General features: G+C 69.0%; 51 protein-coding genes (1 of these 51 cut by a window edge). 18 read left to right on the forward strand and 33 right to left on the reverse strand.

Annotated features, from left to right (window positions below):
• From LDO27_RS06285 to LDO27_RS06320, 8 genes are all read right to left on the reverse strand, one after another.
• On the reverse strand, positions 1-263 hold the start of the coding sequence (locus LDO27_RS06285) for a TauD/TfdA dioxygenase family protein (protein ID WP_224040406.1). It extends 667 nt beyond the left edge of the window; 263 of the gene's 930 nt are visible here — the first part of the coding sequence; it begins with the start codon at positions 261-263; its stop codon lies beyond the left edge, outside the window.
• Between the two features lie 126 nt (positions 264-389).
• Positions 390-1,556: an ABC transporter permease gene (locus tag LDO27_RS06290; protein WP_224040407.1), complete on the reverse strand. Its 1,167-nt coding sequence runs from the start codon at positions 1,554-1,556 to the stop codon at positions 390-392.
• Between the two features lie 13 nt (positions 1,557-1,569).
• On the reverse strand, positions 1,570-2,724 hold the full coding sequence (locus LDO27_RS06295; RefSeq protein WP_222204549.1) for an ABC transporter permease: 1,155 nt from the start codon (positions 2,722-2,724) through the stop codon (positions 1,570-1,572).
• Between the two features lie 37 nt (positions 2,725-2,761).
• On the reverse strand, positions 2,762-3,463 hold the full coding sequence (locus LDO27_RS06300) for an ABC transporter ATP-binding protein (RefSeq protein ID WP_222204548.1): 702 nt from the start codon (positions 3,461-3,463) through the stop codon (positions 2,762-2,764).
• Position 3,464: 1 nt separating this feature from the next.
• Entirely contained in the window at positions 3,465-4,673 is a 1,209-nt protein-coding gene (locus LDO27_RS06305) for an efflux RND transporter periplasmic adaptor subunit (RefSeq protein ID WP_224040409.1), read from the reverse strand.
• Positions 4,674-4,996: 323 nt separating this feature from the next.
• Positions 4,997-5,995, reverse strand: coding sequence for a D-2-hydroxyacid dehydrogenase (locus LDO27_RS06310; RefSeq protein ID WP_224040411.1), 999 nt, complete (start codon positions 5,993-5,995; stop codon positions 4,997-4,999).
• A gap of 2 nt (positions 5,996-5,997) precedes the next feature.
• A complete protein-coding gene (locus LDO27_RS06315) occupies positions 5,998-7,008 on the reverse strand; it encodes a Bug family tripartite tricarboxylate transporter substrate binding protein (protein ID WP_224040413.1) in 1,011 nt (336 codons plus the stop codon).
• A gap of 117 nt (positions 7,009-7,125) precedes the next feature.
• Positions 7,126-7,914, reverse strand: coding sequence for a class II aldolase/adducin family protein (locus LDO27_RS06320; RefSeq protein WP_222204539.1), 789 nt, complete (start codon positions 7,912-7,914; stop codon positions 7,126-7,128).
• A 236-nt stretch (positions 7,915-8,150) separates the two neighbouring features.
• On the opposite strand from LDO27_RS06320, the gene LDO27_RS06325 reads away from it, so the two are divergent.
• Entirely contained in the window at positions 8,151-9,062 is a 912-nt protein-coding gene (locus tag LDO27_RS06325) for a helix-turn-helix transcriptional regulator (protein ID WP_224040415.1), read from the forward strand.
• Here the strand turns inward: LDO27_RS06325 and LDO27_RS06330 are convergent.
• Positions 9,004-9,591 carry a LysE family translocator gene (locus LDO27_RS06330; RefSeq protein WP_224040834.1) on the reverse strand — a complete coding sequence of 196 codons (588 nt, stop codon included), beginning with the start codon at positions 9,589-9,591 and terminating at the stop codon, positions 9,004-9,006. The two genes, LDO27_RS06325 and LDO27_RS06330, sit on opposite strands and share 59 nt — an antisense overlap.
• A 305-nt stretch (positions 9,592-9,896) precedes the next feature.
• Here LDO27_RS06330 and LDO27_RS06335 point away from each other — a divergent pair, with 305 nt between their 5' ends.
• Entirely contained in the window at positions 9,897-11,078 is a 1,182-nt protein-coding gene (locus tag LDO27_RS06335) for a methyl-accepting chemotaxis protein (protein WP_222204535.1), read from the forward strand.
• A 216-nt stretch (positions 11,079-11,294) separates the two neighbouring features.
• Here LDO27_RS06335 and LDO27_RS06340 read toward each other — a convergent pair whose 3' ends face one another.
• The 3 genes from LDO27_RS06340 to LDO27_RS06350 form a co-directional block, all read right to left on the reverse strand.
• On the reverse strand, positions 11,295-12,278 hold the full coding sequence (locus tag LDO27_RS06340; RefSeq protein WP_224040417.1) for a Bug family tripartite tricarboxylate transporter substrate binding protein: 984 nt from the start codon (positions 12,276-12,278) through the stop codon (positions 11,295-11,297).
• Positions 12,279-12,409: 131 nt separating this feature from the next.
• Entirely contained in the window at positions 12,410-13,747 is a 1,338-nt protein-coding gene (locus LDO27_RS06345; protein ID WP_224040419.1) for a sensor histidine kinase, read from the reverse strand.
• On the reverse strand, positions 13,744-14,490 hold the full coding sequence (locus tag LDO27_RS06350; protein ID WP_224040421.1) for a response regulator: 747 nt from the start codon (positions 14,488-14,490) through the stop codon (positions 13,744-13,746). The genes LDO27_RS06345 and LDO27_RS06350 overlap by 4 nt, the downstream gene beginning before the upstream one ends.
• Positions 14,491-14,773: 283 nt before the next feature.
• Here LDO27_RS06350 and LDO27_RS06355 point away from each other — a divergent pair, with 283 nt between their 5' ends.
• Together LDO27_RS06355 and LDO27_RS06360 are read left to right on the forward strand one after the other, a co-directional pair.
• Positions 14,774-15,484 carry a cytochrome c biogenesis CcdA family protein gene (locus LDO27_RS06355; protein WP_224040423.1) on the forward strand — a complete coding sequence of 237 codons (711 nt, stop codon included), beginning with the start codon at positions 14,774-14,776 and terminating at the stop codon, positions 15,482-15,484.
• A 4-nt stretch (positions 15,485-15,488) separates the two neighbouring features.
• The gene (locus tag LDO27_RS06360; protein WP_224040425.1) at positions 15,489-16,028 is read left to right on the forward strand and encodes a thioredoxin family protein; all 540 of its coding nucleotides are present in this window, start codon (positions 15,489-15,491) and stop codon (positions 16,026-16,028) included.
• 66 nt (positions 16,029-16,094) lie between these two features.
• Here the strand turns inward: LDO27_RS06360 and LDO27_RS06365 are convergent, their stop codons facing one another.
• Both LDO27_RS06365 and gcvA read right to left on the reverse strand, forming a co-directional pair.
• The gene (locus LDO27_RS06365) at positions 16,095-16,739 is read right to left on the reverse strand and encodes an HD domain-containing protein (protein WP_224040427.1); all 645 of its coding nucleotides are present in this window, start codon (positions 16,737-16,739) and stop codon (positions 16,095-16,097) included.
• A gap of 49 nt (positions 16,740-16,788) precedes the next feature.
• Positions 16,789-17,721, reverse strand: coding sequence for a transcriptional regulator GcvA (gene gcvA, locus LDO27_RS06370; protein ID WP_224040429.1), 933 nt, complete (start codon positions 17,719-17,721; stop codon positions 16,789-16,791).
• A gap of 146 nt (positions 17,722-17,867) precedes the next feature.
• On the opposite strand from gcvA, the gene LDO27_RS06375 reads away from it, so the two are divergent.
• Positions 17,868-19,283 (forward strand): amidase, encoded by a 1,416-nt coding sequence (locus tag LDO27_RS06375; RefSeq protein WP_224040431.1) that lies wholly within the window; start codon positions 17,868-17,870, stop codon positions 19,281-19,283.
• Between the two features lies 1 nt (position 19,284).
• Positions 19,285-20,532: an MFS transporter gene (locus LDO27_RS06380; RefSeq protein WP_224040433.1), complete on the forward strand. Its 1,248-nt coding sequence runs from the start codon at positions 19,285-19,287 to the stop codon at positions 20,530-20,532.
• 95 nt (positions 20,533-20,627) lie between these two features.
• On the opposite strand, the gene LDO27_RS06385 is transcribed toward LDO27_RS06380, so the two are convergent.
• Positions 20,628-21,590, reverse strand: a complete 963-nt coding sequence (locus LDO27_RS06385) for a chemotaxis protein (RefSeq protein WP_224040435.1) — start codon at positions 21,588-21,590, stop codon at positions 20,628-20,630.
• Positions 21,591-21,937: 347 nt separating this feature from the next.
• Between LDO27_RS06385 and LDO27_RS06390 the strand changes: the two genes are divergently transcribed.
• The gene (locus tag LDO27_RS06390) at positions 21,938-23,107 is read left to right on the forward strand and encodes a zinc-dependent alcohol dehydrogenase (protein ID WP_224040437.1); all 1,170 of its coding nucleotides are present in this window, start codon (positions 21,938-21,940) and stop codon (positions 23,105-23,107) included.
• Positions 23,108-23,140: 33 nt separating this feature from the next.
• Positions 23,141-23,737 (forward strand): hypothetical protein, encoded by a 597-nt coding sequence (locus LDO27_RS06395; protein WP_224040439.1) that lies wholly within the window; start codon positions 23,141-23,143, stop codon positions 23,735-23,737.
• Positions 23,738-23,758: 21 nt separating this feature from the next.
• On the opposite strand, the gene LDO27_RS06400 is transcribed toward LDO27_RS06395, so the two are convergent.
• Positions 23,759-24,649: a LysR family transcriptional regulator gene (locus LDO27_RS06400; RefSeq protein WP_224040441.1), complete on the reverse strand. Its 891-nt coding sequence runs from the start codon at positions 24,647-24,649 to the stop codon at positions 23,759-23,761.
• Between the two features lie 122 nt (positions 24,650-24,771).
• Here LDO27_RS06400 and LDO27_RS06405 point away from each other — a divergent pair, with 122 nt between their 5' ends.
• From LDO27_RS06405 to aac(6'), 7 genes are all read left to right on the forward strand, one after another.
• On the forward strand, positions 24,772-25,908 hold the full coding sequence (locus tag LDO27_RS06405; RefSeq protein ID WP_224040443.1) for a muconate/chloromuconate family cycloisomerase: 1,137 nt from the start codon (positions 24,772-24,774) through the stop codon (positions 25,906-25,908).
• Positions 25,909-25,963: 55 nt separating this feature from the next.
• Positions 25,964-26,242, forward strand: a complete 279-nt coding sequence (gene catC / locus LDO27_RS06410; protein ID WP_224040445.1) for a muconolactone Delta-isomerase — start codon at positions 25,964-25,966, stop codon at positions 26,240-26,242.
• A gap of 41 nt (positions 26,243-26,283) precedes the next feature.
• Entirely contained in the window at positions 26,284-27,258 is a 975-nt protein-coding gene (locus tag LDO27_RS06415) for a tripartite tricarboxylate transporter substrate binding protein (RefSeq protein WP_222204493.1), read from the forward strand.
• Between the two features lie 35 nt (positions 27,259-27,293).
• Positions 27,294-28,091: a 3-oxoadipate enol-lactonase gene (pcaD, locus tag LDO27_RS06420; protein ID WP_224040446.1), complete on the forward strand. Its 798-nt coding sequence runs from the start codon at positions 27,294-27,296 to the stop codon at positions 28,089-28,091.
• A 51-nt stretch (positions 28,092-28,142) separates the two neighbouring features.
• Positions 28,143-28,712, forward strand: a complete 570-nt coding sequence (locus LDO27_RS06425; protein WP_224040448.1) for a putative glycolipid-binding domain-containing protein — start codon at positions 28,143-28,145, stop codon at positions 28,710-28,712.
• Positions 28,713-28,821: 109 nt separating this feature from the next.
• The gene (locus LDO27_RS06430) at positions 28,822-29,826 is read left to right on the forward strand and encodes a hypothetical protein (RefSeq protein WP_224040450.1); all 1,005 of its coding nucleotides are present in this window, start codon (positions 28,822-28,824) and stop codon (positions 29,824-29,826) included.
• Between the two features lie 132 nt (positions 29,827-29,958).
• Entirely contained in the window at positions 29,959-30,468 is a 510-nt protein-coding gene (aac(6'), locus tag LDO27_RS06435) for an aminoglycoside 6'-N-acetyltransferase (RefSeq protein ID WP_224040451.1), read from the forward strand.
• Between the two features lie 142 nt (positions 30,469-30,610).
• Here aac(6') and LDO27_RS06440 read toward each other — a convergent pair whose 3' ends face one another.
• From LDO27_RS06440 to LDO27_RS06465, 6 genes are all read right to left on the reverse strand, one after another.
• A complete protein-coding gene (locus LDO27_RS06440; RefSeq protein ID WP_224040453.1) occupies positions 30,611-31,468 on the reverse strand; it encodes an oxidoreductase in 858 nt (285 codons plus the stop codon).
• Positions 31,469-31,629: 161 nt separating this feature from the next.
• Positions 31,630-33,177 (reverse strand): methyl-accepting chemotaxis protein, encoded by a 1,548-nt coding sequence (locus tag LDO27_RS06445; protein WP_222204479.1) that lies wholly within the window; start codon positions 33,175-33,177, stop codon positions 31,630-31,632.
• A gap of 41 nt (positions 33,178-33,218) precedes the next feature.
• Entirely contained in the window at positions 33,219-35,306 is a 2,088-nt protein-coding gene (locus LDO27_RS06450; protein ID WP_224040455.1) for a putative bifunctional diguanylate cyclase/phosphodiesterase, read from the reverse strand.
• A 264-nt stretch (positions 35,307-35,570) separates the two neighbouring features.
• Entirely contained in the window at positions 35,571-36,362 is a 792-nt protein-coding gene (gene eutC, locus LDO27_RS06455; RefSeq protein ID WP_224040457.1) for an ethanolamine ammonia-lyase subunit EutC, read from the reverse strand.
• A 22-nt stretch (positions 36,363-36,384) separates the two neighbouring features.
• Positions 36,385-37,767, reverse strand: coding sequence for an ethanolamine ammonia-lyase subunit EutB (locus tag LDO27_RS06460; protein ID WP_224040459.1), 1,383 nt, complete (start codon positions 37,765-37,767; stop codon positions 36,385-36,387).
• A 101-nt stretch (positions 37,768-37,868) separates the two neighbouring features.
• Entirely contained in the window at positions 37,869-40,022 is a 2,154-nt protein-coding gene (locus tag LDO27_RS06465; RefSeq protein ID WP_224040460.1) for a hypothetical protein, read from the reverse strand.
• A 250-nt stretch (positions 40,023-40,272) separates the two neighbouring features.
• Between LDO27_RS06465 and LDO27_RS06470 the strand changes: the two genes are divergently transcribed.
• Both LDO27_RS06470 and LDO27_RS06475 read left to right on the forward strand, forming a co-directional pair.
• Positions 40,273-41,409 carry an FAD-dependent monooxygenase gene (locus tag LDO27_RS06470; protein WP_224040462.1) on the forward strand — a complete coding sequence of 379 codons (1,137 nt, stop codon included), beginning with the start codon at positions 40,273-40,275 and terminating at the stop codon, positions 41,407-41,409.
• A gap of 73 nt (positions 41,410-41,482) precedes the next feature.
• Positions 41,483-42,373 carry an IclR family transcriptional regulator gene (locus tag LDO27_RS06475; protein ID WP_224040464.1) on the forward strand — a complete coding sequence of 297 codons (891 nt, stop codon included), beginning with the start codon at positions 41,483-41,485 and terminating at the stop codon, positions 42,371-42,373.
• Positions 42,374-42,379: 6 nt separating this feature from the next.
• Here the strand turns inward: LDO27_RS06475 and LDO27_RS06480 are convergent, their stop codons facing one another.
• The 7 genes from LDO27_RS06480 to LDO27_RS06510 form a co-directional block, all read right to left on the reverse strand.
• A complete protein-coding gene (locus LDO27_RS06480) occupies positions 42,380-43,366 on the reverse strand; it encodes a tripartite tricarboxylate transporter substrate binding protein (protein WP_224040466.1) in 987 nt (328 codons plus the stop codon).
• 58 nt (positions 43,367-43,424) lie between these two features.
• Complete coding sequence (locus LDO27_RS06485) at positions 43,425-44,249, reverse strand: IclR family transcriptional regulator (RefSeq protein WP_222204462.1); 825 nt, start codon at positions 44,247-44,249, stop codon at positions 43,425-43,427.
• A 103-nt stretch (positions 44,250-44,352) separates the two neighbouring features.
• Positions 44,353-45,267 carry a CoxG family protein gene (locus LDO27_RS06490; protein ID WP_224040468.1) on the reverse strand — a complete coding sequence of 305 codons (915 nt, stop codon included), beginning with the start codon at positions 45,265-45,267 and terminating at the stop codon, positions 44,353-44,355.
• Positions 45,257-45,739, reverse strand: coding sequence for a (2Fe-2S)-binding protein (locus tag LDO27_RS06495; RefSeq protein ID WP_222204456.1), 483 nt, complete (start codon positions 45,737-45,739; stop codon positions 45,257-45,259). The genes LDO27_RS06490 and LDO27_RS06495 overlap by 11 nt, the downstream gene beginning before the upstream one ends.
• A 24-nt stretch (positions 45,740-45,763) precedes the next feature.
• Complete coding sequence (locus LDO27_RS06500) at positions 45,764-46,630, reverse strand: FAD binding domain-containing protein (protein WP_224040470.1); 867 nt, start codon at positions 46,628-46,630, stop codon at positions 45,764-45,766.
• Positions 46,623-48,971, reverse strand: a complete 2,349-nt coding sequence (locus LDO27_RS06505; RefSeq protein WP_377747282.1) for a xanthine dehydrogenase family protein molybdopterin-binding subunit — start codon at positions 48,969-48,971, stop codon at positions 46,623-46,625. The genes LDO27_RS06500 and LDO27_RS06505 overlap by 8 nt, the downstream gene beginning before the upstream one ends.
• A gap of 81 nt (positions 48,972-49,052) precedes the next feature.
• A complete protein-coding gene (locus tag LDO27_RS06510) occupies positions 49,053-50,036 on the reverse strand; it encodes a Bug family tripartite tricarboxylate transporter substrate binding protein (RefSeq protein ID WP_224040472.1) in 984 nt (327 codons plus the stop codon).
• 412 nt (positions 50,037-50,448) lie between these two features.
• Here LDO27_RS06510 and LDO27_RS06515 point away from each other — a divergent pair, with 412 nt between their 5' ends.
• On the forward strand, positions 50,449-51,006 hold the full coding sequence (locus LDO27_RS06515; protein WP_224040474.1) for a MarR family winged helix-turn-helix transcriptional regulator: 558 nt from the start codon (positions 50,449-50,451) through the stop codon (positions 51,004-51,006).
• 99 nt (positions 51,007-51,105) lie between these two features.
• Here LDO27_RS06515 and LDO27_RS06520 read toward each other — a convergent pair whose 3' ends face one another.
• The 4 genes from LDO27_RS06520 to LDO27_RS06535 form a co-directional block, all read right to left on the reverse strand.
• Complete coding sequence (locus LDO27_RS06520) at positions 51,106-52,401, reverse strand: MFS transporter (protein ID WP_224040838.1); 1,296 nt, start codon at positions 52,399-52,401, stop codon at positions 51,106-51,108.
• A 329-nt stretch (positions 52,402-52,730) separates the two neighbouring features.
• Positions 52,731-53,687 carry a PDR/VanB family oxidoreductase gene (locus LDO27_RS06525; RefSeq protein WP_224040476.1) on the reverse strand — a complete coding sequence of 319 codons (957 nt, stop codon included), beginning with the start codon at positions 53,685-53,687 and terminating at the stop codon, positions 52,731-52,733.
• Between the two features lie 30 nt (positions 53,688-53,717).
• Positions 53,718-54,692: a VOC family protein gene (locus tag LDO27_RS06530; RefSeq protein ID WP_224040478.1), complete on the reverse strand. Its 975-nt coding sequence runs from the start codon at positions 54,690-54,692 to the stop codon at positions 53,718-53,720.
• A gap of 26 nt (positions 54,693-54,718) precedes the next feature.
• Positions 54,719-56,194: an aldehyde dehydrogenase gene (locus LDO27_RS06535; RefSeq protein ID WP_224040480.1), complete on the reverse strand. Its 1,476-nt coding sequence runs from the start codon at positions 56,192-56,194 to the stop codon at positions 54,719-54,721.
• Positions 56,195-56,254: the final 60 nt, after the last annotated feature.

Here is a 56,254-nt window from a genome sequence, read left to right on the forward strand (position 1 = left end):
GGCGCGGGCACGGTGGGATGCGGCTCGATTTCGCCCCACAGGCGGCCGAAGGCTTCGTGTCCGGCATCGTCCAGATGCTGTTGCCCGCGCAGGAACAGCACGCGGTGGCGCAGCAGCGCGGCCTTCAGCGCCGCGAGCGTGCTCGGCGCGAGCGATCCCGACAGCCGCAGGCCACGGACCTCGGCGCCCAGGCGCGGTGACAGCGGGGCGAGGTCCAGCTCGGTGGACGTGGCGTCGGTGCGATCCTGAATGACGGTACTCATCGTTTCTCCGTGGCGATGGATGGGGATGCACGATCTTATGCAGCCATCGCCGCGGCGCGAACGAAGGATTCCGTCTGTGGTTATGCAGGCCCGCCGGCTATCGATCGGCGGTTTCGTGGAGGGCGCCTAGTGCGCGCGCAGCGCATCGACGATGCTCAGGCGCGAGGCACGCAGCGCCGGCAGGAAGCCGCCTACCAGCCCCATCACCATCGAGAAGGCGAGCGTCTTGACCACCACCGAAGGGGTCAGCACGAAGCGGAACGACAGGTCCGAGAAGGTCTGGAAGTTGGTGGTGGAGAACGAGGAAAACTGCATCAGCGACGCGAACGCCAGGCCGGCGATGCCGCCCACCAGCCCCAGCAACAGGGCTTCGAGCAGGAAGGCGCTCAGTACGTTGGTGCGCTTGAAGCCCAGCGCCCGCAGCGTGCCGATCTCCGCCACGCGGTTGGCCACCGAGGCGTACATGGTGATCATGGCGCCGATCATCGCGGCGATCGAGAAGATGATGGACAGCGTAAGGCCCAGGATATTGATGAAGGTGGAGAGCGCCTTGGACTGGTCGCTGTAGAAGACCTGCTCGCGCTTGGCCTCGTCCGCCAGGCGCGGATCGACGTCGATATCCGCCTTGAAGCGCTCGAACAGGTCGCCGCGCGCGAGGCGCACCACCATCGACGAATAGCTGTTGCGGCGGAACGCCTGCATCAGCTGGTCGACATCGCCCCAGATCTCGGAATCGAAGCCGCTGCCCCCGGCGTCGAAGTGCCCGACCACCGTCCACTCGCGCTGCGCGAAACGCAGCCGCTCGCCGATGCGCACTCCGCTGAAGCCCTTGGCGATGCTGGTACCGACGATGATCTCGGACGCGCCCGGCCGGAACGTGCGTCCCTGCACGATGCGTATCTGCGGTCGCAGCGTCAAACCCATCGGGGACACCCCGCGGATGACCACGTTGGCCGGCTTGTCGACGCTGGTCTTGGTCAGGGAGATCAGCACCACCGCCTCCTTCGAGGCCATGGGCCGTCCGTCGGCGCCCACGGCCACGGCCGGATGCATCTCCAGCACGCTCGCCTGGTCGCGCGCCACCGAGCTTTGCACCTCGGTCTCCGCGCCCTTGCGGATCACCACCACGTTGTCGTGCTCGCCGGTGGTGACCAGCGTCCGCTTCAGGCCCGCGTCCAGCATCAGCATCGTGGCAAAGACGAACACCACCAGCGCGAGCCCGCCAGCGGTCAGGGCCGTGGTCAGCCGCCTGGCCCACAGGTTGCGGGCGATATAGGTCAGCGGAATCGCCATGCGCGCCCTCCGGCTAGCCGATGGCCCGCAGGCCCTCGACGATGCGCACGCGCGCGGCCTGCACCGCCGGCACGATCCCCGCAGCGATACCGACCGCCAGCGCGCACGCCGCCTGCAACTGCATGGTCTGCGGCGACACGCTGAATACGGGGAACACGCCGCCCACCGCGTCCTTGAACAGCGCCGCGACGGGCGGTGTGGCCAGCATGCCCAGCGCGCCGCCGATCAGGCTGATGGCCACGGACTCCCCGAACATCAGCAGCGCCAGGAAACCGGGCCCGAAGCCGAGCGCTTTCAGCGTGGCGTACTCCACCGTGCGCTCGCGCGCGCTCATCGCCATGGCGTTGGCCATCACGGCCATGATGATGACGATCACCACGTACGCCACCACGCGGATCGCCGCGATGATCTGGTTGGACATGGCAACGAAGCCGAGCTGGAACGCCTGTTCGGTCTCCGTCAGCGTCTCGGCCAACGAGTTCTTGAAGACCCCGTCCACGCGGCGGGATACCGCCGCGGCCTCGTCCGGGTTGTCCACACCGACGATAAAGACGCCCACCTGGTCGGCCTGGCGCGAGGTCCGCTTGCGGATGCTTTCGTTCAGGTACTCCCAATGGAACACCATCTGTCTGGTGATCACGCTCTCGTCGCGGCCATCCATGATGCCGCGCACCACGAACTCCCACGTGCCCGGATAGATGGTCCCCTTGAGCGGAATCACGTCGCCCACCTTGAAGCCGTACTGGTCGGCCAGCTGCCGGCCCACCAGCGTGCCGCGGCGGTCGCGCTGGTAGTCGCTGCGCTGCTGTGCCGGCACGATGTACTCGGGATAGAGGTCCAGGTAGTTGTCCGACACCGCGAACTGCGCGAAGAAGTTCTTCGGGTCGCGGTAGGTGCCGCCGAACCAGTTCGAGCGCGCCACCATCGTCACGCCGTCCACGCCGCGGATGCGCTGCTCGTAGCTCAGCGGCAGCGGGAACACCAGCGAAATCGCGTTGCGCGTGACCAGCCGCGCGTTGGAGGCCGCGGCCGCGCCCGCATACCAGGCATCGACCACGGTGCGCAGCAGCCCGAAGGCCAGCACCGCGACCACCAGGCCCACGACGGTGAGCGCCGTGCGCAGCTTGTGGCGCAGCGCATTGCGCAGGATCAGTTTGATCACGAACATGGCGGGCCTCGTTGCGGCGCGTGCGGCGTGCCGACCGTCACGCCATCGCGGCACGGTTGCCGCGGGACAGCTCGCCCTTTTCCAGATGGACGAGCGACTTCGCCGCGGTGGCCGCATGCGCGTCGTGGGTCACCATGACGATGGTCGTGCCCAGTTCGGTGTTCAGCCGCTGCATCATCGCGAGAATCTCCGTGGCCGAGGCGCGGTCGAGGTCGCCCGTGGGCTCGTCCGCCACGATCAGCGTCGGATCGGTGATCAGCGCCCGGGCGATGGCGACGCGCTGCTGCTGCCCGCCGGAGAGCTCGGACGGGTAGTGGCTCATGCGGTCGGCCAGGTTGACCATGCCGAGCACCAGTTCGACACGCTCGCGCCGTTCCGCGCGGCCGAGGCGGGTGAGCATCAGCGGCAGCTCCACGTTTTCGTAGGCCGTGAGCACCGGCATCAGGTTGTAGAACTGGAAGATGAAGCCGACATTGGCGGCGCGCCAGTCGGCCAGCTCGGCCTCCCCCAGCCGCGTGGTATCGACGCCGGCGACCAGCAGTTCGCCGCTGTCGGGACGGTCGATGCCGGCGATCAGATTGAGCAGCGTGCTTTTCCCCGATCCGGATGGCCCCATCAGCGCGATAAAGTCGCCCTCGGCGATATCCAGCGTGATGTCCGTGAGCACCGGCACGGTCTGGGCCCCCCGCCGGTACGACTTGGCGACGTGACGGATCTGGACCAGCGGGGCGGCGGCCATGCTACGTCTTCGCCGGCGCGACCTTCACGCCGTCCCTGATCTTGTCGCCGGGCGCCCGCACCAGGACGTCGCCGGGCGCCACGCCGGTGATGGCGACCAGCTCGCCGAGCGTGGCGCCGGTCGTCACCGGCCGCTCGCTGGCGGTGCCGTCCTTGACCACGAACACCACCTTGCGGCCGTCGCGCTCGACCACGGCGGCCGGCTGCACCGCCACCACCGGCTTGCGGTCCTGCGCGGGCACCGGCTTGGACAGGAACGCCACCTTGGCGCTCATGTCCGGCAGCACGCGCGGGTCCCGGTCCACGAAGCGCACCTTGACCAGCACGGTCGCCTTGGAGCGGTCCACGGTCGGCACGATGCGCGAGACCTGCCCGGCGAGCCTGACCTCGGGCAGCGCGTCGAGCACGATCTCGCACGGCTGGTCCGCGGCGATGCGGGCGATATTGGATTCGGCCACGTCCGCCTCGACCTCGAGCGTCTCCATGTCGGCAATGGTGACGACGGCGCCCTTGGTATCCGCGGCGGAGGAGAACGGCGTGATGTTGTCGCCGACGTTGGCATGCTTTTCCAGCACCACGCCGTCGAACGGGGCGCGGATCACGGTCTGCGCGACAGCCACCTCGTCGGCCTTCGCATTGGCCTGCGCCGAGGTGATGGCGGCCGTGGTGCTGTTGATCTGGGCCTTCGCCTTGTTATAGCGGGCCTGGTCCGCCTCGAACTGGGCCCGCGAGATGGCCTGCGGCGCGAGGAGCGACTCGGAGCGCCGCAGGCTGGTCTCGGCCTCCTTCAGCTCCGCGACCTGCAGTTCGCGGTTGGCCTGCGCCACCTTGACCTGCGCCGACGCCTGGGCCAGCTGGGCCTCCACGTCGCGGCTCTCCAGCCGCGCGATGATCTCGTCCTTCTTGACCCGTGAGCCTTCGAGGACGCCGAGCCATTCCAGCCGGCCCTGCGCTTTCGAGGCGACCGCGGCCTTGCGCTGCGGCACGACGTAGCCGGTGGCGTTGAGCAGCGTGTAGTTCTGCGAGGGGTAGGCGGTGGTGACCGTGGTGGTTTCCACGGCTTGCGGGCCGGTCAGGCGCAATGCCACGACGGCGACGATCAGGATGAGGGCGAGGACGAGCGCGTAGCGCACCAGCCTGCGACGGCGCCGCGGCGGCGCGGTGCCCGGCCGGCGGTCGATTTTCAGCTTGGCCAGATCGTGTTCGGACAATTGCTTGACCCTTTATCCGGAGCAGGCGGTCCTGCCCGGCATCGGACGCTGGGCGCGCCCACGATGGCATGGCCTTGGCTACCACGTGCTGTACTGAGGGGGTGTCAGTATAGCGCTGGTGATGTTGCTCTTGGATTCGAGGGCCTGCAGTTCTGCGGGCGGTCGCCCTCACCCCCGCCCCTCTCCCGCTGGCGGGAGAGGGGCGAACACCCACCGCGGTTGCAAGTCCATTGCTCGGTTTGCTCCCCTCTCCCGCGCGCGCGAGAGGGGCCGGGGGTGAGGGTGAATGCCCGCAACTGCGATGCGCAGCAACCACCTCGCCGCTACCTCACCAGGTTGACCAACCCCTCCCCCGCCCGCCACCGCCGCAGGTTGTCCAGGAAGATCGCGAACACCCGCTCGGCGTTGCCATCGGAAAACCCCGCGCTATGGGGCGTCGCGATGACCGACTCCATCGTCCACAGCGGCGAATCCTCGGGCAGCGGCTCGTGCGCGAACACATCGAGATAGGCGCCGGCGAGCTTGCCGGCCCGCAGGGCCGCGATCAGTGCGGGCTCGTCCACCACCTCGCCGCGCGCGACGTTGACCAGATGCGCGTCCGGCGGCAGCAGCGCGAGCGCGGCGGCGTCCACGATCCCTCGCGTGCTGTCCGTCAGCGGGCACGCCAGCACCAGCCAGTCGGTGCGCGGCAGTACCGAGGCCAGGTCGTCGAAGGCCACGGTGTGCGCGCCCTCTACCCGTGCCTGCGCATTCTGCCGCACCACTACCAGATTCAGCCCGAGCATGCGCAGCACGTTGCCGATCTGCTGACCGATGGGTCCCCAGCCCACCACCGTCGCGGTCTGGCCGGCGAGATCGCGCGGCACGCCGCTGCCGATCAGCGGCGCCCACTTGCGCTGCCGCTGCGCCGCCATCAGGCGCGGAAAGCGCCGCGCGAGAGCCAGCACGCCGGCCAGCGCGGTCTGCGCCACCACGCCGGCGTTGGCGCCGGACGAGGTGGTCACGGCCACGCCCTGCTGGCGCAGCGCGACGAACACCGCGCGGTCGGCGCCGGCGGCATGCGTATGCGCCCAGCGCAGCCGCGGGCTGCCCAGCATGGCGTCGTAGAAGCGCTGCGTGTCCGGCAGGATTTCGTGCTTGGTCGACAAGCCCGTCACATCGCGCGAGACGAATGCGATGTCGGCATCCACCGCGGCATCGCCGGGACCTACCGGCACGAAGGCATCGTCGCCCAGTGCCTGCGCGATGCGCTCGCCGTAGCGCTGGCGCGCCGCGTCGGACAACAGGATGCGAGGGGATCCGCTTTGCGCCGCGTCCGCCATGCTCACTCCACCGACGCGCCGGATTCGCGCACCACCACCTTCCACTTGGCGTACTCCTTCTGCGTGAACTTGCCGAACTGCTCCGGCGTGCCGCCGATCGGATCGGCGCCCTCGCGGATCATCTGCTCCTGCAGTCCGGGCAGCGCCTCGTTGACGGCCTTGTTCAGCGTCATGATGATCGGCTGCGGCGTGCCCTTGGGCGCGAACACGCCGAACCACGAGCCGGCCTCGAAGCCCGGGAAGCCCTTCTCGGCCACCGTCGGCACGTCCGGCATCGACCGCGAGCGGCGCGGGCTGCTGACGGCGATCGCGCGCAGCTTGCCGGATTTGATATGGGCGATGACGGACGGAATGGTGGCGAACATGAACTGCACGCGTCCGGCGACAAGGTCGTTCAGCGCGTCCGCGCCCTTGTACGGAATATGGATCGCGTCGGCGCCGATGCGCTGCGACAGCATGAAGCTCGCCAGGTGCGACGAGGTGCCGACCCCGGTCGAGCTGTAGTTCAGCTTGCCGGCGTTGGCCTTGGCATAGGCGATGAACTCTTCCATCGTCTTGGCCGGCAACGACGGATGCACCACCAGCACGTTGGGCACGTCGGCGATCTGCACGACCGGCACCAGGTCCTTCAGCGGATCGTAGCCGAGCTTGCGGTAGAGCGACTGGTTCACCGCGATGGGGCCGACCGAGTTGATGATCAGCGTATAGCCATCGGCCGGGGACCGCACCACCATCTCGGTGCCGATATTGCCGCCGGCGCCAGGCCGGTTGTCGATCACGAACGACTGCTTGAAGCGCTGGCTCAGCGCATTGCCCACGCTGCGCGCCAGGATGTCCGTGGTGCCGCCCGCGCTGAACGCGACCACCACCTTGACCGGCTTGTTGGGATAGTCGCTCTGGGCGGCGGCGGCCAGCGGCCAGGCGGCCGCGATCAGGGCGAGGGCGGCGCCGGTGCGAAGGCGCGCGCGCGCAGCGGGGCGCACGCCAGCCCGGATGGTGGCGGGGGTGTTCATGGTTGTCTCCTCCGGGGGCGGGTCGTTGCCCGCCCTGTCATGGACTGGGGTAAGGATGGAAGGCGGCGGTGCCGATGTAGGGAAGGCGGCGCGTTGCTCGCGCCACCCGCCGCGTACTCAGTCGCGGAAGCTCGGGTCGATGCGATCGAGCTTGCGCAGCAGCGCCGGCCACTCCATGACGCCGTAGGGGCGTCGCGTGCCGGGCTGATAGTTGTTCCAGGTCTCTTGCAGGATGGCCGGGGCCACCTCGCGCAGCGGCGTGTTGCACGACATCGCGCCGATCTGCGCACGGCACGCCAGCTCCAGCCGGTGCATCCAGTTGAACGCCTCGCCCACCGTGTTGCCCACGGTCAGCGCGCCATGATTGCGCAGGATCAGCGCCTCGCCGGTGCCCAGGTCTTCGATCAGCGAGGCCTGTTCGGCGGTATCGAGCACCACGCCCTGGTAGTCGTGGTAGCCGATCTTCAGGAAGCGCATCGCGGTCTGCGTGATGGGCAGCAGGCCGCATTCGAGCGACGACACCGCCATCGAGGCCCAGCTATGGGTGTGGATCACGCAGGCGACTTCGGGACGCGCCTCGTGCACGGCGCTGTGAATCACGTAGCCGGCCTTGTTGATGCCGTAGTTCAGGTCGCCGAAGTCGGGCTTGGCGAGGATATTGCCGGCCACGTCGACCTTGATCAGGCTGGAGGCCGTGATCTCCTCGTACATCATGCCGTAGGCATTGATCAGGAAGGCGCCTTCTTCGCCGGGCACGCGGACCGAGATATGGTTGGCCATCATGTCGGCCATGCCGTACAGCTCGACCAGGCGGTAGCATGCGGCCAGGTCCACGCGGGCCTGCCATTCCTCGGGAGTGCACTGGTCCCGCATCGAGGCGATGCGCAGCGGCGAAGGTTGGGACATGTCTCTCTCCATGCAATCGTGGGGCATTGCCGTCGCAAGACGGCGCGGGCGCCCGGCAGGTGCCTCGCTTTTATCAGCTCACACTCTAGTCCAGGGGGTCGCCACGGAGCCAGCCCGGTTCGGACAAGAGGTGTTCAGCATTTGTAAACGGCGCCGGCCGGCGCGCCCCCGCGGGCGGTGGCGGCGACTGCCGCAGGGCACGCCCGCGACGATCGCGGCGCTGCTAGACTTCGCGAATGCCCGCCGCCACCCGCCACGACCCCGGCCCTTGCCCCGTTTCCGCCGCGCCCTCGTTCTGGCGCGACGACGCGCTGCCCTTTCTCGAAGGGCGCTCCATCCGGGACGGCGAGCACGTCTGCTACGACAGGCATGCCCACGAGACCTTCTCCATCGGCGTGGTCACCGGCGGCCAGAGTACCTATCTGAACGGAAGGGCCAGGCATCGGGTCGGCACGGGATGGGTCGTGGTGATGAATCCCAACGAGGTGCACGCGTGCAACCCGCTCGACGAGCGGCCGTGGTCCTACCGGATGGTCTATGCGGACGCCGGCTGGCTGGCCCGCCTCCAGCACGGGCTGGGTTTCAGCGCGAACCAGGACTTCCGGCCGTTCTCCACGCTGCTGAGCGCCGATCCGGCCCTGTTCGCCGAACTGAACGGCATGTATGGGACGCTGATCGATCCGAACGCGGAGCGGCTTGAGAAAGAAAGCGCGGCGGTGTCGTTCTTTACCGCCATGCAGCAGCGGCTGGACCCGGCGCCGTCGCCGGCGCGCGAGGCGGAACACCGGCTGGCCAGGGCTGCCGAATATATCGACGACAACTACACGCGGTCGCTGAAGCTGGCCGATATCTGCGCGGCCGCGGCATTGTCGGAGTCCTATCTGATCCGCGCTTTCAAGTCCCGCTACGGCATGACGCCGCACGCCTACGTGGTCAACCGCAGGGTGCAGTACAGCCGCGCGCAGCTGCGGCGGGGCAGGCCGATCGCGGCGATCGCGCTGGAGGCGGGGTTTTCAGACCAGGCGCACCTGCAGCGCGTCTTCAAGCGCATGGTGGCCGCGACGCCGGCGCAGTACCAGGCAACCGCGGTCAGGCCAGCAGCAGATACAGGGCGCTGGCGCCCAGCATCAGCGCCATCGCGCGGTTGAACAGGCGCACCCGCGCCGCATCGCTCAGGTAGTGGCGCAGGAAGGTGCCGGCATACGCCCAGCCGGCGATCGACGCGTAGCAGATCACGAAGTAGATGGCCGTGAACCGCCAGACCTGGGCGCCATCGCCATCGGCCGCATAGATCCCCATGCCGGCGACCGCCGCCAGCCACGCCTTCGGATTCAGCCACTGCATCGCCGCGCCATAGACGAACGACGGCCCCTTGTCGTCGTCCGCGTTGCGCACGTTGCCATCGTCCATCGCCAGCCGGTACGCCATGAACAGCAGGAAGGCGACACCGGCCCACTGGATGAAGCGCGCGAGGCCCGGCCAGTGGCGCAGCACCTCGTGCAGCCCCAGACCCGTCAACAGCAGCAGCACGCAGAAGCCCACCGTCGCCCCTGTGACATGCCGCAGGCTCGCCTTGAAGCCGTGCTGCGCGCCCGCGCTCAGCGCGACGAGGTTGACCGGCCCGGGCGAGATGGAAGCGGCCAGTGCAAAGGCCGCCATGGACAGCAATACGCTCAACGACACCATCGGTTCGCTCATTCAGGAAGAACACCGAGCGCCATGGTAGGAAGCGTCGGCCCCGCCGTATTGAACAAAACTGCCCTGCGCCACACCCCCTGTTAGCGGGGTGGCCGCCGCGCATTGCCGCGCGACATGGGGCAACCGGGCGGCCTCCGCGTTTACCCGCAGGCCCCTAAAGTCCCCTCGCGTAGTACCGTTAGACGCCCGAAGCGCCCAAAAAAGAGCCGCGGGCGGGAGCCTTTGCCAACGAAGCAGCATCGGCCGCCAGCGCCGGTGGTCCCTAGGGGAGCGGGAGAGAAATCATGAACTTCGGAAACTGGACGATCCGTGCCAAGCTCGGCGCGGGCTTCTGCGCGGTATGGCTGATCATGGCCATCGCCATCTATGTTGGCCTGAGCCATCTGCACGGCGCCGATGCCGCGGACGCGCGCAACCTGATGGTGGGCCTCGGCATCGGCGGCCTGGCGCTGGCCGTCGCGTTCGCGTATGGCCTCTCGCGCGGCATCCAGGGGCCGCTGGCCGAGGCGGTCTATATCGCCGAGACGGTCGCCGCCGGCGACCTGAGCCAGGAGTTCAAGACCGAGCACGGCGGCGAGTTCGGCCGCCTGCTGGGCGGACTGGGCGAGATGGAGGACATGCTGACCGACCTGGTCACCCGCATCAAGGCCTCGACCGACTCCATCACCACCGCGTCGCACCAGATCGCCGCGGGCAACAGCGACCTGTCGCAGCGCACGGAACAGCAGGCGGCGGCGTTGCAGGAAACGGCGTCCAGCATGGCGCAGCTCACCGCGATGGTGCAGCAGAACACCGAACGCGCGCGCGCCGCCAACGGCCTCGCGGCCAATGCCTCGGGCATCGCCGAGCGCGGCGGCGCGGTGGTCGGCAACGTGGTCAAGACCATGGACGCCATCAACGCCAGCTCGAAGAAGGTCACCGACATCATCGGCGTGATCGAAGGCATCGCCTTCCAGACCAATATCCTGGCGCTGAATGCGGCGGTGGAAGCCGCCCGCGCCGGCGAGCAGGGACGCGGCTTCGCCGTGGTGGCGGGCGAGGTGCGCACGCTGGCCCAGCGCAGCGCCGCGGCCGCCAAGGAAATCAAGGTGCTGATCGACGATTCGGCGCAGCAGGTCGAGAGCGGCTCGGCGCTGGTCGGCCAGGCGGGCCAGACCATGCACGACATCGTGGACGCGGTCCGCCGCGTCACTACGCTGCTGGCCGAGATCGCCGCCGCATCCGAGCAGCAGAGCAGCGGCATCGAGCAGGTCAACCACGCGGTGGGGCAGATGGATGGCGTCACGCAGCAGAATGCGGCGCTGGTTGAAGAAGCCGCGGCCGCGTCCAATGCGCTCGCGGATCAGGCGCGCCGCTTGCAGCGCGTGGTGGGGGAATTCAAGCTCGAGGCATCGGACGAACGCGCCGCGCCGGCTCGCGCGGTGGCGCATGGCGCCGGATCGTTTGCGAGGCTGAGCGCGCGTTGAAGCGACTAGCGGGCTGGCGCCCGCGCGGGGCCACCCATCGCATTGGTGAGGCGCTCATCCTCACCCCCGGCCCCTCTCCCGCTGGCGGGAGAGGGGAGAAAACAAATGGGGTTGGCAACGCTGCGGGTCCGCCCCATCTCCCGCGCGCGGGAGAGGGCCGGGCGTGAGGGGTGACCGCCCGCCATCCCACCACGGCCCGCGCGCCACCGCGCCAAATCAATCCACCGAAATATTGGCCGTGCGCGCCACCTTGCCGAAGCGCTCGTACTCCGACAACGTCAGCGACTGCAGTTCGGCCGCGCTGGAGCCCTTGGGATTGAAGCCCGCCTTGGCGAGCTTGTCCCGCACCTCCGGATTGGCGAGCGCCTCGACGAACGCCGCGTTCAGCGCCTGCAGCACGGGCGCGGGCAAGCCGGCGGGGCCATAGACGCCGAACCACGGTTCTACCGCATAGCCCTCCAGACCCGCCTCGGCCAGCGTCGGCACATCGGGCAGCGACGGCCAGCGCGTCTTGCCGGCCACCGCCAGCGCGCGCAGCTTGCCCGCCTGGATGTGGGGCAGCGACGCCGGCAGGTTGTCGAACATCACGTTGATATGGCCGCCCAGCAGGTCGTTGATCGCCGGGCTGCTGCCCTTGTAGGGCGCGTGCGTCAGATTGGTACCCGTGGCCTGCGCGAACATGACGCCGGCCAGATGCATCGACGTGCCGGCACCCGCGGTTGCGTACGTGAGGCCGGGATGCGTCTTCGCATAGCTGACCAGCTCCCGGACCGTCTTCACCGGAAAGCCCGCGCCCACTTCCAGCACGATGGTCGACGTCCCCAGCAGGCTCACCGCCGTGAAGTCCTTGCGCGGATCGAAGGGCACCGACCTGTAGATATGCGGGTTCAGCGCATTGGTGGAGATCGCTCCGAAGCCGATGGTGTAGCCGTCGGGCGCGGCCTTCGCCACCACATCCATGCCGATATTGCCGCCGGCACCGGGCCGGTTCTCGATCACCACCGGCTGGCCGAGCTTCTCGCCGACGCGCTGGCCGACGGTACGGGCGACCAGATCGGTGGTGCCGCCCGCCGCATAGGGAACGACGAAGCGGATCGGCTTGGCGGGGTAATCGGCGCCGATGGCGGGAGCAATCGCCGTGGCCGACAGGGCGGCAACGGCGATGCGCAACAGCGTGCGGCGGTGGGGGGATGGCGTCATGGATGTCTCCTGGTTTGGTTTGGTCTTGTCGTGGCTCTGCTGCGGATACGGTCCACCCGCAACGCCCGCCATCTTAGTCAAAGTGCGACCGGTGGTCACGGCAGAGCACTCGCCCACGATGCCTTGGGAGGCTATCCCGGCAACGACAACCGCGCCTCGAGCCCCCCACCCTCCCGGTTGGACAACGCCAGCGTCCCGCCCAGCGCATTGGCCAGCTGTTGCGCGATGGACAACCCCAGCCCCGTACCTCCCGTGCTGCGGTTCCGCGAATTCTCCACGCGATAGAACGGCTCCATCACGCGGGCCAGTTCCGCTTCGGGAATGCCGGGGCCGCGGTCGCGCACGGCAATGGTGATGCGGTTGTCCGGCTCGCGTGCCACCGCCACGGTCACCTCGTGGCCGAACTTCACGCCGTTGTCGATGAGGTTGGTGAGGATGCGGCGCAGCGCCTGGGGCCGCGTCATGATGGGGCCGCCGATCCGGCCTTCGAGCGACACGTTCTGGCCGGCATCCTGGTAGTCGCCCATCAGGCTGTCGAGCAGGGCGTCGGCGTCGACGCGCAGCGGCGTTTCGGCGCTGCCGTGCAGCGTGCGGGCGTAGGCCACGCCTTCGCGCACCAGGTGCTCCATCGCGACCAGGTCGCTGCGCAGCTTCTCCCGCGTGTCGCTGTCGTCCATCAGGTCCAGCCGCAGCCGCATGCGCGTGATGGGGGTCTGCAGATCGTGCGAAATGGCGGCGAGGATCTGCACGCGCTCGGTCAGGTAGCCGGCGATGCGCTGCTGCATGGCGTTGAAGGCCGCGGCCGCGCGGGCGACTTCCGTGGGGCCCGCCTCGGGCAGGCGCTCGGCCTTCAGATCCGGGCCCAGCGTTTCCGCGGCCTGGGCGAGACGCTTCAGCGGACGCGTGACGAGCCGCACGGCGAGCCAGCCGAACGCGGTGAGCAATACCAGCTGGATGACGAGCAGCACGGGCAGCCAGTCAGACAGGGCCATGGCGCGCGGCAGCACGTCGATGGTCAGCGGCATGCCGTCGTGCAGGCGCAGATGCACCTGCACATGCTCGCGCGGGCCGGGCACGGCGCTGACCGTGACGGGATAGCGGCCTTGCAGCGCATCGGTAATGGTGGCGGCCGCGCGCTGCGACCGCGCGCTGTCCGGCGGCGCGCCGGGCGTACCGGCATCGAGCAGGTAGCGATAGTTGCGGCGGGCGAGCAGGTCCAGCCAGCCGGCGCGCTCTTCCGCCGGCAGGCGGTCCAGGATGGCGACCGAGCTGGCGACGTCGCGCTCCAGGTTCCCCAGCATCACGGTGTTCTCGGCCTGCCGGCGCTCCATCACCACCAGGCTGAACGAGAGGCCCTGGGCTGCGGCGAGGCCGATCAGCAGGATCACCATCAGTCGCGCGAACAGGGTGCGCGGCCAGGCGCTCCATGCCGGCGCGGGCGCCGCGGCCACGGACATCGGCGCGTTCATGCGCGCTCCTCGCGGATCTCCACCGCCTGCGAGAAGACGTAGCCCTCGTTGCGCACGGTCTTGATGTAGCGCGGCTCACGCGCGTCGTCGCGCAGGCGCTGGCGCAGGCGGCTGACCATCAGGTCGATGGAGCGCTCGAACAGCTCGGCGTCGCGCCCCTGCGTCAGGTTCAGCAGCTGGTCGCGGTTCAGCACCCGCTGCGGATGGTCCAGAAACACGCGGAGCAGGCGGTATTCGGCGCCGCTCAGGGGCACGGCCACGTCGGTGTCGTCGATCAGGTGGCGCGCGGTGGTATCGAGCCGCCAAGGCCCGAAGGCGAGCACGGTCGCCGCCTCGGTCACGCGCAGGTTGGGCGGCAGCATGCGCGTGCGCCGCAGCACGGAGCGGATGCGCGCCAGCAGCTCGCGCGCGGCGAAAGGCTTGATCAGATAGTCGTCCGCGCCCATTTCCAGGCCGAGGATGCGGTCCGCCTCCTCGTTGCGGGCCGTGAGCATCAGCACCGGGATGGCCTTGCGGTCGGCCGCCCCCGCGCGCAGGTCGCGGCACAGGGCCAGGCCGTCTTCGCCCGGCAGCATCAGGTCCAGCACGATCAGGTCCACCGAGCCCTTGTCGAGCGCGGCACGCATCTCGCGGCCGTTGGCGGCGGTGGTCACGCGCATCTCGTTGCGCGTCAGATAGGCGGCCACCAGTTCGCGGATTTCGCGATCGTCGTCGACGATCAGGATGTGGTCGGGCTGTGTCATGCGGGCTCGGCAAGGAGTTGGAGGTTTCGGGACGGGCGGCAGGTCGGCAGGAGCCGCGTCACGGCACCGCGTTGACCGCATTGTGCGGGCGTTTCGGGGCCGCTTTGTATCGCAATGTATCGCCCGGCCGGGCGGACAAGAAACATTGCACATCGCCCGCCGGCCGAAATAAGCAGGATACGCGGCGGGACTGAAATGCGGCCATTGCCACTACGCCGGAGTCAGCCATGTCCCCTATCGCGCCCTTTCCCCATCCGCCGCTGCGCCAGCCGGGGAGCCCGTCATGACCGAACTGGTGCTCGCCGTGGTCGCCGGCATGCTGACCGTCGCCTCGCCCTGTGTGCTGCCCATCCTGCCCATGGTGCTGGGCTCGTCCATCGGGCAGGCGCATCCGTTGCGGCCGCTGTCCATCGTGCTGGGCTTCGTGGTCACTTTCGCGGCGCTGGGAATCGCCCTGGGCGCCTGGTCCAGCTCGCTGGGCGCGGCGCACGGGACCATCCGCAACGTAGCCATCCTGACCCTGCTGCTGACGGGGCTCATGCGGATCTGGCCGCAGCCCTATGACCGGCTGATGGCCCGCTTCGGCGGCGTCTGGAACCGGTTCGCCGACATCGGCAACCGCACCGGCGGCGGCCTGGCCGGTGGCGTGGTGCTCGGCATGACGCTCGGCGTCGTGTGGACGCCCTGCGCCGGTCCGGTGCTCGCCTCGATTCTGGCGCTGGTTGCCAAGGCCCAGGACCTGGACCGCGCGGCCGCGCTGCTCGCCGCCTTTGCCGTCGGCGCCGGCGTGCCGATGCTGCTGATCGCCCACGGCGGCCGCTTCATGTCCAACCGCGTGCGGCAGCTGTCCCGGCACACCCATCGCCTGCAACGGGGCTTTGGCGTGGCGGTGATCCTGATCGCCATCGCGATGTATTACCAGTACGACGCGCTCGCCGTCGCCTGGCTCACCGACTTCTTCCCCACCCTCAACACCGTTAGCACTGGAGCCTGACATCATGCCGAACTGGATTCGTAACTGTATCGCCGCCACCTGCCTCGCCGCCGCCGGTGCGGCCGGCGCCGCCAATGCCGCCACGGCCCCTGCGACCGGCAACTACGGCCCCGCCGCAGAATTCACCGGCATCGACCGCTGGCTGAACTCGCCGCCGCTGACGGTGGCCGGCCAGAAAGGCAAGGTCGTGCTGGTGGACTTCTGGACCTATACCTGCATCAACTGCATCCGCACGCTGCCGTACGTCAAGCAGTGGCACGAGCGCTACAAGGACAAGGGCCTGGTGGTGGTGGGCGTACACACGCCAGAATTTCCCTTCGAAAAGTCGACGGCGAACGTGGAGGCCGCGATCAAGCGCTTCGGCATCCGCTACCCGGTGGCGCAGGACAACGGCTACAAGACCTGGGACGCGTACCGCAACCAGTACTGGCCGGCGTTCTATCTGATCGACAAGAGCGGCAAGGTGGTCTACAAGCATTTCGGCGAGGGCCGGTATGCGGAAACCGAGGCCGTGATCCAGAAGCTGCTGGCCGAAGGTCAGTGACAACCCGCGGCGGCACCGAAGGCCCGTCCCGCTACATGTGGAGCGGGCCTTCGGTCCGGATACCGCTCAGATTTCGTCGCCGAACTCGGCGAGAAAGCGCTGCAGCCGCTCGTGCCGGACCTGCGCCATGCGCGCACCCGTCGCAGTTTGAAACCCCGACGTCAGCCCGAGCAGCTTGGTATGGAAGTGATCCACCGCGAAGCGCCTGTCGTCGTAGGGCCGCGCGGCGGCGTGGGGATCGGCCGGGTCGTACAGCGCGCTGCCCATGCGGCCCGCGACATAGAAGCAGCGAGCGATGCCGAGCGCGCCCACCGCGTCGAGCCGGTCGGCGTCCTGCAGCGTCTTCGCTTCGATGGTCAGCGGCGCGACACCGGCCGAGAAGCTGTGCGCCTCCACGGCATGGGCCACGGCGTCGATCTTCGCGCGTGGCCAGTTCAGGCCGGCCAGCACCTCGGCGGCCTTCTCGGCCGAGAGCCGCGACGCCTGGGCGCGCAGCGGGGAATCCTTCTCTACCTGCACGCAGTCGTGCAGGATGGTGGCGGCCAGCAGCACCTCGGCATCGCCGCCCTCTTCCGCCTGGATCGCGGCGGCGTTCTTCCACACGCGTTGCAGGTGCGCGAGGTCATGCGAGCCATCGGTGCCGGGGGCGATGGCCTCAGTGATCAAGGATTCGGCAAGTCGAGGATAGGGTGCAAAGGCGGGTGAGAGCATCAGGGCGGCCAGACAGGGACGAAAACATGGGGCTGTCAGCGATTATCCGTCACCGTGCCGTTGCCCGAACCCGGCCGTCATTCGGCATCGGTTCAGCGGCGGCAGCCGCTTCCAGTATCCATTCCCGAAACGATGCGATCCGCGGATGGGCATGGCTTGCCTCGGGATACACGAGGTAGTAGGCAAAGTCATCCAGCAGGGCGCGATCCGCGAGCCTGACCAGCGTGCCTGCCACCAGTTCGCGCTCCACCATCGCGGCAGGGAGCAACCCGGCCCCCTGGCCCGCCAATACCGCTTTCCACAGCAAGGCAGAGTCGTCGAAGGATGGTCCTCGCGGACGCCCGGCCCCCTCGAGTCCCTGGGCCTCGAACCACAGATGCCAGCCCTTGCGTTCGTGGTCGTGAACGTGCGGCCAGTCCAGCAATGCCGCGGCCGAGGCCGGCATGCCCAACCTGGCGACCAATGCCGGGGCGGCCACCGGCACGATCTCCACGGCCACGATGCGCTCGCTGCGCAAGCCGGGATAGCGACCGAGCCCGTGCCGAATGGCGACATGCACGCCGTCGCGCGAAAAATCGGCGAGCGCCGTGGAGGTAGCGACATGAAGGTCAATGCCGGGATGGGTGTCGTGAAAGGACTGCAGGCGCGGCACCAACCATGCCGCCGCGAAGAATGGCGTGGCGCTCACGGTCAGCATGCCAGTGTCGGAAGGCACTGCCAGCCTGCCGGTCGCTTCGGTGATCAGCCGGAAGGCATTGCGCACGGGAGGCAGGTAGGACTGTCCCGCTTCGGTCAGGTATATGCCGCGATTCGCGCGCTCGAACAGCTTGACCCCGAGGTGCGACTCCAGCGCCTTGAGCATCTGGCTGACGGCACCTGCCGTGACGCACAACTCATCGGCTGCGCGTTTGACCGAGAGGTGCCGTGCCGCGGCCTCGAAGGCCCGCAGCGCATTGAGTGGAGGCATGGCGCGGGGTGCCATTAGTTTTTCTAAATTAAACCGCTTAGAACGTTTCGTTTGCCTGACTGCGTCTTGAAGCATATTTTGCTGTTGTGCGGCGACGCCGGATCGGCGGGATAGCTCCGCGCACAGTTCAATTCTACTTAACGTTCCAATCACGCGAGAGTATGGCCGAAGCGGACTTGCATTACCTCACCATCACCGAACTGGCCGCGCGCATCGAGCGGCGCGAACTGTCACCGGTCACGCTTGCGCAAGCACAGTTCGACCGCATCGCGGCGCTGGACAGCGCGCTGCACAGCTATGCCTGCCTCATGGCCGACGACGCCATGGCGCAGGCACGCACGGCCGAGGCCGAGATCGCCGCCGGGCACTACCGCGGCCCCCTGCACGGCGTGCCGATCGGCATCAAGGACCTCTGCTGGACGAAAGGCGTTCCGACGAGCGCCGGCATGGCCGTTCATCGGGATTTCCGGCCGGGTGAGGATGCAACGGTGGTGCGGCGCCTGAAGCAAGCCGGCGCGGTACTGCTGGGCAAGCTGCAACTCACCGAAGGCGCGTACTCCGACCATCACCCGACGGTGATCCCGCCCGTCAACCCGTGGAACGCCGACTATTGGCCCGGCATCTCGTCCAGCGGCGCGGGTGTGGCCACGGCTGCGGGGCTTTGCCATGGCGCCATTGCGTCGGACACGGGCGGTTCGATCCGGTGGCCATCGGCGGCCAACGGTGTGACGGGGCTCAAGCCCACCTGGGGTCGTGTGAGCCGACATGGCGTGTTCCCGCTGGCGCCGTCGCTGGATCATGTCGGCACCATGGCGCGCAGTGCCGCGGATGCCGGCGTGCTTCTGGCCGCCGTCGGCGGCGCGGACGACAACGACATGACTGCGCTGCGTGATCCGATGCCGGATCTGCTTGCTCCGGTGACGGACCATCTTGACGGCATACGCATCGGCATCGATGGGGACTGGAATGGCGGCGGCCATGGCGATGGCAATACGGATGCCGGGGCGCTCGCTGTCATCCAGCATGTCACCGACGTGTTGATCGCCCTGGGCGCCACCATCGTCCCGGTGCGCTTTCCGGACGTGGCTCGGACCAGCGAGGACTGGGCGGCGAACTGCGCGGTCGAGGCAGCGGTCGCCCATGCGGGAACGTACCCCTTGCACAAGGATCGATACGGCCCGGTGCTGTCGTCAGTGATCGAATCCGGACGCGCGCTGTCCGGCACGGACTATCAACGGGTCCTGCTTCGCCGCCTGGAGTTGCGCGGCCAGGTAGTGGCGCTGTTCGACACCATCGATCTGCTCCTTACCCCGGTGCACCCCTTCGCACCCCTGTCGCTGGAGACAGTCCGCTCCCTTGGCGCGCAACCGGGGCTGGTAGCTGGCTTGCAGCGGTACACTTGCCCGTTCAACATGACGGGCCATCCCACCATCACGCTGCCGGGCGGGCTGAGCCCGCAGGGATTGCCGATCGGCTTCCAACTCGTGGCCGCGCATCTGTGCGAATCCCTGTTGGTCCGCGCGGGCGCGGCGTTCCAGGGTGCGACCTCGTGGCATCGCCATCATCCGGTGCACTGACATGACGACACTGGCGGTAAGGCACAGACTGTTCTACGGCTGGCTCGTGGTGGCGGCCGCGTTCGCGGTCACCTTCGTCGGCTTCGGCAGCGCCTATACCTTTAGCGCCTTCATCGAGCCGCTTCAGGAAGCGTTCGGCGCCTCGCGCGGCGCTGTGTCGTTAGTGTTCTCGCTAGCCGGTTTCCTGTACTTCGCGCTCGGCATCGTGAGCGGACCGCTCGCAGATCGCTGGGGCGCTCGCCGGCTCGCGATGGCCGGTATGCTGCTAGTTGGCGCGGGGCTCGCGACGGCGGGCGTTGCAAGGACGATCACCGAGGTCTACCTGGCCTATGGGCTGGGCGTGGGGCTTGGCGTGGGCTGCGCCTATGTACCCGCAGTCGGAGCGGTGCAGCGTTGGTTCATCAAGCGACGCGGACTGGCTTCCGGTCTGGCCGTAAGCGGCATCGGCGTCGGCACGCTTGCCATGCCGCCGCTGGCCGCAATGCTGATCGACATGCTCGGATGGCGCGGCGCCTATCTGACGCTCGGCGCGATGGCCGCCATGCTGGGCGCCGCCGCGTCGCTGCTGCTGGAGAACGATCCACGGCGCCTGGGCTTGGCACCGGAAGGCCAGCCCTTGCAGGGCCATGCGGAAATGTCGTCGCAAGGCGGCGATGTATCGGTGCGCGACGCGGTGCGTTCCCGGCAGTTCGTCAGTCTGTACGCCGCCTGCCTGATTTCGTCGTTCGGCGTCTTCGTGCCCTTCGTGCATCTGGTGCCGCATGCGCGCGATTTGGGCGTCCCGCCCGGAGCGGCCGTCATGCTGCTGGGCGTGATAGGCGTTGGCAGCACCGCCGGGCGCTTTGTACTGGGCGGTCTGGCCGACCGCATGGGACGTCAGCGCTTTCTGATGGCCATGTTCATCGCCATGGCGATGGCGCTGATGATCTGGGCGTTGGCAACGGGCTGGTGGATGCTCGCCGCATTCGCCTTCGTGTTCGGCACATGCTACGGCGGTTGGGTGGCCGTGCTGCCCGCGGTCGTCATGGATCGGTTCGGCGGGCGCAATGTCAGCGGCATCATTGGTGCGCTCTACACCAGTGTGGCATTCGGCACGCTGGTCGGCCCGAGCGCGGCGGGCTACGCATTCGATGCCAGCGGCAGCTATGCCTGGCCGATACTGGCCGCGGTCTGCGCGAACCTGGTCGCGGCCGGCATTCTGGCGCTGGCATCGCGGCAGGCAAAGCCAACCGGAGGCAAGCCCGCCTGAATGCCAGTTTGCCGCGCTAGCGCCGACGTACCGTCAAAGGGAAATACGGTGCCAGTGCGCATGCGCACACTGGGCCGTCAACGCCGCGGGCATCGTCAAGCCGCCCGCAGCACCCCGCGAATCGTCTCCGCCAGATCCTTGGCGAGGAACTTCGACACATAGGCGTCCGCGCCGACCTTGCGCACGTGGTCCTCGCTGGCGGTGCCGGACAGCGACGAATGGATGACCACCGGGATGCCGCGGAAGCGGGCGTCGGCCTTGATCTTGCGCGTCAGCGTAAAGCCGTCCATCTCGGGCATTTCGAGATCGGTCAGCACCACGGCGATCTCGTCCTGCACGGTGCGGCCGTTCTTGAGCGCGGTGTCGGCGATTTCATTGAGCTGGTCCCACGCTTCCTGGCCGGTCTTGGTCATCATGACCTGTACGCCCATCGCGTGCAGGCCCTGCTCGATCAGGCCGCGGGCCAGCGCCGAGTCGTCCGCGGCCAGCACCTTGCTGCCGGGGCGCAGGGCCAGTTGCGGGCCGACCGTGGCCGGGTCCACGTCCGGCTGGCTGGTGGGCATCACGTCGCGCAGGATCTGTTCGACGTCGAGCACCTGCACCAGGCGGGCTTCCGGGGTATCGGGATCGAGCTTGGCGATGCTGGTGACCAGCCCGCCCTTGACGTTCGCTTCCGCCGACACCACGCGGTTCCACTCCAGCCGCACGATCTCTTCCACGCTCTCGACGGCGAAGCCCTGCGTCGAACGGGCGTATTCCGTGACCAGCAGAATGCCGGGCCCGCCGTTCTGCGAGCTGCAGCCCACCACCTTGCCCAGGTCGATGACCGGAATCACCTGGCCGCGGATATCGGCCATGCCCAGCATCTCCGGCGCCGAGCCGAACACCGTGGTGATCTTGGGCATCACCAGGATCTCGCGCACCTTGAATACATTGATGCCGAAGATCTCGTTCTGCCCGGACCGATCGGCACTGCCCAGACGGAACAGCAACAACTCGAACTGGTTGTTGTTGGTCAGGTTGGTCCGCTCGTCAATTTCCTTCATCAAGCCGCTCATGGCTGTCCTCTCGCTCCGCGCAACGATTGCTCTACTGGTATCGGGGCCTGCCACCGATAGCGAGGACCCTATGGGCCAGACGCCACCGCCGACATTCTGCCGCCGTGCGAATAGATAACGGCTGCCCGGGGCGGAAGTTGAGCGCAATCCCGCAGATCGCCGCCCCAGGCGGGCTGGCGCCCTTTCGGCCGTCTTCCGGCCGGCTCCATGGCCACCGCAGTGGCCGAAATGGCTGCTTGAACCACGGCATTCCAGCAAATAACCTTAGTCGGACAGGAACCGGCACCGTCGCACGCAGCGGCACGGCCATACCGGCGCGCCACCGCGCCACCAGCCAGGAGAGCGCAATGTTAGCGATGGATTACCGAGGTCCCTACCGGATACGAGCGCAGCAGAAACCCGACCCCGAGATCGAGCATCCCAACGATGCCATCGTGCGCGTGTCGCGCGCGTGCATCTGCGGCTCGGACCTGCATCTCTACCATGGCCTGGTCCCCGACACGCGCGTGGGCACCACCTTCGGCCACGAGTTCACCGGCGTCGTCGAGGAGGTGGGGCCGTCGGTGCGCAACCTGAAGGTGGGCGACCACGTGCTCGTGCCCTTCAACATCTTCTGCGGCTCCTGCTACTTCTGCCAGCGCGAGCTGTATGGCAACTGCCACAACACCAACCCCGAGGCAACCGCGGTGGGCGGCATCTACGGCTATTCGCACACCGCGGGCGGCTACGACGGCGGCCAGGCGGAATATGTGCGCGTGCCGCTGGCCGACATCGGCCCCACCGTGATCCCGGCCGACCTGGACGTGGACGACGCCGTGCTGCTGACCGACGCCGTGCCCACGGGATACCAGGCGGCCGAGATGGGCGACATCGAGGAAGGCGACACGGTGGTGATCTTCGGCGCCGGCCCGGTGGGCATCTTCGCCGCCAAGTCGGCGTGGCTGCTGGGCGCGGGCCGCGTGATCGTGGTGGACTACGTGGATTACCGGCTCGAGTTCGTCCGGCGGTACGCGCAGTGCGAGACCGTCAATTTCCTCGAGGTCGGCGATATGGCCATCCATATCAAGAAGATGACCGACTGGCTGGGCGCCGACGTCTGCATCGACTGCGTGGGCTGCGAGGCGGCCGGCAGCGCCATGCAGCTGCTGACCGGCAGGTACCTGAAGCTGCAGTCGGGCTCGGCCACGGTGCTGCACTGGGCCATCAACTCTGTGCGCAAGGGCGGCACCGTTTCCATCGTCGGCGTCTATGGCCCCACGTTCAACGCGGTGCCCATCGGCAATGCCATCAACAAGGGGCTGACCCTGAGGATGAACCAGGCCAGCGTCAAGCGGCACCTGCCGCGCCTGATCGAACATATCCAGGCGGGACGGCTGGACCCCAAGCAGATCATCACCCACCGGGTGCCGCTGGAGGAGGTGGCCGACGCGTACCACATCTTCTCGAGCAAGCTCGACAACTGCATCAAGACCGTGCTGATCCCGCCCCGGGCCCGCAGCGCCCAGCTCGCGCAGTAATGCGCATTTGCCGTATGCCAAGGAGCGCCCGCCATGGACGACCAGGACAAGACCTCATCCCCACCCGACGGCGGCAAGCCGCCGGTTCCCACGCGCAACGAGGCCAGGCCTCAGCGCGACTACTCCCATATCGTTGGCTGGGGCGCAGACCTGGACCACAAGCACCGGCCGGCCTACCCCAAGGAACGGACGCCACCGCGCCTGGAGGGGCTGCACTGGGACCAGCCGGAGGACCAGCCCGTCAACATGAAGGTCTACCACTCGACCGAGCGGCCCGGCATCACGCCGGTGTTCGGCACCAGCGCCCCGCCGTCGGGGCTGAGCGGCAAGATTCGGGATGTCGCCTACCGGCTCAGCGAGAACGATATCCGGCACTGGCTGCTGCTGCTGTTCGCCGACCGGGTCAATGTGGTGGAGGGCATCGGCTGCGACCTGATGCGCGGGCATGTGCCGAACGTGTTCGCGGAGATGGGCGGCAAGGCGGAGCTGCAGCACAACCGCAAGGGCTTCATCACCAAGGTGGCCGTGGCCTCGCTGGTGGTGGCCGCGGGGTATGTGCTGCTCAAACGCAACGGTCGCCGCAACCGGCGCGACGACCGGCGCAAAGGCAGGCACGCGCTGCCGGACTGAGCGCGCATCCGCGGGACGGGACTACGCGCTCGTGGCCGCCTGCCGCCTGACCCATTCGACGGCCCGGGCAAGAAAGGGCGAGGCATCGCCCGCCCGGTAGCTCATGATCACCGGCGAGACGAAGCCCGGTGCCTCGATCGGCAGATAGCGGACATCGTCGCGGTGCAGCCGCTGCACCGAGGCGGGTACCAGCGTGATGCCGATGCCGGCGGCAACCAGTCCCAGGGCGGTCTGCAACTCGTTCGCCTCATGGGCGACGTGCGGCTGCAGACCCTGCGCGCGGAACAGCGACAGCACGTGGTCGGCGTAGCTGGGGCGCGGCCGGGCCGGATAGAGGATCAACGGGCGCCGCGAGAGCTGCTCCGGCGTCAGCGCGGTGCCTCCATCCTCCGCCGCGGCGCCCGGCACCGCGACCACCAGCGGCTCGGCCATCACGATGTGCTGGACCACCGCCGGATCGTTCAGCGCCAGGCGGCCAAAGCCCAGGTCGATGCGGCCCGACTTGAGCGCCTCCAGTTGCTGCACGGTAATCATCTCCGTCAATCCCACCTCCACCTCGCGCTCGTCGGCGCGCAGCTCGCGGATCAGGTCCGGCAGCACGCCATACAGCACCGACGGCACGAAGCCGATACCGAACCAGCGCTTTTCGTTGCGGCCGATGCGCCGTGTGCCCTCCAGCGTTTCCTCCAGCCGCTGCGTCAGCAGCAGCGACTGCTCCAGCAGAAAGCGGCCCGCCTCGGTCAGGCGCAGCCCCCGCCCGGCGCGGTCGAACAGCGCCACGCCCACCTCGTCCTCGAATTGCCGGATCTGCCGCGACAGCGGCGGCTGGGCCATATGCAGCCGCGCCGCCGCGCGGGTGACGTTCAGTTCCTGGGCCACGGCCTGGAAGTAGCGAAGGTGGCGAAGTTCCATGATGATGCCCGCTGTCATACCTACAGGGTATGGAGACAGACATCATCGGTCTTGGACACGTCACTGGTCAAGCTCCATACTCAGGCTCAACCCGCTCCTGGATCGCAAACGATCGAAAAGGTATGACGCACGGCACGACCCCCACCATTGTTTCCGTCGAGGCCATCCTCGTCGACCTGCCCACCATCCGGGCCCACCAGCTCGCCATGGCCACCATGCAGCGCCAGACGCTGGTCATCGTGCGGCTGCGCTGCAGCGACGGCATCGAAGGGCTGGGCGAGGCCACGACCATCGGCGGCCTGTCGTACGGCGATGAAAGCCCGGAAGGCATCAAGCTGACCATCGACACCTACCTCGCCCCGGCGCTGGCCAACGAGGACGCCACCAACGTGCATGCCGCGATGGCGCGCCTGGGCAAGGTGGCCCGCGGCAATCGCTTCGCCAAGTCAGCGCTGGAGACCGCGCTGCTCGATGCGCAGGCCAAGCGGCTGGGCGTGCCGCTGTCCACGCTGCTCGGCGGCGCCGTGCGCCCGGCGCTGCCGGCGCTGTGGACGCTGGCCAGCGGCGACACCACGCGCGATATCGAGGAAGCGGAACGGCTGCTCGGCGAACGCCGCCACGACACCTTCAAGCTCAAGATCGGCCGCCGCGCGCTGCGCGAGGACGTGGCCCATGTCGCGGCGATCAAGCGTGCGCTGGGCGACCGCGCGCGCGTGACCGTGGACGTCAACCAGGCCTGGAACGAGGCCGAGGCTGCCACCGGCATCGCCATGCTGGAGGCCGCGGGCGTGGACCTGATCGAGCAGCCCACGCCGCGCGAGCAGCGCACGGCGCTGGCCCGGCTGGCCGCGCGCTTCGTGGTGCCCATCATGGCCGACGAAGCGGTGTGCGGTCCGGAAGACGCGATGGAGCTGGCCCGCCTGGGCGCCGCGGACGTATTCGCGCTGAAGATCGCCAAGGCCGGCGGCATCTTCGGCATGCTGCGCACCGCCGCGGTGGGCGACGCCGCCGGTATCGCGCTGTACGGCGGCACCATGCTCGAAGGCAGCATCGGCACCATCGCCGCGGCGCACGGCTTCTGCACGCTGCCGCAGCTGGCATGGGGTACCGAACTGTTCGGACCGCTGCTGCTCAAGGACGATATCGTGGTGGAGCGCCCGACCTACCGCGACTTCATGCTGCATCTGCCCCGGGGACCGGGGCTCGGGCTGGCGCTGGACGAAGACAAGCTGGCGCACTATCGCCGCGACCGCTCGTAAGGCGGCGGCAACGGCATCGACTCGAAGCAAGCAGTTCATACCAGGAGACACACCCATGCTCTACCTCGTCAGGATGGACGTCCATATCCCCCACGACATGCCGGCCGCGCAGGCCGACGATATCAAGGCGCGCGAGAAGGCCTACGCGCAGGAACTGCAGCGTAGCGGCAAATGGCAGCAGCTGTATCGCGTGGTGGGCGAGTACGCCAACTACAGCGTCTTCGACGTGGAGTCGAACGAAGAGCTGCACACCCTGCTGTCCGGCCTGCCGCTGTTCCCCTATATGAGGCTGCAGGTCACGCCGCTCGCCAAACACCCGTCGTCCATCCGCTGAACGCACACCACAGAACATCCCATAACGAAGGAACGGAGACCATGAAGTCGCTTGCCTTTACCGCGCTTGCCACGTTGGCATTGGGCGTTGCCATCGCCGCGCCCGCGGCCCACGCCGCCTATCCCGAGCGCGCCATCCGCTGGATCGTGCCCTTCCCCGCGGGCGGCGCGATGGACAATATCGCCCGCACGCTGGGCGAGGACATGTCCCGCACGCTGGGCCAGCCCATCGTGGTGGAGAACCGTCCGGGCGCGGGCGGCAACATCGGCACGGAACTGGTGGCGCGCGCGCCAGCCGACGGCTACACGATGGTGATCGTGGCCAACGGCATGGCGGTCAATCCGGCGCTGTACGGCAAGCTGAACTACGACCCGGTCAAGGACTTCGCGCCGGTGTCGCTGCTGGCCGTGGTCCCGAACGTGCTGGTGGCCAACAAGAGCAAGTCCACGGCGAAGACCGTTGCCGAGGTGGTGGCGGGCGCGAAGGCCAAGCCCGGCAAGTACACCTATGCGTCCGCGGGCAACGGCACGTCGATCCACCTGGCCGGCGAGCTGTTCACCTCCATGGCGCATGTGGAACTGCTGCACATTCCGTACAAGGGCAGCGGCCCGGCCATCACCGACCTGCTCGGCGGGCAGGTCGACTACATGTTCGACAGCATCACCTCCGCCAAGCCCCACATCCAGTCCGGCAAGCTGACCGCCATCGCGGTCACCACGACGCAGCGTTCGGCGGCGCTCCCCGACGTGCCGACCGTCGCCGAAGCGGGCCTGCCTGGCTACGAGCTGTCGCCATGGTTCGCCGCCTTCGTTCCGGCCGGCACGCCGCCCGCCGTGGTCACCACGCTCAACCGCGCAATGGTCGACGCGCTGCGCAAGCCTGAGGTACAAAAGCGGCTGGCGGGCATCGGCGCCGAGGCCATCGGCAGCACGCCGGCCGCGCTGAAGGAGCATCTGGCGCGCGAGACCGCCAAATGGGGAGAACTGATCCGCGCCCGCGGCATTCGCGCGGACTGAACCCACCACCGACCGAACCTGCACGAGACCTCGCCATGCCGATTGCCACCCGCGACGAGCTGAAGCTGCACTACACCCTGGAAGGCGCGCCGGAGGCGCCCGCGCTGGTCATGTCCAACTCGCTGGGCACCACGCTCGAGATGTGGGAGCCGCAGATGCCCGCGCTGCTGCGCCGGTTCCGGGTGCTGCGCTACGACACGCGCGGACACGGCCGCTCCGAGGTGCCCTCGCGGCCGTTCGGCATGGCCGAACTCGGCCGCGACGTGCTGGCCGTGATGGACCATGCGGGCATCGCGCGCGCCCACTTCTGTGGGCTGTCGATGGGCGGCATGACCGGCATGTGGCTGGCGCGGCATCACGCCGACCGCTTCGACCGCTTCGTGCTCGCCAACACCGCGGCACTGATTGGCCCCGCCCAGGTATGGAACACGCGCATCGACACGGTACGCCGCGACGGCATGGCCGCCATCGTGCCCGGTGTGCTCGACCGCTGGTTCACCGCGGCCTATCGGGCCGCCTCGCCGCAGGCCATCGAGCCGGTCACGCGGATGCTTGCCTCCACGGACCCGAACGGCTATATCGGCAATTGCGCGGCCGTGCGCGACGCCGACCTGCGCGACGTACGGCCGGAAATCCGCGCCCGCGTGCTGGTCATCGCCGGCGAGCACGACGCGGCCACCACGCCGGCGCAGGGCCGCGCGGTGGCCGATGCCATCGCGGGCGCGCGCTACGTGGCACTGCCGGCGGCCCACCTGTCCAACTGGGAACTGCCCGAGGTCTTTACCGGCGCGGTGCTCGACTTCCTGTCCGAGACCGAGCCGCCGGCACGCTAGCGCCCGCGCCGGCGCCGGCACAGGCATCGGGCGCGGCAAAGGAGATGCGCGATGCAACTTGCCCAATGCACGCTCTGGCAGCGGCTCGACGCGCCGGGACACGACGCCTGCCGGCTCGAACGCCACGACGCCGGCTTCCGGCTGCGCGGCACGGCGGTCTGCCTGGAAGCGGGCGCGCCGGCTTCCCTGACCTACACCGTCGAGTGCGATGACGGCTGGCGCACGCGCCGCGGCCTGATCCACGGCTGGATCGGCGCGGTTGCGCTGGACTTCCATATCGTTCGCGATCCGCATGATGGCTGGCGCTGCAACGGCGAGCCGGTCGACGGACTGGCCCACTGCGTCGATCTGGATCTGGGCTTCACGCCCGCCACCAACCTGTTCCATTTGCGCCGCCTCTCACTCGGCGAGGGGCAGGGCGCAGCCAATCCCGTCGCCTGGTTCGATGTGGCCGCCGGCCAGCTTGAACTGGTGGAACAGCGCTATGAACGGCGCACGGCGCAGGCCTATTGGTACGAATCGCCGCGCTTCGACTACCGCGCAATGCTGCAAGTCGATGCGCATGGCTTTGTGTCGGAATATCCGGGACTGTGGCAACGCGCCGGCGGTGACCCGGCATAAGCGCCATACGGGCGTCAACCCTCCTTTTGAAGCGGTTCATAAAGCACTTTTCTTGCTATGATCGCGCGCGCCGGTCAATAACGGCGCAAAGAACAGACAGGGAAAACAAATGACGACATTCAGGAGAATCGCCCTCGCGGTAGCGATGGCAACGGGTCTGGCCGCATGTGGCGGCGGTGGCGATGACGACGACAGCTTCCGGCTGAGCGGCTCGGCAAACGGTGCCGCCGTCAAGACCCTGACCGACGGTCAGTCCACGACGCTCGATATCGTGTCCGGTCAGGAGCTGCGCTTTACCTCCACCAGCCCGGTGACATGGACGGCGACAGCCGAGAAAACCACGGTCACCCAGCGGGACCAGTCCTCCTCGGTCTGGAGCGCCGCGCTCAAGAGCCCCGAAGGCGGCAAGGTAACGCTGGTGGCGCGCTCGACCGCCAACGCCAGCAAGACCGCGACCATCGTCATCAACGTGCCGGCGCATCGCTATACCGCGAAGGCGATCAAGACCGGCGAAGCCATCACGTTCCGCGAGGTCGGTACGCTGCTGGATGGCAGCGCGCTCGATAGCACCTACACGCAGACGACCACGGCCGTGGACACCACGACGGGGATCGCGACGCTACGCTCGGTCGATTCGGTGCTGGGCCTGACGGATATCTACACTCAGGACGCCGACCGCAACCGCCTGACGCGGACCGTGGCCAGCAATGGCAACCTGTGCAACTTCACGCCGAAGCGCGACTACCAGAACTTCCCCCTCTACGTGGGCAAGACGTGGCAGTCGTCGTGGCAATACAGCTGTGCGGCAGGCTACCGCGAAAACGCCGCCGTGACGGCCGAAGTCCAAGCCTTTGAACCGGTGATGGTCGGGGCCACCTCGCACGACGCCTTGCGTATCGGCTACAAGGTGTCCTACACCAAGTCGAACGATTTCTTCCTCACGGGCGGTCCGGTGGGCAATGCCTCCTACCAACTGGACAACACGTGCTGGTGGGCCACCGACCTCGGCCGCGTGATCAAATGCACGTTCAGCTATACGTACGACGGCGCGCAACCGGCCAACTATCGCAAGCAGTTCACGCAGATGGCGCTCGACATCAAGACGGTCGACTGACCGCATGGCCGGGCGCTGATTCATCGCCCGGCAGGGATTCGCGTCGGTCTTCGACGCGAATCCATTTCCCTCTCCCGCTGACAGGCATCGGCCGCTGTTAGACTGCCCCCGAGAAAAAACCTTACAGATGCCATGACGCCGCCGCCCTCCTCGCAAACCACCCCCTCGCCCGGTACCGCCCCCGATCAAGCGCAACGTCCCACCATCGAAGGCGGTGGCCTGCGCCATGTCCGCCAATGGGCCGCGCTGCGGGCCGCCCTGTGGCCCGACGCATCGGCCGAGGACCACGAACGCGAACTGACGGGCATCCTCGCGGGCGATCACCGCTTCGCCGCCTTCGTCGCACTGGATGCCACGCAGCGGATGATGGGCTTCGTGGAGATCGCGCTGCGCTATGACTATGTGAACGGATGCGAGACCTCTCCGGTGGCTTTCCTGGAGGGGCTCTACGTGGTGCCGGAGCAACGGCGCCAGGGCATCGCGCGGATGCTGTGCGACGCGGCGATGAACTGGGCGAGAGCGGCCGGCTGCACGGAGATGGCGTCCGACGCCGATCTGAACAACACCCGCAGCCATGACTTCCACGCGAGCGTGGGCTTCGAGGAACGCGAGCGGGTGGTGTTCTTCCGCAAGCTGCTGTAAGGGCGTTGGGAACGGCGTCCCTCTTTCGAACGAAAACCCTTCGCACTTATCCGGCCGCCACCCTCACCCTCTCCCCCTGGCGGGGGAGCGAGGGTGAACGGTGGCGACGCTGTGGCCGTTTCAAGCGACCGCCTTCTGCCAGTCACGCCGCCACATCCGCGTGATCGGTCGACACCGCGATGGCGCGCCAGCCCTCCAGCTCGCCCAGCACGAAACGGTTCTTCTCCTCGATGCGGGCCACCGCATCGGACCCCAGCGGCAAACGCAGCGGCGGCGTGTCGCTGTCCACCAGCGCCAGCATCGCGGTAACGAGCTTGCGCGGGTCGCCCGGCTGCTTGTGGTTGGCGCCGGCCGAGAATTCGCGCATGGCGCCCACCGTCGCGGCGTAGTCGTCGATCTGCGCTGCCGTCGATACGAGCGAGTTGTCGTTGAGGAAATCCGTGCGGAAGAAGCCGGGCTCCACGACCGTGGCATGGATGCCCAGCGGCCCCACCTCCTGCGCCAATGCCTCGGTGATGCCTTCCACCGCGAACTTGGTGGCCCCGTACACGCCCCAGCCGGCGTACGCCGCATAGCCGCCCAGCGACGAGATGTTGATCACATGGCCGCTGCCCTGCCGGCGCATCCGCGGCAGTACCGCCCGCGTTACCGCCAGCAGTCCGAACACGTTGGTATCGAACACCGCCTTGGCTTCTTCGATGGAGGTTTCCTCGACGGCACCGAGCACGCCATAGCCGGCGTTGTTGACCAGAACGTCGATACGGGAGAAGCGCACGATCGCCTGCTCCACCGCCTGCCATGCATCGGCCTCGCGCGTGACGTCGAGCTTGAGCGCCAGGAGGTTGGGCTGCTCGCCGTGCACATCCAGTACCGCCTGCGGGTTGCGCGCGGTGGCGACGACGCGATCGCCGCGCCGCAGTGCTTCGCGCACGATCAGGGCGCCGAAGCCGCGCGACGCGCCGGTGACGAACCATACCTTCGAGTTGTTCGAGTCAGACATGATCTAGCTCCATGGATTGTGAGATTGCCGGGTAGTTGGTTGGCGGTGCACCGCGCCGGCTGGCTTGCCGTGCGTCGAACCGTTAGGACCCATGCTAGGTGCCCCGGCGTCATCAAACAATGGCGATGGAGGTCGCCTCAATAGCAACTGAGGGTTGCTAATTACCCCAGAAGACGCTGCCCGTCTCGCTTCACGTTGAACGCGCTGACCGCTCCCACCAGGTTGCGGGACTGCTGCTGCATCGAAGCGGCCGCGGCCGTTGCCTCCTCGACCAGCGCGGCGTTCTGCTGCGTGGCCTGGTCCATCTGCGTGATGGCCTGGTTGATCTGCTCGATGCCGAACGTCTGCTCGTGGCTGGCGGTGGAGATCTGGCTGACGATGTCGGTCACTGACCTGACGCTGCCCACGATCTGTTCCATGGTCTGGCCGGCCTGGCCGACCAGTTCGCTGCCCGCATCCACCTTCTGCACCGAATCGTCGATCAGGTCCTTGATCTCGCGTGCGGCGGCCGCGGAGCGCTGCGCCAGTTCCCGCACTTCCGACGCCACCACGGCAAAGCCACGGCCCTGTTCGCCCGCCCGCGCCGCTTCCACAGAGGCGTTCAGCGCGAGGATATTGGTCTGGAACGCGATGCCGTCGATCACGCCGGTGATCTCCATGATCTTCCTGGATGACGTGCTGATCGATGCCATCGTGTCGACCACGGCGTTGACCACTTCCCCGCCCTTGACCGCGACTTCCGATGCGGACAGCGCCAGCTGGTTGGCCTGGCGTGCGTTGTCGGCGTTCTGCTTGACGGTGGCGGTGAGCTCCTCCATCGACGCCGCGGTCTGCTCCAGCGCGCTGGCCTGCGCCTCCGTGCGCTGCGACAGATCCTGGTTGCCCGCCGCGATCTGGCCGGATGCCGTGGCGATGGTGTCGGTCGCGTGGCGGATTTCCGTGACGGTGCCGGTCAGGCTGCGCTGCATGACGCGCATGGCCGCGAGCAGGCTGTGCTCGTCGCCCTCGCGCACCCGCACCTCGACGGCGAGGTCGCCGGCGCCGATGCGGCGCACGATGTCCGAGGCGTAGCCGGGCTCGCCGCCCAGTTGACGATAGATGCCGCGTACCAGGGTCCAGCCCATCGCACCCACGACGACCATCAGCACACCGCCGATCGACAGCAGGATGATGGTGCTGCGCCAGAAGGCGCGGTCGATGTCGTCGATGTAGTCCCCAAAGCCCACGATCCAGTCCCACGGCTCGAAGCGGATGACGGCGTAGAGCTTTTCCACTTCGTGCTTGGTGCCCGGGCGCGTGCCCGGGGCGATCACGGTGCCCACCGTACGGCCTTCCAGCGCGGCACGGTAGCGCACGCCGGCTTCCTTGCCGCCCTTGGCGTCCACGATGCCGATGCGCTTGGGATTCGGATGCACGTAGTTGATGTCGTTGGCATAGCCGCGCACGAAGAAGTACATCTCGTCCTTGCGCAGGCTGCCGATGAGCTTTGCCGCCTCGCGCTGGGCATCCTCGCGCGACAGCTCGCCCGCCTTTTCGCGGGCATGGATGCGTTCGAGCGACGCGTGCGCCAGTGTGACCAGCGTGGACAGCTGCGCGGTGCGCTCCTTCATCATCGACTGTCGCAGCGTGGACAGCGAAATGGCGGCGAGCAACACCATGCCGACCAGCGCCGCGACGCAAAGCAGCAGGATACGGGTTCGGAGCTTCATATAAGGCAGGAAATGGAGAGAGGAAGAAAGGCGGTTGGAACTCAGTCGGCGGTCTCGGCCGTGCGCATCGGGTGCCGCGCCGCCTGCGCCGCGAACTCGTCGGCAGGCACGGGGCGGCCGAGCAGATAACCCTGTAGCCCGTCACAGCCCAGGTTGGTCAGGAACGCCTGCTGCGCCGGCGTTTCCACGCCTTCGGCCACGATCTGCAGATTGAGGGTATGGCCGAGCGCGACGATGGCCGACACAATGGCCGCGTCGTCGGTGTTCTGCGCCAGATGGCGCACGAAGGCGCGGTCGATCTTCAGTTCGCTGGCGGGAATGCGCTTCAGGTGCAGCAGGCTCGAATAGCCGGTGCCGAAATCGTCGATGGAGATGCGCACGCCCATGATGTCGAGCTGCTGCAGGATCGCCATGCTGACTTCCACGTCATGCATGGCGGTGGACTCGGTGATCTCCAGCGTCAGCACCTGCGGCTCCAGGCCATGGCGCCACAGCGTGTCGCGCACGGTCTCGATCAGCGCCGGGTCGCAGAACTGCACGGCCGAGAGGTTGACCGCCATGGTCCAGGCGCGATGGCCCTGGCCATGCCACTGCGCGAGCTGGCGGCACGCCTCGTCGAGCACCCATTTGCCGATCGGCACGATCATGCCGGTCTTCTCGGCCAGCGGAATGAAGTGGTCGGGCGGAATCAGCCCGCGCGCCGGATGGTTCCAGCGCAGCAGCGCCTCGGCGCCGACCACCGTGCCCTGCGGCGCGGTGACCTTGGGCTGGTAGTGCAGCACGAACTGGCGGTGCTGCAGCGCGCCGCGCAACTCGTGCACCAGCGACTGCTGGGCCTGCGCATTGCGCTGCATCGACTGCGCGAAGAAGCTGTACATGTCGCGGCCGGATGCCTTGGCGTGGTACATCGCCGCATCGGCGTGGCGCAGCAGCGTGCGCTGGTCGGTGCCATTGTCGGGCGACACGGCGATGCCGATGCTGGCCGACACATGCACGACCTGGCCGCCGATGACGATGGGCGCGCGCAGCGCCGTCAGCACGCGCTCGGCGATGGCGCCGGCGTCCTCGGGCTCGTCCACCTCGGACAGCAGCACGAATTCGTCGCCTCCTACCCGCGATGCGGTCGCTTGCGGGTCCAGCCCCGCCCGCAGGCGCTGGGCCACCTCGGCCAACAGCACGTCGCCGGCCTGGTGGCCCAGCGAATCATTGACCGCCTTGAAGCCGTCCAGATCCACGAACAGCACCGCGATGTGCGTGCCTTCCCCCGCCGCCTGCAGCATGCGCTCGAAGCGGTCCTCGAGCAGCGCGCGGTTGGGCAGCTTGGTGAGCTTGTCGTGCAGCGCGAGATAGGTGAGTTCCTCGTTGGCCGCGGCCAGCGATTCGGCCAGCATCGCGGTCTGCATGGCCAGCCGCAGGTCCAGCACGGAGGTGATCAGCGCCACCGCGAGCACGCTGATGGTGATCACCATGATCGGCACGGCGAGCGACGCGCCGCTCAGGCCGCTGGCCGCCGCGCCGCACACGCTGCTGTTGGGAAAACCCGCCGCGGCCATGCCGATGTAGTGCATGGCCACGATGGCCAGGCCCATGACGGTGGCGGCGCCCACGCGCAGCCGGCGGTAGCGCCCCACCCGATGGCGCAGGCGGAACGCGATCCACAGGGCGGCGCCGCAGGCGCCGATGGCGATCGCCACCGACAGCGCGAACAGCAGCGGGTCGTAGTCGATGCCCGGGCGCATGCGCATCGCGGCCATGCCGGTGTAGTGCATGCCGGCCACGGCGCAGCCCATCAGCACCGCGCCCAGCACCAGGCGGGACCATGGCAGCGTCTGCTGGCAGACCAGCCAAAGCGCGAACGCCGACGCGACGATGGCGATAACCAGTGAGCCGACGGTTATGCCGACGTCGTAGCCGAGCGGGATCGGCAACTGGAAGGCCAGCATGCCAACGAAGTGCATCGACCAGATGCCCAGCCCCATCGCCACCGCGCCGGCCCCCAGCCACACATGCGCGACCCGCCCCTGCGCGGCCGTGATGCGGCCGGCGAGATCCAGCGCCGTGTACGACGCCAGGATGGCGATCAGCACGGAGAAGATGACGAGCAGTGTGTCGTGACTGGATTCGAGCATGGCAGCCCTGCCGGGCGGGAGTTGTCCAATGGCCGCGCCGGATATACCGGCATGCGCCTACCGGCAACACGGTCCATGCCATGCCGCGAGAGAGCGGTACGCCTGCGGTTTGGGCGTACCTCGATATCGGCCTTGCAGGCGGGTTCTTGAATTCCCGTGGACCAAGTTGTGACGCCGAGAGACGGCCACACCACTTTCAATGTGAAAACGGGCCAGCGTAGCGGCAAAACGGACGGGACGGCGTATTCGCGTTGCCGCCTGCACTCAGCAGCGGCCTGGCAGTTCGGGCGCCTCGGCCGGGCCGAGGACGGCCGCCACATCGCTGTCGTCCTTGAGCCGCACCCCGCTGGCGCCGAGCGCCGCGGCGCCGCGCAGCAGGAAAGCCAGCTTGCCGGCGGCCCGGTCGTAAGGCAGCCCTTCCGGCCGCACGTTGGAGATGCAGTTGCGCTCGGCATCGGTGCGCCCCGGGCGGGGCGCGTGGGTCAGGTACAGGCCGAGGCTGTCGGGTGAGCTCAGGCCCGGGCGTTCGCCGATCAGCATCACCACCTGGCGCGCGCGCAGCCGCTCGCCGATCTCGTCGCCCAGCGCGACGCGCGCCTGCTCGGCCACCACCACGGGCCCGATGCGCCAGTCGGCCAGCTGCTCGCGCACGGCCTGCAGCACCGGCACCGCATGGCGTTGCGCGGCCAATGACGACAGGCCGTCGGCGATCACGAAGACCACGTCGACCTCGTCCGCGCCGCGCGCCGCGTCCAGGCGGGCGCGGCTTTCGTCGTCGAGCCGCCGCCCGAGATCCGGGCGCCGCAGATAGTGGACGCGATCGGCCGCCGCGCTGTGCACATGCAGGGAATCGAAGCCGGCAGCGGCCAGCGCCTGCTGCACGGCCTCGCGCTCGAGCGGCTGGTGCACCGCGTCGCGGGCCTGGGCATGGGCGAGCCCGAAGGCGAGCAGGGTATCGGTCGTCTGGCTGTGTCCCGCACGGCCGAGCGCGATGCGGGCGCGCGTGAACTGACGCAGGGCTTGCCACGGATTCTGATGGACGAGCGGGCGGGTCATGATTGGCCTTCCGTGGTGGCGCCTACAGGCCCTGCGCCAGCTGCAGCAGCGGCTGGCGCTCGGCCAGATCCGCCAGCCTGCCGCTGGCGTCGGTAATGCCCATCGCCTGCAACCAGCGCGCGAATTCCGGCGCGGGCTGCAGGCCGAGCGACTCGCGCAGATAGAGCGCATCGTGGAACGACGTGCTCTGGTAGTTCAGCATGATGTCGTCCGCGCCGGGCACGCCCATGATGTAGTTCACGCCCGCCACGCCGAACAGCGTCAGCAGCGTGTCCATATCGTCCTGGTCGGCCTCGGCGTGGTTGGTGTAGCAGATGTCGCAGCCCATCGGCAGGCCCAGCAGCTTGCCGCAGAAATGGTCTTCGAGGCCGGCGCGCACGATCTGCTTGCCATCGTAGAGATACTCCGGCCCGATGAAGCCCACTACCGTGTTGACCAGCAGCGGGGAGAACGCGCGCGCCACGGCATAGGCCCGCGCCTCCATGGTCTGCTGGTCCACGCCGTGGTGCGCGTTGGCCGACAGGGCGCTGCCCTGCCCCGTCTCGAAATACATCAGGTTCTCTCCCACGGTGCCGCGCCCCAGCGCCAGGGCCGCGGCCTGCGCCTCCTCCAGCAGCGCGAGGTCGATGCCGAAGCTGGCGTTGGCCTGTTCGCTGCCGGCCACCGACTGGAACACGAGGTCGACGGGCGCGCCCTGTTCGATGGCGCGCAGCGTGTTGGTGACGTGGGTGAGCACGCAGGATTGCGTCGGCACGTCGTAGCGGCAGCGCAGCTCGTCCACCAGCCGCAGCAGCGCAACGATGGCGCCCAGGTTGTCGCTGGCCGGGTTGATGCCGATGGTGGCATCGCCGCAGCCATAGAGCAGGCCGTCGATGATGGCGGCGGCGATGCCCTTGGGATCGTCGGTCGGATGATTGGGTTGCAGCCGCACCGCGAGGCGGCCCGGCAGGCCGAGGGTGTTGCGAAAGCGGGTGACCACGCGGCACTTGCGGGACACCGCGATCAGGTCCTGGTTGCGCATCAGCTTGCTGACGGCGGCGGCCATCTCCGGCGTGATGCCGGGCGCGACCCGCGCCAGCATCTCGGTATCGGTCTCGTGCAGCAGCAGCCAGTTGCGCAAGTCGCCTACCGTCGCGGCAGGGATGGCATGGAAGGCGCTGCCATCGTGGCGATCGACGATCAGCCGGGTGACCTCGTCGCTTTCATACGGCACCAGCGCCTCGTTGAGAAACTGGGCGAGCGGTACGTCGGCCAGTGCCATGCGCGCGGCCATCCGCTCCTCCTCGCTGCCGGCGGCCACGCCGGCCAGATAGTCGCCCGAGCGGGCGGGACTGGCCTTGGCCAGCAGCGTCTTCAGATCCGCGAACACGTAGCGCCGCGAGGCGACGGTGTGGGTGAAGGCCATGGGGACTCCGGCGGTGACGGTGGCATGCCGCGCGGGGCGGCATGGCTGCAATATAACCCGCTCGGGCCCCGGCGATACCGTTCGTCTCCCGCGCGTTCCCCTCACTCGTGCTTCGACCGCTTCGGCGCGCGCTCCCCTTGGGCGTCGAACCACGCGGGCCAGTCGGCTTCCGGCGTGCGGACCAGCTCGGCCGCGATCTGGGCCTGGGCGTCGCGTTGGGCGGTGCGGGGCAGCAACGCCACCAGCGCGGGCATTTCCAGCAGGGGCCGGGCGCGATACGTGCGTGGCAGGGCGGCGATGGCCGGCCACAGCAGGTCCCATAGCGCCTGCACCGCCATGCGCGCGAGCCCCAGGCGCGCGGCTGCGCTCGCCAGCCGCGACAGCAGCAGCGACTGCAACACGGGCGGCAGGGTCAGCGCGCGGTCCAGGCACCAGCGCCACGTACGGACGTCGGTGATGGAAAGCGCGCGGGTGCCCAGGAGCCGCGCCGCATCGCTGGCTGGCAGCGCGGCGATTGCCGCGGCCAGCAGCGCGGCCGGCGCCCTGGCCGCGGCCTGCGGCAGCCGTTCGAGCGCCAGCGTCAGGGCCAGCAGCGGTTCGAACCGTTGTCCGGCATCGAGCTGCCGTGTCTGGCGGAACAAGGCCAGCCAACGATGGCCGGGCGTGGGCGCGCGCCGCACCAGTTCGCCGGATGAAGCGAGCGCGGCGAGCAGCGCAGGCCGCAGCGGCGCGGGCGCCTGGCAAGCCTGCGCGAAGATGCCGTCCCACACGCCGGGGGGCAGCGTGTCCGCGCGTGCGCATTCGGCCAGCAGCGGGGCGCGCTCGGACGGACCGAGGCGCGACAGCTGCGCCTGCAGCGCCGGCCACAGGGTCGCACCCACGCCGCCGGGCAGCCATGCCATGGTGGTGGCCGCGGCACGCAGCGGCGCCAGCCGGCATGCCGGCGGCAGACTGGCGATGCGCGCCAGCAGCGCCGCCCAGCGCGCCGGCAGTCCGGCATCCGCGCCCTGCTCCATCAGCAGGCGTGCCAGCTGGGACAGCACCATGCCCGCCAGCGCGTCCGGCAACTGCATCGGGATCGCCATCAGCGCGTCCCATATCTGCGCCGCCGAGGCATCGGCCGTCAGGCACTGCGTCAGCACGGCCAGCAGCGCGATGCGATCCTGGGTGGAGAAGCGGCCGGCGCAATGCCGAAGCCGTTGCCAGGCCCGATCCACGAACGGCGCGCTCGCGCCCTCCAGGCAGCGCGCGAGCGCGCCGAATACCGGTATCGCGTCCGGTGCCGGCAGTGCGGCTGCGGCATCGAACAGGCCAGTCCAGACCCGCTCGACGGCGGATGGCCCGGCCCCCGGGGCGGAGGCATCGCCCTCGTTCTCGTCCTCCAGATGGCATTCCAGTTCTTCCGCCAGCGCCCGCAAGACCTCGGCACGGTGCCGCGGTGCCATCCCGGAGCCCTGCGGCGGGCGCAACACGGCGTCGAGCAATCGGTCGCGTGCCGCGTCCCACTGCCCCATCGACTTGCCGAAGCCCGTCACATGGGCCAGCTGGGCCAGCACCGCGGCGCGGTCCGCCTCGCACAGAGGCTCCGCCAACCGCAGCCAGCGCCCCAGCGAGCGTCCGCGCAATGTCGCGATCCCGAGATGGCGCAGGCATTTCGCCAGCAGCGGCCCGCGCTGCAGCGGCGCGGCATCCAGCGCGAGTTCGATGGCGCGCGCCTCCAGCCAGGGTTGCCGCGCGCTCTGCGGGACGTCGCCCAGGCTGCGGATCAGGCCGGTGAGCGGCAGCCGCCGCCGCTCCGGCGGCAGGGCCGCGACCGCATCGAGCAGGGCCTGGATGGCGCGCGCCGCCATCGACTCGTGCAGGCGATGCAGCCCCTGCGCGAGCCCGCACAGCGCGGCTTCGTGCCGGCGGCGCGGCAGGGCGGCAATCTCGGCGAGCGCGCGGGCGAGCGTGGAAAGCGTGGTGACGCGCGCGGCGCGAAGAACGATGCGCTCGGCTTGCAGGTCTGCAAGCAGGACGCGATGCAGGCCGGCGCTCGCCTGGCTGAACCGGTGCCTGTCTTCGAAAGGCAGGTAGGCGGCGATGCCGGCGATCAGCTCGTTAGGCAGCCACTCGAGAACGACGCGCACCGGCTTGTCGCCAGTGGCCAGATCGACCAGCGCCTGTGCGCCGGAGATCTCGTCGGGCATTGCCGGCGGCGTGCCGCCGTGGGCCATGGTGGCGAGCTGGACTGGCAGGTCTGCGTCGAGGGGCATGGCGGACTCCGTGCGGCGACGGCCGGTGGCGCGGGGTGGCGAGTCTCGCCAGTCGGTATCGCGCTGTCTTCCGAAAAGCCGCCTGGCTTTTCTTCCGCGCGGAATCCGCCCGCCGCGGCGCACCGAAGGCCGGGGGCGCTGGGCAGCTTGACGCTGCCCGAAGGTGCCACGTACACTAAATTGAACGCCTAGTTCATTTTTGAACGATCACGACGACATCGGCTCTCCGCCGCACCCCGAGGAACGACACATGACAAGCAAACGCATCGCCATCAACGGTGCCGGCATCGGCGGCCTTGCCGCCGCCATCGCCCTGCGCAAGCTCGGCCAGCAGGTGGTGGTCTACGAGCAGGCGCCGCGCTTTGCGCGCGTGGGCGCCGATATCAACCTGACACCGAACGCGGTGCGTGCGCTCGACGGTCTCGGCGTGGGCGCGGCCCTGCGCGAAACGGCGGCGCGCCCCACCGACCGCATCAGCCGCGTGTGGGATACGGGCGAGGAGACGTCGCGGCTCGCGATGTCCGACGAAGCGGAGCGCCGCTACGGCGCGCCGCAGCTGACCATGCATCGCGCCGACCTGATGACGGCGCTGGAGGGGGCCGTGCCGGCCGACTGCGTCAAGCTCGGCCGCAAGGCCGTCGCGGTCGAACGCGACGCGGGCGGCGCCACGCTGCGCTTCGCCGATGGCGGCAGTGAGCGGGTGGATGTGCTGATCGGCGCGGACGGCATCCATTCGACCGTGCGCACGGCGCTGTTCGGGCAGGAGCAGCCGGTCTTCACCGGCGTGGTGGCCTATCGCGCGGTGGTCCCGGCCGAGCGGCTGGCAGGCGTGCCCAACCTGAACGCCTTCACCAAATGGTGGGGACCGGACGAGTTCACGCAGATCGTCACGTTTCCGCTCAACCGCGGGCGGGACATCTTTATCTTCGCCACCGAGGCGCGCGAAACGTGGAGCCTGGAATCGTGGACCACTCCCGGGCGCGTCGAAGACCTGCGCGCCGCCTATGCAGGCTTTCATCCGGAGGCGCGCGCGCTGCTGGATGCCTGCGACGACGTGCTGATCTCCGCGCTCTATGTCCGCGACCCGCTGCCCGCCTGGTCCGCCGGACCCGTCACGCTGATGGGCGATGCCTGCCATCCGATGATGCCGTTCATGGCGCAGGGCGCGGGCATGGCGATCGAGGACGGCGTGGTGCTGGCCCGCTGCCTGGCCGAGGCCGGCGACGCCGGCGGCGCCATCGAGGCCGCGCTCGCGCGTTATCAGCGCGCCCGCCAGGACCGTACCGCCCGCATCCAGATCGGCTCGCGCGGCAATGCCTGGCTCAAGAGCGGCGGCAATGCCGACTGGGTGTACGAGTACGACGCCTGGCAGGTGCCGCTGCAGTGAACCAGCGGTTATCCTCGCGGTCTGCGCAACGCGCCGGCAGCGCAAGACCATCGCCACACGACTCCAGGACCGCATGCCCAAGACCGCCCCGACCCGACTCACCCGCGCCACACCGGACGCCGCCACATCGGACGTCGAGGACGACAGCGATGCCAGAGGCCAGGCGCTGGTCTCGCCGGTGATCCGGGCGCTGCGCCTGCTGCGCTATATCGCCGAGGGCGGCTCGACGGCCAATCTGAGCGAGGTGGGCCGGCGCATCGATGTGAACCGCGTGACCGTGATGCGCCTGCTGGCAACGCTGGAGCACGAGGGCATGCTGGAGCGGCTGCCGCACGGCGGCCACGCGCTGGGCGGGGAGTTCCTCAAGCTGTCGTCGCTGGTGCTGGCCAGCGACGACCTGACCGGTTTCGCGCGCCGCATCCTGGCGCGGCTGAGCGCCTCGCTCGGGCTGTCGGCCTATCTCGGCGTGCCCGACGGCGGCCATGTCGTCTATCTGCTGCGCGAGATGCCCAACACCCCGCTGGTCAGCCATATCCAGATCGGCAGCCGCGTGCCGGCGCACCTGACCACGCCGGGGCGGATGCTGATCGCGCATCTGGACCCCAGGACGCTGCGCGAGCGGCTGGGCGACGATCCGCTGCCCACGGTCACCGGGCAGAGCGCCGCCACGCATGCCCGGCTGGCGGAGATCCTCGCCGCGGACCGCGAGCGCGGCTGCGCCTGGAGTTTTTCGGCCTTCGAACCGGGTATCGATTCCTGCGCGGCAGCGGTGCGCGACGCCAGCGGCGACGTGATCGCCGCCATCAGCGTTGCCGGGCCGCAGCAGTGCTTCGAGCGGGACGGTGCGCTGCGCGAGCGCACCGAGTTGGAAGTGAAGCAGGCCGCGGCCGAGCTGTCGATGCTGCTGGGCTACCGGGAGGCGGTGGCGCAGGCCGCGCCCAGAACCGCGCGGCGCCAGCGCTGAGCCGCGCTACTCCGCGGTGATGCCGTTGGCGCGGATCAGCTTCGCCCAGTCCGCCGTTTCGTCGCGAATGCGCGATGCGAGCGCATCGGGCGTGCTGGCGATCGGCTCCATGCCCTGCCGTTGCAAGTCCGCGCGCACCGCAGGCGTATTGAAAACCTCGCGCACCTGCGCGTAGAGCGCATCGACGGCGGCGGGCGGCGTGGCGCGCGGCGCCAGCAGCGCGTACCACGAGCTCACCTCGATACCGGCAAACCCCTGTTCGGCCAGCGACGGCACGTTGGGCGCCGCGGGCGAGCGCTTGCCCTGCGTCACCGCCAGCGCGCGCAACGCGCCGGACTGGATAAACGGCGCCAGCGTCGGCAGCGTGCCGAACAGCACCGGCACCTGACCGCCCACCACATCGTTCAGCGCCTGCGTCGTGCCCTTGTACGGCACGTGCAGCATCGCGATGCCCGCCTGTTGCGCGAACAGCTCCCCGGCCAGATGCAGGCCGCTGCCGACGCCCGGGCTGGCATACCCGAGCGGCGCCTTGCGGGCAGCGGCCTCCTTGCCCAGGCGCACGAGCTCCTGCACCGAGCGCGCCTGCACCGAGGGATTGACGGCCAGCACGTTGGGCGAGCCGGCCAGCAGCGATACCGGACGGAAATCGCGCTCGACGTTGTACGACAGCGCGGGGAACAGCGTGGGGTTGATGGTGAGGTTGCCCGCGGGCGCGACCAGCAGCGTGCAGCCGTCGCCCGCGGCACGCCGGACCGTATCGATGCCGATATTGCCGTTGGCGCCCGGCTTGTTGTCGACGATGACCGTGGTGGCCTGGCGCTGCTGCAAGCCGTGGCCCAGCGTGCGGGCAAGCAGGTCGGCGGGGCCGCCGGCCGGGAACGGCACGACGATGCGCAGCGTGCCGCAGGCGGGGGCGGCCTGTGCCGCGGTACTGGCGGCGGCGGTGACGCAGGCGGCGAGCGTCAGGGCGGCGAAGGCGGGGCGGGAAGACATCGGGCTAAGTCCGTTCGTTGCGTTCTGAAATGCGGGCGCCGGCCCAATTCGCGCCCCCTCAGCCGAGCCGCGCGGCCCGTTCGGGCAGTGGCGGGCGGTAGTCGAGCAGGCGCGACAGTTCGGCGGCGGCCTCGCGCACGCGCTCGACCATCACGTCCAGCTTGTCGGGGTCGATGCGCGATGCCGGAATGGTGGCGCCCATGGCCGCCACCACCTTGCCGCTGCGGTCGCGCACCGGCGCGGCGATGCTGGAGATGCTCGCTTCGAAGAAGCCCTCCTGCAGCACGAAGCCGCGCTCGCGGTCGCGCTGCACCATCTCGTGGAGTTCCTCCACGGTGCGCGGCGTGCTGTCGGAAAACACTTCGAGCTGCGGCTCCGGATACAGGTGGCGCAGCTCGTCCAGCGTCAGGTCCTCCAGCAGCACGCGGCCGAGCACGGTGGCGTGCGCGGGCAGCCGGGTGCCGACATTGACGTTGCTGGCGAACGGCGTCGGGGCGACCGACTTGGCGACATAGACGATGGAGCGCCCGTCGCGCACCACCAGGTTGCAGGGGAACTGGATCTCGTCGCGCAGCCGGTCCAGCAGCGGGCGGCCCAGCTCGGTCAGCTCCAGCGAGGCGAGGAATTCGAAGCCCAGCCGCAGCACGGCCATGCCCAGGCGAAACTCGCGGCCGCCCTCGGTGCGCTCCACGAACCCCATCATTTCCAGCGTGGCCAGCAGGCGGAACACGGTCGAGCGCGGCACCTTGAGCCGGCGCGCCAGTTCCGCCGCGGACAGCTGGCGCTCCTGGCGGCTGAACTCGCCCAGCAGGCGCAGCCCGCGCTCCAGGCCCGGCACGATATAGCGTTCCTGCAGGTCTTCCGGCGATGAAGGCGTGGTCATGTTGCGAACTTGAGATGGCAGGGGATCAAACTGTTCCATATACCATGCCCGGCCGGCGTGCGGAACCCGGGCAGCGGATGGCAAGCGTACCCCCAACACCCCGCTATGGCTTCAGGTAGTCCCGCAGCCACGCGGAACACGCCTGCGCATGCTGCACGGGCCAGCGCACGGTGATGGTCTCGCCGGGGCGGCGCACCTCGATGCAGATATCGCTCAGCGGCCCGCGCGCCGTCGCGACGGCGGGGCGGCCCAGCAGACGCGACAGCCAGCCGCCGCCATGGGCGGCGGGCTGCGCGGCCGGCGCCTGCGGCGCCATCGTGGCGTCATCCGCCGCGGGCATCGGCGCGGGAGCCGGTTGCGCGGGCGACGGGGCGATGGCGGGGCCGCGGGCGGTGGCGGCATCGAAGGCGGTATCGGCGACCGCTTCGGCCACGCGCTTCGGCCCGGAGGCGACAGCCGCCCCGCTCGCCGCGCGGGGCGCGGCCGACGCGGTCGGCTCGGTGGCGGCCGCTGAGCGCGCGGGCGCGGCCGCCGGGGCCGGGGGCGCGCTGGCGCACTGCCGGGCCCCGTCCGGATTCTCCAGCCGTGCCACCAGGTTCTGGCAGAACTCGTCCCACATGCGGTCGGCCTTCGTCTTCATGATGCTCAGCCCGAACGTGCCGAGCCGGCCCAGCACCTCGACCTGGACCTTGGCGCGCAGCTCGGTGCGGCCGTCGGGCAGCTCGGTCAGGAAGATCTCGCTTTCCTGCTTCAGCGAACTGGCGACCGAGGCGTCCTCGCCGGTGCCTTCGCTGCGCAGGTAGTGCGGCGCGCGCATCTCGACGATATGCGTCTTGATGCGGAAACGCGCGCTGATGAAGGCGATCTTCACCTGGATATGCGAGACGTATTCGACGTCGCTGATCACCTCGATCGATTGCATGCCGGGCACGCAGGCGCCCATCACGTTGGGGTCGAGCAGCAGTTGCCAGATGCCGGCCGCCGGGGCCGCCACGGTCAGGGTCTTTTCAATTTCCACGCAGTTTCTCCGCGGCGCACAAGACCGATTCGACGATGCCCATATAGCCGGTGCAGCGGCACAGGTTGCCGTTGAGGCCGGCCCGGACTTCCTCTTCGGTGGGATTGGGGTTGTGCGCCAGCAGCGCGCACGAGGTCATCAGAAAGCCGGGGGTGCAATAGCCGCACTGGAGCCCGCCGTGTTCCATGAAGCATTGCTGCAGCGGATGCAGCTCGCCGTCCCTGGCCAGACCTTCGACCGTGGTGACCGACTTGCCGTCCACCTGCACCGCCAGCATCAGGCAGGACTTGACGACCTCGCCGTCCACCAGCACCGAGCAGGCACCGCAGATGCCGGTCTCGCAGCCGCGCTTGGTGCCGGTCAGATGCAGATCGTCGCGCAGCAGGTCCGACAGCATGCGGCGCGCCGGCACCTCCACCTGCTGCGGCTCGCCGTTGACCGTGACCTCGATTGTGAGTTTGTTCGTGCCCATAGGGGTTTCCTTGTTCCGCTTGCCTTATTCCGATAGCTGGCCGAAGAGCCCCGCGATGGTCCGGCACGCCACCACGCGCACCATCTCGCGGCGATAGGCGGCGTCGCCGCGCTGGTCCGAGACCGGCTCGATGTCGGCGGCGACGATCTCGGCCGCCTGCGCGGCCACGTCGGCGGTCACGGTCCTGCCCTCGAGGAACGCTTCCGCGCGCGGCAGCCGCGTCGGAATCGGGGTCGAGGCGCCGACCGCGATCCGGGCCTGCCGGCAGACGCCGCCGGCCCGGCGCACGACCAGCGCCACGCTGGCCAGCGGACGATGCTCGGCCGCCGTGCGCAAGAAGCGCGAGTACTGGCCGTCCATGTCCGGCGTTGGCGCGGGCACGCGGATCTCGGTGACGATCTCGTCCGGCTGCAGCGCGGTGGTGTAGTAGTCGACCAGGAAGTCCTCGATGCGCAGCACGCGCTCGCCGTGCAGGCCGCTGAGGACGACCTTGGCCTGCAGCGCCATCAGGCACCCGGGCGGATCGGTGGAGGGGTCGGCGTAGCAGAGGTTGCCGCCGAGGGTGCCCTGGTTGCGGACCTGCGGATTGGCCACGCGCGCCGCCATGCTGGCCAGCATGGGGTAGTGAGCCTGCACCACCGGCGAGCGCGCCACGTCGGCGTGGCGCGCCAGCGCGCCGATGCGCAGGCCAACGTCCGCGTCGAAGCGGATGGCGCGCAGCGCTTCGAGGCGGCCCAGCGAGACGAGATGCGAGGGCGTGAGCATGCGCTGGCGCATGCCCAGCATCAGGGCCGTGCCCCCCGCGAAGACGCGGCAGTCGTCGCCGAGGTCGGCCAGCATGCGGCTTGCCTCCGCGACGGAGGCGGGCTGAAGGAACTCAAAGTCACGCATGCTGGGACACCTCGTGCTGCGGCGCTTGCCGCTGTTGCCGTCCATCGCGCTCGGCCAGCGCGGCCAGCACCTTCTCGGGGGTGATGGGCAGCGAGTTGATCCGCACGCCGATGGCGTCGTACACCGCGTTCGCGATGGCCGCCGCACCGGGCAGGATGGCCGTCTCGCTGGCGCCCTTGGCGCCGTAGGGCCCGTTGGGATCGTTGGACTCGATCAGGCCGGTGCGCAGCGCGGGCACCGCGTCGGCCGTGGGCATGGTGTAGTCCGCGAAATTGCCGTTGAGAATGCGGCCGTCCTCGACCTGCACATGCTCGTAGAGGGCCCAGCCGATCGCCTGTACCGCCGCGCCATGCGTCTGCCCGTGGATGGCGAGCGGATTGATGGCCTTGCCGCAGTCGTCCGAGATAAAGGTATCCACCACGGTTACCTGGCCCGTCCTGGTGTCGACCTCGACCTCCACCGTCTGCGCCGCGAAGGAATAGGCCGGCGCGATATTGCCGTAGTAGTCGTTGTCGTGGTTGACGGTGGGCGCGTCGTAGCTGGCACGCACGTACAGCCCTTCGCCGCCCTGGCGCCAGATCAGGGCCCGCGCGATATCGCCGATGGGCATGCGCTGGCTGTCGTCGCCGCGCCGGACGATGACGCCGTCGACGATGTCCAGCTCGGCCGGCGTGGCCGCCCATTTGTCGGCCGCGGCCGCCAGCAGCGTCTCGCGCGCCTCGCGCGCGGCGCGCAGCACCGCGTTGCCGGCGATGATGGTGACGCGCGAGGCCAGCGTGCCGATGCAGAAGGGCGACGTATCGGTATCCGGCACCGTGACCATGACATGCGACAGCGGCACGCCCAGTTCCTGCGCGCAGATCTGGCTGAGCATTGTGTTGGCGCCCTGCCCCATGTCGCATTCGCCCGTGACCAGCATCACCCGGCCGTCCTCGTTCACCTTGAGCAGGATGGTCGAGCCGTCCCAGTTGCCCATGGTGCGGTTGCCGCTCACGTGCATGGCGGCCGCGAGGCCCACACCGCGGCGCTTGCTGCCGGGCCGGTCGCGGCCGGCCGCGGCGGCGCCTTCGGCCTGCCTCCCGGCGCGCCGCGCCTGCCAGCCGATGGCCTCGCACGCCTGCTCCAGGCACTCGACCAGCCCGGCGCTGCCGAAGCGCCAGCCATGCACGCTGGTATCCCCCGCGCGCACCGCGTTGATCCGGTGCAGCTCCAGCGGATCCATGCCGATCATCCCCGCAAGCATGGTCAGGTGGCTGTTCAGCGGAAACAGCATCTGCTGTCCGCCGAAGCCGCGAAACGCACCGCGCGGCGGATTGTTCGTATAGACCAGCACGGCATCGGAGCGCACGTTCTCGATGCGGTGCATGTTGTCGCTGCGCATCGCGCTGACATGCATGACGTCGCCGGCCAGTCCCTGGTACGCGCCGCACTCGGCGGTGATGCGCACGTCCTTGGCCACGATGCGGCCATCGGCCGCCACGCCCATGCGCAGCCACACGCGCGCGGGCACGCTGGAGCGTGCCCCGAGGAAATCCTCCAGGCGGTTGTTGACCAGCCGCACCGGGCGCGTGAGCCGCGTGGCGAGGAAGGCGGCGATCAGGCTGTTGCTCTCCTCGACAATCTTGCCGCCGAAGCCGCCGCCAGTGGTGGCCTGGATCACGCGGATGGTCGAGGCCGGACGGTCCAGCGCCTCGGCCAGCCGCGCCCGCGCAAGGAACACCGACTGCGTGGAGGTCCATACCGTGAGCCGGTCGTTGCCATCGGTCGCGGCCACGGTCGCCATCGGTTCCAGGTAGCCCGGGTATTGCGACTGCACCTCGTAGGTGGCCTCGTACACCGCGGCCGCCTGCGCGAAGCCCGCTTCGACGTCGCCGCGCGCGATCTGGATGCGGTGGGCAACATTGCCGGTGTCCGGCTGCACCTGCACCGCGCCGGGCGCGAGCGCTTCGTCGGTGCTCAGCACGGCGGGCAGCACCTCGTACTCGACGTGGATCAGGTCGAGCGCATCGCGCGCCGTCTCCTCGTCCACCGCCACCACCGCAGCGACCTCCTCGCCGGTGAAGCGAACCACATCGGTGGCGAGGATGCGTTGCTCCTTGCGGTGGATGCCCCACCGGCGCGCCGGCGTGTCGGCACCGGTCACCACCAGCCGGACGCCGGGCAGCGCCGCGGCGGCGGCCGTGTCGATACGTACGATGCGGGCGTGCGGATAAGGGCTGCGCAATACCTTGGCATGCAGCATGCCGGGCAGCTTGATATCGCCGGCGTACTGCGCGCGGCCCAGCACCTTCTCTCGTGCTGTTACTTGCGGGGTGGAAACCCCCACGGTCGACTGGCTCAAGCCGATCTCCTGCTGATGGGATGCAATGCCGGCGGCCGTGCCCCCCGGGCGGGCCGCCGGCGCACGGGGCCGCGCCGCGGCCTATTCGGCGGTGATGCCGAATTCCTTGATGACCTTGCCCAGGCGTTCGTAGTCCGACGCGTTGACCCGATCGAGCACCGCGGGCGCGCCGCCCACCGGCGCCGCGCCGAAGGTCGCCATCTTCTCGGCGATCTCCGGCATCTTCACGATGTCGTTGAGCTGGTCGTTGAGCACCTTGACGATGTCCGCGGGCGTGCCCTTGGGCGCCATCACGCCATGCCAGGCGCCGACCACCACGTCCTTGTAGCCAAGCTCGGCCAGCGTCGGCACGTTGGGCAGCAGGGGCGTGCGGCGGGCGTCGGTGACGGCGAGCGCAATCAGCTTGCCGGTATTGATGTACTGCGCGACGGGACCGAGCGTGACGTAGGCAAAGTTCACGTGACCGGCCACCACATCGTTGACCGCCGGCGCCACGCCGCGGTACGGCACGTGCTGGATCTGCACGCCCGCCGCGCGGTTGAGCCATTCGCCGGCGATATGCATCGGCGATCCGGCGCCCGGGCTGCCGTAGGTGAAGGACTTGCCGGCCTTCGCGGCGGCGATCATCTCCTTCGCGGTCTTGACGCCCGCGGACGGATGCGCGACCAGGATCACCGCCTGCGTGCCGGTCTGGGCCACCGGCGTAAAGCCATTGAGGGGATCGTAGCTATTGGCGGGCGCCAGCCGCAGCACCATCGGCGCCACCGTGAACGGGTTCGGCGTGAACAGCAGCGTGTAGCCGTCGGGCGCGGCACGGCCGACATAGGTGTTGCCGACCACCCCACCGGCACCGGGCCGGTTCTCCACGATCACCGGCTGCTTCAGGCGGGCGGACAGCTTGTCCGCATACATGCGCGCCATCGCATCGGTATCGCCGCCGGGCGGATAGGCGACGACCATGGTGATCGGCTTGCTCGGATAAGGGGCGGCTACCGCGGCGCTGGCCGCTCCCAGGCCGAGCAGCAATAGGGTGGCGCCGACAAAGTGTCTGCGGGCGTGTCTCATCAACGGCTCCTGTGAGGGCGCTCCACCGCTCAGGGCATCGGTGGAGACAAGGGGTGGGCTCGTGCACGCGCTCTCTGTCGCGTTTTATATATGGAACTGTGGTTTGTATTGGGAACGCACCAACCCATCGTAGGCGCTGCTTATTGATCGCTCAACTTGCGCAAAACCCTAATTGACCCGCTTGCTTTTCTATTAGCGTTTTTTGGAAAAGCGGGGCGACTGGCTGCACCATGACCTGCCACGCCACGTCGCTCGCGGACGGGAATGGCGCGCTCCGGCGCCTGTCCGGCACCGCGTGCGGGCGCGCCGCACCAGCGTGGCCCGGCGCCCGCACGATGGCCCGGCACGGTGCGCTATGGGACAATCCCCGGCTTTGGCTTTTGCGCCACATCTCCCGCCCGGGATCCAACCGATGACACAAGACCGCAAGCCGGCAACGACGCGGCCCGACTCCCCGGGCACGCCCTGGACGGACCTGGACGAGGCGGGCAGCGGCCTCACCGTCGACAACTTTCTGACGACGATGCTGAGCCAGCTCGTCACGGCGCTACGGCACAGCGTGACGCTGCCCTACGCCGAACAGTTTTCGCTGACGGTGCCCGAATGGCGGCTGCTGGCCCTGCTGGCCCACACCGGGCCGATCTCGTTCAGCGAGCTGGTACGGCTGTCGACGTCGGACAAGGCGCTGGTCAGCCGCGCGCTGCGGATGCTGGAGGGCCGGGAACTGGTGACGCTGGAAGCGGAAGGCAATACGCCCCGCAAGAAGCTGAACTGCACGATCACCCAGCAGGGGTTGGACCTGCATGCGCGGATCATGCCGATCGCGCGGCGCGAACAGGCGGCGGTGCTGCGGCTACTGGAGCCGGCGGAGCGCGAGGCGCTGTACCTGGCGCTCAGGAAGCTGCATTCGCGTTGTGTGGTCGGCGAGGACGAGGGCGCCGGGAAGGCGCTGCTGCCGGGGGAACAGTAAGGCGGGAAACGCACCATCGTCGCCCCCGCTTTCGCGGGAGCGACGTGATGGGCGCGGGAACGACGGGATGGCCCGGCCAGCCTTCAGCCGTTCAGGCGTTCAGGCCTCCAGTTCCTCCAGCACCTTGCCCTTGGTCTCGATCGAGAAGAACTGGATCGTCAGCGCAGCGAGCAGCGGCACCAGCGCGAGCACCAGGAATGCCACCGCCAGGTTGCCGCTGCCGATGGTGCTGGCGATCAGCGAGGGCGCGAAGATGGCCGCGATCTTCAGCCACGCGCCGCCCAGCCCGCATCCCATCGCCCGCACGCTGGTCGGATACAGCTCGGGCGTGTAGACATAGGCGGTGATGAAGCCGCTGGCGAGAAAGCCCAGCGCGAAGGCGCACAGCGTGGCCACGACATAGACCGACGAGGCGTGGAACACGCCCGCGGCCGCCAGCGACAGCGCGCACAGCACGAAGGACACGCAGATCACCGGCTTGCGCCCCACCCTGTCCACCACCATCGCGCACACCAGCGAGCCGACCACGCCGAGCACCGAAGCGCCCGCGGCCAGGTTCAGCGCGACCTGCAGCGGCGCGTGATAGACGGTCTTGTAGATGGTCGGCAGCCACGTGGACAGCCCGTACTGGATAAAGCCGCAGGTGGCCCACAGCATCCAGACGGACACCGTGCGGCCCAGATACGCGCGGCTGACCAGGTCGCGCACGCGGCGGCGCGGATGCGTGCCGCTCATGGCCTCGAAGCGGCCGACATCGCCCACCGGCGGCAGCGGCTGGCGCGAGGCGCGCTCGAAACCCTGCATGGCGGCATCGGCCTCGGCCATGCGGCCCTTTTCGGCGAGCCAGCGCGGCGATTCGGGAATGACCTTGCGCAGCAGGAACACCAGCACGATGGGCACGCCGCCGATGAAGTACATCACCTCCCAGCCGTGGCGGGGCACCAGCCACGCGCCCACCGCGTTGGAGATCAGCAGGCCGATGGGGAACACCACCTCGTACAGGATCACGAAGCGGCCGCGGCCATGGGCACGCGTGACCTCGTTGATATAGGTCGCGGCCACCGGCAGCTCGCCGCCCAGGCCCAGCCCTTGCACGATGCGCAGCAGCGCGAACACCTCGAACGACGGCGCGAAGCCGCAGGCGATGCTCATCAGGCCGATGATGCCCGCGCTCCAGGCGATGGAATGCAGGCGGCCATAGCGCTCCGCCAGCCAGGGAAACAGCAGCGCGCCGATCAGCTGCCCGACCGCCGGCGCGGCAATCAGAAAGCCGATCTGGCCCGGCGTGAGCGACCACTGCGTGATCAGCAGCGGCAGCGTGGCGGCGATCGCGATGACGTCGAACCCGTCGAAGAAGGTGGCCAGCCCGATCAGCAGCCGCGCCTTGACGTGCATGCCGTTGCTGGGCAGGCGCTCGATGCGGGCGACGATCTCGCCGCGGGTGGCATTGGCGGCGCCGCTCGCCGCCTCGCTGGCGGCATGGGGATGCGCGCCGGCGTCGGCGACGCCGGAAGGCGCCGTCGCGGGCGCGCTGGCAGCAGCCAGTTGTTGTCGTTCGGAAAACACGTGATGACTTCCAGTGAGGCCGGGGGCGCGGCGGGCGCATCGGCGCATGGAGGGCCGCGCCGCCGCGCGGGCGGGAACGGCAAGACAGGCCGGCGCACAGGCGCGGCGGCGAAGTGCGCCGGGTGGACCCGGCGCGGTCGGGCGGTACTGCGGGAGTGCTACAGCTCCAGCACCAGGCGCTTGCCCTTGCAGCCGGAGACGCAGACCATCATGGTGCGGTTGGACTCGCGCTCGCTCTTGCTCAGGACGCTGTCGCGATGGTCCGGCTCGCCCTCGAGCACCCGCGTCTCGCACGAGCCGCACACGCCTTCGCGGCAGCTGTATTCGACGCTGACGCCGGCCTCCAGCAGCGCATCGAGCAGCGACTTGCCGGCAGGCACGCGCACGTCGGTACCGGTGTTCGACAGCGCGACCGTGTACTCGCCCTCCTGCACCGCCTCGACGGACGGATCCGCGGCGAAGCGCTCGATATGCACGTTGGGATAGCCGTGGGCCGCGCAGGCGGCCTCGAAGGCATTGAGCATCGGGCCGGGGCCGCAGCAGTAGAAATGCGTGCCGGCATCCTGGCCCGCCAGCAGCGCCGCCAGGTCCGGCGGGCTGCCTGCCTCGTCGTCGAAGTGCAAGCGCACCGCATCGCCATAACCCTCCAACTGCCCGACGAACGCCGCCTCGGCGCGCGAGCGCGCGCAGTACAGCAGCGTAAAGGAGCGGCCCAGCTCCGACAGCCGGCGTGCCATGCAGGCGATCGGCGTCACGCCGATGCCGCCGGCCACCAGCACCGTATGCGCGGCGCTCTCGTCGAGCTCGAAGTGGTTGCGCGGCGCGGCCACCGGCAACGTGGCGCCGACGCGCAGTTGTTCGTGCACGTAGCGCGAGCCGCCGCGGCTGCCGCGGTCGAGCAGCACGCCCACCGTATAGCGGTCGCGCACTTCCGGCGCGCCGCACAGGGAATAGCTGCGCACCAGGCCGTTGCCGAGGTGCAGGTCGATATGCGCGCCGGGCGCGTAGGCGGGCAGTTCGCCGCCGGCCGGGTCCTGCAGTTCGACGCTGACGACGCCGCGCGCCTCGAAGCGCATGGCCTGTACGCGCAGCGTCAGGGTGGGGCTGGAACTCATCACTCGTCCTTCACTGTCGATTCGCCGCGGTCAGCGCTTTTCCGTCAGGAACTTGCCGGCGGGGCCGCCTGCGTTCTTCTGGCGCCGCGTGTTGCCGTCGATGCCGCCCTCGATCGCCCACTCGGCGAACATGGTCGGCCCCGGCTCGAAGGAGCGCGGCTCCCAGTGCTCGTCGAGCTGGTCCTCGTCGGCGTAGTACTCGATCAGGCCGCCGGCCGGATTCCTGAAGTACCAGAAGTAGGCCGACGAGATCGGATGCCGGCCCGGACCCAATTGGGTATCCCAGCCGGTACGGGACATATGCATGCCGCCGCCGAACACCTCGTGGATATCGCGCACCGTGAAGGCCACGTGGTTCAGCCCGCTCTTGGGCTCGGGCAACTGCAGCAGGAACAGATCGTGGTGGCCGCCCTCGGGCGCGCAGCGCAGGAAGGCGCCGCGCTCCGGATAGCGGTCCGACGCCACGAAGCCGAACTTCTCCACATAGAAGCGCTCGGTGGCCTTCACGTCCTTGACGAAGAACACCACGTGGCCGACCTCGATCGGCGTGGCGCGCTCGTAGATGGGGCTGCGCTGGTTCCTGCGCGGCTTGGACGCCCACGTATTCATCAGCGCGCACTCCACCTGGACCTCATGCTTGCGCGTGAGCTGAAAGCGCACGGCGAGCCCGTTCGGATCGGTGCAGCCCACGCGCAGGCGCTCGCCTTCGCCCTCGCGGACAAAGGTCGGCTCGGCGGCGATTCCCTCGGCGATGCGATCCAGCGCCGCCTGCGTGTCCACGCCCCACACCACCTCGCGCAGCGTCGGCCCGGCTTCCATCGCGGGCGGCAGCGACGGGTCGTCGATGCGGCGCACCAGCACGCGGCAGCCGTTCAGCGTTTCGAAGTCCAGGCCCTGCGCGTCGTCGCGCTTGACGGTGAGGCCCCAGTCGGAAAAGAAGCCCCGGCAGGCGTCGAAGTCATCGGCGCCATAGACGATCTCGTCGATGCCAAGTACATGGTTCATAGCGTTCTCCTGCAGCGCCGCCGGGCTCAGTTGGCCCACGGCAGCGGTTGTTCATTCATGCCCCAGTACACGCTCTTCTGTTCCATGTACTGGAGGATGCCCAGACGCCCCTTCTCGCGGCCCAGGCCGCTGTCGCGCCAGCCGCCGAACGGCGTCGAAATAGAGAATTGCTTGTAGGTATTGATCCACACATTGCCCGCCTGCACGGCGCGGGCAATGCGCCAGGCGCGCTTGTAGTCGCGCGTCCACACCCCGGCGGCCAGCGCGTAGACGCTGTCGTTGGCCTGGGCGATCAGGTCTTCCTCGTTGTCGAACGGCATGGCCACCAGCACCGGTCCGAAGATTTCCTCCTGGCAGATGCGGGCCTGGTTATCCAGCCCCTCGATGATGGTCGGCGTATAGAAGTAGCCGTTCTCGCAGCCGGCCACGTTCGGACGCAGGCCGCCCGTGCGCAGCTGGCCGCCTTCCTGCACGCCCAGCGCGACGAACGACTCGATGCTGTCGCGATGGCGGTCGGTGATGAGGGGGCCCATCTGCGTGCGCTCGTCGGCCGGATCGCCCACCCGCAGGTGCGCGGCGCCGGCGGCGAGGCGGTCCATGAACGGCTCGTACAGCGCGCGCGCGACGAACAGCCGCGAGCCGGCGATGCACGATTCGCCGGACGAACTGAAGATGCCGTACAGGACGCCGTTGACCGCGTGGTCCAGATCGGCATCCTCCAGCACCATCGTGGGCGACTTGCCGCCCAGCTCCAGCGACACCGGCATCATCTTGTCGGCGGCGATATGCGCGATATGGCGGCCGGTGGTGGTGCCGCCGGTAAACGACACGCGCTTGACCAGCGGGTGCTTGGTGATCGCGTCGCCGATCACCGAGCCCTTGCCCGGCAGCACGCTGATCAGCCCCTTGGGCACGCCGGCCTCCTCGCAGATGGCCGCCAGCTCCAGCGCCATCAGCGGCGTGATCTCGGCCGGCTTGACCACCACGGCATTGCCGGCGGCCAGCGCCGGCGCCATCTTCTGCGCTTCGCTGGCGATGGGCGAGTTCCACGGCGTGATGGCCGCGACCACGCCCATCGGCTCGTACACGCTCATCGTCAGGCAGTCGCCACGGGCGGGCGTCAGCGTTTCCTCCAGCGTCTCGCAGGCGGCGGCGAAGAACTGGAACGTGCCGGCGGCGCTGGCGACCAGCGCGCGGGTCTCGCTGATGGGCTTGCCGTTGTCCAGCCGCTGGCGCTGCGCCAGCGGCTCGGCGCGGGCGCGGATCAGCTCGGCGATGCGGTACAGCACCGCGGCCCGCTCGTGCGGCTTGCGCTGGGCCCAGCCGCTGGTCACGAAAGCGCGCTGCGCGCCCTGCACCGCCTCTTCGACGTCGGCGAGGCTCGCGGCGTTGAGCTCGGCCACCACTTCGCCCGTGGCGGGATAGCGGGTGGCATAGCGGTCGCCCGTGCCCAGGCGCCATTGGCCGGCGATGCAGATGGGGAGAAGTTCTTGCTGGTTCATCGTTTGCTCGGTGACGCCTGGCTGGCGCCGTCCGCCGCGGTGGCGGGCCGGCGCTGGCTG

It is taken from the genome of Cupriavidus respiraculi (genome assembly GCF_914271545.1).
GTDB classification, from domain to species: domain Bacteria; phylum Pseudomonadota; class Gammaproteobacteria; order Burkholderiales; family Burkholderiaceae; genus Cupriavidus; species Cupriavidus respiraculi.

Excerpts from the sequence above, each read along its gene's own strand:
- LDO27_RS06290 (WP_224040407.1), bottom strand. The coding sequence starts at position 1,556 with ATGGCGATTCCGCTGACCTATATCGCCCGCAACCTGTGGGCCAGGCGG.
- LDO27_RS06295 (WP_222204549.1), bottom strand. The coding sequence starts at position 2,724 with ATGTTCGTGATCAAACTGATCCTGCGCAATGCGCTGCGCCACAAGCTG.
- LDO27_RS06300 (WP_222204548.1), bottom strand. The coding sequence starts at position 3,463 with ATGGCCGCCGCCCCGCTGGTCCAGATCCGTCACGTCGCCAAGTCGTAC.
- LDO27_RS06310 (WP_224040411.1), bottom strand. The coding sequence starts at position 5,995 with ATGGCGGACGCGGCGCAAAGCGGATCCCCTCGCATCCTGTTGTCCGAC.
- LDO27_RS06315 (WP_224040413.1), bottom strand. The coding sequence starts at position 7,008 with ATGAACACCCCCGCCACCATCCGGGCTGGCGTGCGCCCCGCTGCGCGC.
- LDO27_RS06320 (WP_222204539.1), bottom strand. The coding sequence starts at position 7,914 with ATGTCCCAACCTTCGCCGCTGCGCATCGCCTCGATGCGGGACCAGTGC.
- LDO27_RS06325 (WP_224040415.1), top strand. The coding sequence starts at position 8,151 with ATGCCCGCCGCCACCCGCCACGACCCCGGCCCTTGCCCCGTTTCCGCC.
- LDO27_RS06335 (WP_222204535.1), top strand. The coding sequence starts at position 9,897 with ATGAACTTCGGAAACTGGACGATCCGTGCCAAGCTCGGCGCGGGCTTC.
- LDO27_RS06340 (WP_224040417.1), bottom strand. The coding sequence starts at position 12,278 with ATGACGCCATCCCCCCACCGCCGCACGCTGTTGCGCATCGCCGTTGCC.
- LDO27_RS06345 (WP_224040419.1), bottom strand. The coding sequence starts at position 13,747 with ATGAACGCGCCGATGTCCGTGGCCGCGGCGCCCGCGCCGGCATGGAGC.
- LDO27_RS06350 (WP_224040421.1), bottom strand. The coding sequence starts at position 14,490 with ATGACACAGCCCGACCACATCCTGATCGTCGACGACGATCGCGAAATC.
- LDO27_RS06355 (WP_224040423.1), top strand. The coding sequence starts at position 14,774 with ATGACCGAACTGGTGCTCGCCGTGGTCGCCGGCATGCTGACCGTCGCC.
- LDO27_RS06360 (WP_224040425.1), top strand. The coding sequence starts at position 15,489 with ATGCCGAACTGGATTCGTAACTGTATCGCCGCCACCTGCCTCGCCGCC.
- LDO27_RS06365 (WP_224040427.1), bottom strand. The coding sequence starts at position 16,739 with ATGCTCTCACCCGCCTTTGCACCCTATCCTCGACTTGCCGAATCCTTG.
- gcvA (WP_224040429.1), bottom strand. The coding sequence starts at position 17,721 with ATGGCACCCCGCGCCATGCCTCCACTCAATGCGCTGCGGGCCTTCGAG.
- LDO27_RS06375 (WP_224040431.1), top strand. The coding sequence starts at position 17,868 with ATGGCCGAAGCGGACTTGCATTACCTCACCATCACCGAACTGGCCGCG.
- LDO27_RS06380 (WP_224040433.1), top strand. The coding sequence starts at position 19,285 with ATGACGACACTGGCGGTAAGGCACAGACTGTTCTACGGCTGGCTCGTG.
- LDO27_RS06385 (WP_224040435.1), bottom strand. The coding sequence starts at position 21,590 with ATGAGCGGCTTGATGAAGGAAATTGACGAGCGGACCAACCTGACCAAC.
- LDO27_RS06390 (WP_224040437.1), top strand. The coding sequence starts at position 21,938 with ATGTTAGCGATGGATTACCGAGGTCCCTACCGGATACGAGCGCAGCAG.
- LDO27_RS06395 (WP_224040439.1), top strand. The coding sequence starts at position 23,141 with ATGGACGACCAGGACAAGACCTCATCCCCACCCGACGGCGGCAAGCCG.
- LDO27_RS06400 (WP_224040441.1), bottom strand. The coding sequence starts at position 24,649 with ATGGAACTTCGCCACCTTCGCTACTTCCAGGCCGTGGCCCAGGAACTG.
- LDO27_RS06405 (WP_224040443.1), top strand. The coding sequence starts at position 24,772 with ATGACGCACGGCACGACCCCCACCATTGTTTCCGTCGAGGCCATCCTC.
- catC (WP_224040445.1), top strand. The coding sequence starts at position 25,964 with ATGCTCTACCTCGTCAGGATGGACGTCCATATCCCCCACGACATGCCG.
- LDO27_RS06415 (WP_222204493.1), top strand. The coding sequence starts at position 26,284 with ATGAAGTCGCTTGCCTTTACCGCGCTTGCCACGTTGGCATTGGGCGTT.
- pcaD (WP_224040446.1), top strand. The coding sequence starts at position 27,294 with ATGCCGATTGCCACCCGCGACGAGCTGAAGCTGCACTACACCCTGGAA.
- LDO27_RS06425 (WP_224040448.1), top strand. The coding sequence starts at position 28,143 with ATGCAACTTGCCCAATGCACGCTCTGGCAGCGGCTCGACGCGCCGGGA.
- LDO27_RS06430 (WP_224040450.1), top strand. The coding sequence starts at position 28,822 with ATGACGACATTCAGGAGAATCGCCCTCGCGGTAGCGATGGCAACGGGT.
- LDO27_RS06440 (WP_224040453.1), bottom strand. The coding sequence starts at position 31,468 with ATGTCTGACTCGAACAACTCGAAGGTATGGTTCGTCACCGGCGCGTCG.
- LDO27_RS06445 (WP_222204479.1), bottom strand. The coding sequence starts at position 33,177 with ATGAAGCTCCGAACCCGTATCCTGCTGCTTTGCGTCGCGGCGCTGGTC.
- LDO27_RS06450 (WP_224040455.1), bottom strand. The coding sequence starts at position 35,306 with ATGCTCGAATCCAGTCACGACACACTGCTCGTCATCTTCTCCGTGCTG.
- eutC (WP_224040457.1), bottom strand. The coding sequence starts at position 36,362 with ATGACCCGCCCGCTCGTCCATCAGAATCCGTGGCAAGCCCTGCGTCAG.
- LDO27_RS06460 (WP_224040459.1), bottom strand. The coding sequence starts at position 37,767 with ATGGCCTTCACCCACACCGTCGCCTCGCGGCGCTACGTGTTCGCGGAT.
- LDO27_RS06465 (WP_224040460.1), bottom strand. The coding sequence starts at position 40,022 with ATGCCCCTCGACGCAGACCTGCCAGTCCAGCTCGCCACCATGGCCCAC.
- LDO27_RS06470 (WP_224040462.1), top strand. The coding sequence starts at position 40,273 with ATGACAAGCAAACGCATCGCCATCAACGGTGCCGGCATCGGCGGCCTT.
- LDO27_RS06475 (WP_224040464.1), top strand. The coding sequence starts at position 41,483 with ATGCCCAAGACCGCCCCGACCCGACTCACCCGCGCCACACCGGACGCC.
- LDO27_RS06480 (WP_224040466.1), bottom strand. The coding sequence starts at position 43,366 with ATGTCTTCCCGCCCCGCCTTCGCCGCCCTGACGCTCGCCGCCTGCGTC.
- LDO27_RS06485 (WP_222204462.1), bottom strand. The coding sequence starts at position 44,249 with ATGACCACGCCTTCATCGCCGGAAGACCTGCAGGAACGCTATATCGTG.
- LDO27_RS06495 (WP_222204456.1), bottom strand. The coding sequence starts at position 45,739 with ATGGGCACGAACAAACTCACAATCGAGGTCACGGTCAACGGCGAGCCG.
- LDO27_RS06500 (WP_224040470.1), bottom strand. The coding sequence starts at position 46,630 with ATGCGTGACTTTGAGTTCCTTCAGCCCGCCTCCGTCGCGGAGGCAAGC.
- LDO27_RS06510 (WP_224040472.1), bottom strand. The coding sequence starts at position 50,036 with ATGAGACACGCCCGCAGACACTTTGTCGGCGCCACCCTATTGCTGCTC.
- LDO27_RS06515 (WP_224040474.1), top strand. The coding sequence starts at position 50,449 with ATGACACAAGACCGCAAGCCGGCAACGACGCGGCCCGACTCCCCGGGC.
- LDO27_RS06520 (WP_224040838.1), bottom strand. The coding sequence starts at position 52,401 with ATGCACGTCAAGGCGCGGCTGCTGATCGGGCTGGCCACCTTCTTCGAC.
- LDO27_RS06525 (WP_224040476.1), bottom strand. The coding sequence starts at position 53,687 with ATGAGTTCCAGCCCCACCCTGACGCTGCGCGTACAGGCCATGCGCTTC.
- LDO27_RS06530 (WP_224040478.1), bottom strand. The coding sequence starts at position 54,692 with ATGAACCATGTACTTGGCATCGACGAGATCGTCTATGGCGCCGATGAC.
- LDO27_RS06535 (WP_224040480.1), bottom strand. The coding sequence starts at position 56,194 with ATGAACCAGCAAGAACTTCTCCCCATCTGCATCGCCGGCCAATGGCGC.